The 54,984-nt window shown below is 65.5% G+C and carries 56 protein-coding genes and 1 tRNA gene (2 of these 57 cut by a window edge); 20 read left to right on the top strand and 37 right to left on the bottom strand.

The window, feature by feature from the left end:
• Together GWK50_RS12555 and GWK50_RS12560 are read right to left on the bottom strand one after the other, a co-directional pair.
• On the bottom strand, positions 1–422 hold the 5' end (the start) of the coding sequence (locus GWK50_RS12555; RefSeq protein WP_162016828.1) for an FAD-dependent monooxygenase. 796 nt of this gene lie to the left of the window's left edge; 422 of the gene's 1,218 nt are visible here — the first part of the coding sequence; its start codon is at positions 420–422; the stop codon falls past the left edge of the window.
• Positions 423–436: 14 nt separating this feature from the next.
• Positions 437–2,902 carry an EAL domain-containing protein gene (locus GWK50_RS12560; protein WP_242455477.1) on the bottom strand — a complete coding sequence of 822 codons (2,466 nt, stop codon included), beginning with the start codon at positions 2,900–2,902 and terminating at the stop codon, positions 437–439.
• 233 nt (positions 2,903–3,135) lie between these two features.
• Between GWK50_RS12560 and GWK50_RS12565 the strand changes: the two genes are divergently transcribed.
• The 4 genes from GWK50_RS12565 to GWK50_RS12580 all read left to right on the top strand — a co-directional run bounded on the left by GWK50_RS12565 (position 3,136) and on the right by GWK50_RS12580 (position 6,201).
• The gene (locus GWK50_RS12565; protein ID WP_162016830.1) at positions 3,136–3,489 is read left to right on the top strand and encodes a hypothetical protein; all 354 of its coding nucleotides are present in this window, start codon (positions 3,136–3,138) and stop codon (positions 3,487–3,489) included.
• A gap of 86 nt (positions 3,490–3,575) precedes the next feature.
• Positions 3,576–4,535, top strand: a complete 960-nt coding sequence (locus tag GWK50_RS12570; RefSeq protein WP_162016831.1) for a homoserine kinase — start codon at positions 3,576–3,578, stop codon at positions 4,533–4,535.
• An 18-nt stretch (positions 4,536–4,553) separates the two neighbouring features.
• Positions 4,554–5,399 (top strand): BPSS1780 family membrane protein, encoded by an 846-nt coding sequence (locus GWK50_RS12575; RefSeq protein ID WP_162016832.1) that lies wholly within the window; start codon positions 4,554–4,556, stop codon positions 5,397–5,399.
• Positions 5,344–6,201: an iron dicitrate transport regulator FecR gene (locus tag GWK50_RS12580; RefSeq protein WP_197905010.1), complete on the top strand. Its 858-nt coding sequence runs from the start codon at positions 5,344–5,346 to the stop codon at positions 6,199–6,201. Before GWK50_RS12575 ends, GWK50_RS12580 begins: the two co-directional genes overlap by 56 nt.
• 89 nt (positions 6,202–6,290) lie before the next feature.
• On the opposite strand, the gene GWK50_RS12585 is transcribed toward GWK50_RS12580, so the two are convergent.
• Both GWK50_RS12585 and GWK50_RS12590 read right to left on the bottom strand, forming a co-directional pair.
• Positions 6,291–8,513, bottom strand: coding sequence for a PhoX family phosphatase (locus GWK50_RS12585; protein ID WP_162016833.1), 2,223 nt, complete (start codon positions 8,511–8,513; stop codon positions 6,291–6,293).
• Positions 8,514–8,643: 130 nt separating this feature from the next.
• Entirely contained in the window at positions 8,644–11,100 is a 2,457-nt protein-coding gene (locus GWK50_RS12590) for a UvrD-helicase domain-containing protein (RefSeq protein ID WP_162016834.1), read from the bottom strand.
• A 27-nt stretch (positions 11,101–11,127) separates the two neighbouring features.
• Between GWK50_RS12590 and GWK50_RS12595 the strand changes: the two genes are divergently transcribed.
• The 5 genes from GWK50_RS12595 to GWK50_RS12615 all read left to right on the top strand — a co-directional run bounded on the left by GWK50_RS12595 (position 11,128) and on the right by GWK50_RS12615 (position 15,460).
• Entirely contained in the window at positions 11,128–11,820 is a 693-nt protein-coding gene (locus GWK50_RS12595; protein ID WP_162016835.1) for a hypothetical protein, read from the top strand.
• 195 nt (positions 11,821–12,015) lie between these two features.
• Positions 12,016–12,993, top strand: a complete 978-nt coding sequence (locus tag GWK50_RS12600; protein WP_162016836.1) for a GMP reductase — start codon at positions 12,016–12,018, stop codon at positions 12,991–12,993.
• A 112-nt stretch (positions 12,994–13,105) separates the two neighbouring features.
• Positions 13,106–13,975, top strand: a complete 870-nt coding sequence (locus tag GWK50_RS12605; RefSeq protein WP_162016837.1) for an NAD(P)-dependent oxidoreductase — start codon at positions 13,106–13,108, stop codon at positions 13,973–13,975.
• Positions 13,976–14,051: 76 nt separating this feature from the next.
• Positions 14,052–14,127: transfer RNA gene (locus GWK50_RS12610), tRNA-Lys, on the top strand.
• Positions 14,128–14,227: 100 nt separating this feature from the next.
• Positions 14,228–15,460: a multidrug effflux MFS transporter gene (locus tag GWK50_RS12615; protein WP_162016838.1), complete on the top strand. Its 1,233-nt coding sequence runs from the start codon at positions 14,228–14,230 to the stop codon at positions 15,458–15,460.
• A gap of 9 nt (positions 15,461–15,469) precedes the next feature.
• On the opposite strand, the gene GWK50_RS12620 is transcribed toward GWK50_RS12615, so the two are convergent.
• The 3 genes from GWK50_RS12620 to orn form a co-directional block, all read right to left on the bottom strand.
• Entirely contained in the window at positions 15,470–16,945 is a 1,476-nt protein-coding gene (locus GWK50_RS12620) for a GGDEF domain-containing protein (RefSeq protein WP_242455368.1), read from the bottom strand.
• 110 nt (positions 16,946–17,055) lie between these two features.
• Positions 17,056–18,801 carry a DEAD/DEAH box helicase gene (locus GWK50_RS12625; RefSeq protein WP_162016839.1) on the bottom strand — a complete coding sequence of 582 codons (1,746 nt, stop codon included), beginning with the start codon at positions 18,799–18,801 and terminating at the stop codon, positions 17,056–17,058.
• 254 nt (positions 18,802–19,055) lie between these two features.
• Positions 19,056–19,646: an oligoribonuclease gene (gene orn, locus GWK50_RS12630; RefSeq protein WP_162016840.1), complete on the bottom strand. Its 591-nt coding sequence runs from the start codon at positions 19,644–19,646 to the stop codon at positions 19,056–19,058.
• Between the two features lie 37 nt (positions 19,647–19,683).
• On the opposite strand from orn, the gene GWK50_RS12635 reads away from it, so the two are divergent.
• The 3 genes from GWK50_RS12635 to rsgA are packed head-to-tail and all read left to right on the top strand — an operon-like array spanning position 19,684 to position 22,293.
• Positions 19,684–21,000, top strand: coding sequence for a M48 family metallopeptidase (locus GWK50_RS12635; protein ID WP_242455369.1), 1,317 nt, complete (start codon positions 19,684–19,686; stop codon positions 20,998–21,000).
• Positions 20,997–21,335, top strand: coding sequence for a 4a-hydroxytetrahydrobiopterin dehydratase (locus GWK50_RS12640; RefSeq protein ID WP_162016842.1), 339 nt, complete (start codon positions 20,997–20,999; stop codon positions 21,333–21,335). The genes GWK50_RS12635 and GWK50_RS12640 overlap by 4 nt, the downstream gene beginning before the upstream one ends.
• Positions 21,336–21,348: 13 nt before the next feature.
• Positions 21,349–22,293 (top strand): ribosome small subunit-dependent GTPase A, encoded by a 945-nt coding sequence (gene rsgA, locus GWK50_RS12645; protein ID WP_162016843.1) that lies wholly within the window; start codon positions 21,349–21,351, stop codon positions 22,291–22,293.
• Between the two features lie 17 nt (positions 22,294–22,310).
• Here the strand turns inward: rsgA and GWK50_RS12650 are convergent, their stop codons facing one another.
• The 6 genes from GWK50_RS12650 to rpsP all read right to left on the bottom strand — a co-directional run bounded on the left by GWK50_RS12650 (position 22,311) and on the right by rpsP (position 26,495).
• Entirely contained in the window at positions 22,311–23,297 is a 987-nt protein-coding gene (locus GWK50_RS12650) for a CobD/CbiB family protein (protein ID WP_162016844.1), read from the bottom strand.
• A gap of 236 nt (positions 23,298–23,533) precedes the next feature.
• A complete protein-coding gene (locus tag GWK50_RS12655; protein WP_162016845.1) occupies positions 23,534–24,250 on the bottom strand; it encodes a CoA pyrophosphatase in 717 nt (238 codons plus the stop codon).
• A 79-nt stretch (positions 24,251–24,329) separates the two neighbouring features.
• A complete protein-coding gene (gene rplS / locus GWK50_RS12660; RefSeq protein WP_162016846.1) occupies positions 24,330–24,716 on the bottom strand; it encodes a 50S ribosomal protein L19 in 387 nt (128 codons plus the stop codon).
• A gap of 108 nt (positions 24,717–24,824) precedes the next feature.
• On the bottom strand, positions 24,825–25,592 hold the full coding sequence (trmD, locus tag GWK50_RS12665) for a tRNA (guanosine(37)-N1)-methyltransferase TrmD (protein WP_162016847.1): 768 nt from the start codon (positions 25,590–25,592) through the stop codon (positions 24,825–24,827).
• A 7-nt stretch (positions 25,593–25,599) separates the two neighbouring features.
• Complete coding sequence (gene rimM / locus GWK50_RS12670; RefSeq protein WP_162016848.1) at positions 25,600–26,169, bottom strand: ribosome maturation factor RimM; 570 nt, start codon at positions 26,167–26,169, stop codon at positions 25,600–25,602.
• A gap of 74 nt (positions 26,170–26,243) precedes the next feature.
• On the bottom strand, positions 26,244–26,495 hold the full coding sequence (gene rpsP, locus GWK50_RS12675) for a 30S ribosomal protein S16 (RefSeq protein ID WP_162016849.1): 252 nt from the start codon (positions 26,493–26,495) through the stop codon (positions 26,244–26,246).
• Between the two features lie 132 nt (positions 26,496–26,627).
• Here rpsP and GWK50_RS12680 point away from each other — a divergent pair, with 132 nt between their 5' ends.
• Together GWK50_RS12680 and GWK50_RS12685 are read left to right on the top strand one after the other, a co-directional pair.
• Positions 26,628–27,149 (top strand): GNAT family N-acetyltransferase, encoded by a 522-nt coding sequence (locus tag GWK50_RS12680; RefSeq protein ID WP_162016850.1) that lies wholly within the window; start codon positions 26,628–26,630, stop codon positions 27,147–27,149.
• Positions 27,150–27,156: 7 nt separating this feature from the next.
• A complete protein-coding gene (locus GWK50_RS12685) occupies positions 27,157–27,627 on the top strand; it encodes a TM2 domain-containing protein (protein ID WP_162016851.1) in 471 nt (156 codons plus the stop codon).
• A 51-nt stretch (positions 27,628–27,678) separates the two neighbouring features.
• Here the strand turns inward: GWK50_RS12685 and GWK50_RS12690 are convergent, their stop codons facing one another.
• From GWK50_RS12690 to GWK50_RS12725, 8 genes are all read right to left on the bottom strand, one after another.
• Positions 27,679–28,689: an inorganic phosphate transporter gene (locus tag GWK50_RS12690; RefSeq protein WP_162016852.1), complete on the bottom strand. Its 1,011-nt coding sequence runs from the start codon at positions 28,687–28,689 to the stop codon at positions 27,679–27,681.
• A gap of 26 nt (positions 28,690–28,715) precedes the next feature.
• Positions 28,716–29,363, bottom strand: coding sequence for a DUF47 domain-containing protein (locus GWK50_RS12695; protein ID WP_162016853.1), 648 nt, complete (start codon positions 29,361–29,363; stop codon positions 28,716–28,718).
• 128 nt (positions 29,364–29,491) lie between these two features.
• Positions 29,492–29,854 carry a DMT family protein gene (locus GWK50_RS12700; protein ID WP_162018112.1) on the bottom strand — a complete coding sequence of 121 codons (363 nt, stop codon included), beginning with the start codon at positions 29,852–29,854 and terminating at the stop codon, positions 29,492–29,494.
• Positions 29,855–29,986: 132 nt separating this feature from the next.
• Positions 29,987–30,712, bottom strand: a complete 726-nt coding sequence (locus GWK50_RS12705) for an ABC transporter ATP-binding protein (RefSeq protein ID WP_162016854.1) — start codon at positions 30,710–30,712, stop codon at positions 29,987–29,989.
• A 2-nt stretch (positions 30,713–30,714) separates the two neighbouring features.
• Positions 30,715–31,497, bottom strand: a complete 783-nt coding sequence (locus GWK50_RS12710; protein ID WP_162016855.1) for an ABC transporter ATP-binding protein — start codon at positions 31,495–31,497, stop codon at positions 30,715–30,717.
• A gap of 22 nt (positions 31,498–31,519) precedes the next feature.
• On the bottom strand, positions 31,520–32,596 hold the full coding sequence (locus GWK50_RS12715; RefSeq protein ID WP_162016856.1) for an ABC transporter ATP-binding protein: 1,077 nt from the start codon (positions 32,594–32,596) through the stop codon (positions 31,520–31,522).
• A gap of 13 nt (positions 32,597–32,609) precedes the next feature.
• A complete protein-coding gene (locus tag GWK50_RS12720; protein WP_162016857.1) occupies positions 32,610–33,539 on the bottom strand; it encodes a branched-chain amino acid ABC transporter permease in 930 nt (309 codons plus the stop codon).
• 256 nt (positions 33,540–33,795) lie between these two features.
• The gene (locus GWK50_RS12725) at positions 33,796–35,181 is read right to left on the bottom strand and encodes a replication-associated recombination protein A (RefSeq protein ID WP_242455370.1); all 1,386 of its coding nucleotides are present in this window, start codon (positions 35,179–35,181) and stop codon (positions 33,796–33,798) included.
• Between the two features lie 32 nt (positions 35,182–35,213).
• On the opposite strand from GWK50_RS12725, the gene GWK50_RS12730 reads away from it, so the two are divergent.
• The 3 genes from GWK50_RS12730 (at position 35,214) to GWK50_RS12740 (ending at position 36,629) form a co-directional block, all read left to right on the top strand.
• Positions 35,214–35,603, top strand: coding sequence for a DUF488 family protein (locus tag GWK50_RS12730; protein ID WP_162016858.1), 390 nt, complete (start codon positions 35,214–35,216; stop codon positions 35,601–35,603).
• Complete coding sequence (locus GWK50_RS12735) at positions 35,603–36,187, top strand: uracil-DNA glycosylase family protein (RefSeq protein WP_162018114.1); 585 nt, start codon at positions 35,603–35,605, stop codon at positions 36,185–36,187. The genes GWK50_RS12730 and GWK50_RS12735 overlap by 1 nt, the downstream gene beginning before the upstream one ends.
• Before the next feature lie 85 nt (positions 36,188–36,272).
• Positions 36,273–36,629 carry a DUF1304 domain-containing protein gene (locus GWK50_RS12740; RefSeq protein ID WP_162016859.1) on the top strand — a complete coding sequence of 119 codons (357 nt, stop codon included), beginning with the start codon at positions 36,273–36,275 and terminating at the stop codon, positions 36,627–36,629.
• Positions 36,630–36,636: 7 nt separating this feature from the next.
• Here the strand turns inward: GWK50_RS12740 and lolA are convergent, their stop codons facing one another.
• From lolA to GWK50_RS12755, 3 genes are all read right to left on the bottom strand, one after another.
• Positions 36,637–37,269, bottom strand: coding sequence for an outer membrane lipoprotein chaperone LolA (gene lolA, locus GWK50_RS12745; RefSeq protein ID WP_162016860.1), 633 nt, complete (start codon positions 37,267–37,269; stop codon positions 36,637–36,639).
• Between the two features lie 20 nt (positions 37,270–37,289).
• Positions 37,290–39,626, bottom strand: coding sequence for a DNA translocase FtsK (locus tag GWK50_RS20045; RefSeq protein ID WP_162016861.1), 2,337 nt, complete (start codon positions 39,624–39,626; stop codon positions 37,290–37,292).
• Between the two features lie 61 nt (positions 39,627–39,687).
• A complete protein-coding gene (locus tag GWK50_RS12755; RefSeq protein ID WP_162016862.1) occupies positions 39,688–40,362 on the bottom strand; it encodes a Crp/Fnr family transcriptional regulator in 675 nt (224 codons plus the stop codon).
• A gap of 180 nt (positions 40,363–40,542) precedes the next feature.
• On the opposite strand from GWK50_RS12755, the gene trxB reads away from it, so the two are divergent.
• The 3 genes from trxB to rpmG all read left to right on the top strand — a co-directional run bounded on the left by trxB (position 40,543) and on the right by rpmG (position 42,124).
• A complete protein-coding gene (gene trxB, locus GWK50_RS12760) occupies positions 40,543–41,496 on the top strand; it encodes a thioredoxin-disulfide reductase (protein ID WP_162016863.1) in 954 nt (317 codons plus the stop codon).
• A gap of 212 nt (positions 41,497–41,708) precedes the next feature.
• The gene (rpmB, locus tag GWK50_RS12765; RefSeq protein WP_005797187.1) at positions 41,709–41,942 is read left to right on the top strand and encodes a 50S ribosomal protein L28; all 234 of its coding nucleotides are present in this window, start codon (positions 41,709–41,711) and stop codon (positions 41,940–41,942) included.
• A gap of 11 nt (positions 41,943–41,953) precedes the next feature.
• A complete protein-coding gene (gene rpmG, locus GWK50_RS12770; RefSeq protein WP_162016864.1) occupies positions 41,954–42,124 on the top strand; it encodes a 50S ribosomal protein L33 in 171 nt (56 codons plus the stop codon).
• Between the two features lie 92 nt (positions 42,125–42,216).
• Here rpmG and GWK50_RS12775 read toward each other — a convergent pair whose 3' ends face one another.
• From GWK50_RS12775 to GWK50_RS12835, 13 genes are all read right to left on the bottom strand, one after another.
• On the bottom strand, positions 42,217–42,966 hold the full coding sequence (locus GWK50_RS12775) for a prepilin-type N-terminal cleavage/methylation domain-containing protein (RefSeq protein WP_242455371.1): 750 nt from the start codon (positions 42,964–42,966) through the stop codon (positions 42,217–42,219).
• Complete coding sequence (locus GWK50_RS12780; RefSeq protein ID WP_162016865.1) at positions 42,950–44,095, bottom strand: HAMP domain-containing histidine kinase; 1,146 nt, start codon at positions 44,093–44,095, stop codon at positions 42,950–42,952. The genes GWK50_RS12775 and GWK50_RS12780 overlap by 17 nt, the downstream gene beginning before the upstream one ends.
• Positions 44,092–44,784: a response regulator gene (locus GWK50_RS12785; RefSeq protein WP_162016866.1), complete on the bottom strand. Its 693-nt coding sequence runs from the start codon at positions 44,782–44,784 to the stop codon at positions 44,092–44,094. Before GWK50_RS12785 ends, GWK50_RS12780 begins: the two co-directional genes overlap by 4 nt.
• Positions 44,777–45,037, bottom strand: coding sequence for a hypothetical protein (locus tag GWK50_RS12790; RefSeq protein WP_162016867.1), 261 nt, complete (start codon positions 45,035–45,037; stop codon positions 44,777–44,779). Before GWK50_RS12790 ends, GWK50_RS12785 begins: the two co-directional genes overlap by 8 nt.
• Positions 45,038–45,060: 23 nt before the next feature.
• Positions 45,061–46,449, bottom strand: coding sequence for a hypothetical protein (locus tag GWK50_RS12795; protein WP_162016868.1), 1,389 nt, complete (start codon positions 46,447–46,449; stop codon positions 45,061–45,063).
• Positions 46,450–46,550: 101 nt separating this feature from the next.
• Positions 46,551–47,537 (bottom strand): prepilin-type N-terminal cleavage/methylation domain-containing protein, encoded by a 987-nt coding sequence (locus GWK50_RS12800; protein WP_162016869.1) that lies wholly within the window; start codon positions 47,535–47,537, stop codon positions 46,551–46,553.
• Between the two features lie 40 nt (positions 47,538–47,577).
• A complete protein-coding gene (locus GWK50_RS12805; RefSeq protein WP_162016870.1) occupies positions 47,578–48,066 on the bottom strand; it encodes a hypothetical protein in 489 nt (162 codons plus the stop codon).
• A 21-nt stretch (positions 48,067–48,087) separates the two neighbouring features.
• Entirely contained in the window at positions 48,088–48,693 is a 606-nt protein-coding gene (locus GWK50_RS12810; protein ID WP_162016871.1) for a hypothetical protein, read from the bottom strand.
• Positions 48,690–50,150, bottom strand: coding sequence for a hypothetical protein (locus GWK50_RS12815; protein WP_162016872.1), 1,461 nt, complete (start codon positions 50,148–50,150; stop codon positions 48,690–48,692). Before GWK50_RS12815 ends, GWK50_RS12810 begins: the two co-directional genes overlap by 4 nt.
• Complete coding sequence (locus GWK50_RS12820; protein ID WP_162016873.1) at positions 50,147–51,346, bottom strand: type II secretion system F family protein; 1,200 nt, start codon at positions 51,344–51,346, stop codon at positions 50,147–50,149. Before GWK50_RS12820 ends, GWK50_RS12815 begins: the two co-directional genes overlap by 4 nt.
• Before the next feature lie 15 nt (positions 51,347–51,361).
• Positions 51,362–53,107, bottom strand: coding sequence for a GspE/PulE family protein (locus tag GWK50_RS12825; protein WP_242455372.1), 1,746 nt, complete (start codon positions 53,105–53,107; stop codon positions 51,362–51,364).
• Entirely contained in the window at positions 53,104–54,678 is a 1,575-nt protein-coding gene (locus GWK50_RS12830; RefSeq protein ID WP_162016874.1) for a tetratricopeptide repeat protein, read from the bottom strand. Before GWK50_RS12830 ends, GWK50_RS12825 begins: the two co-directional genes overlap by 4 nt.
• Positions 54,675–54,984 carry the 3' end of a type II and III secretion system protein gene (locus tag GWK50_RS12835; protein ID WP_197905011.1) on the bottom strand. The gene runs 1,463 nt beyond the window's last position, so the window shows 310 of its 1,773 coding nt (coding positions 1,464–1,773); the start codon falls outside the window, past its right edge; the stop codon is at positions 54,675–54,677. Before GWK50_RS12835 ends, GWK50_RS12830 begins: the two co-directional genes overlap by 4 nt.

Consider the following 54,984-nt stretch of genomic DNA (forward strand, 5'->3'; position numbering starts at 1 on the left):
ACGGCGTTGCCGGTGTCCTCGTGCTGGGTGATGGCGTGGCCCAGGTTGAGTTGCACGGCCGGGTGGTCTTGCACGGCATGCAGCAGCAGGCTGTGCAGATCGGCGCGGTGGATGGTGGCGTAGGGCGCGCTGTAGCGGCGCACCGTGGCCTCGCCCAACGCCAGCGTGGCGAGCACACCGCCGTGCATGGCGCTGCGCACCTGCAGGTGCTGCGGAAAGGCGGCCACAGCGTTCAGCGCAGGCTCCAGGCCCCAGGCCTGCAGGCAACGCACGGCGTTGGGGCCCAGTTGCACGCCAGCGCCCACCTCGGAAAACTGCACTGCGCGCTCGAAGAGCCGCACCTCCCACCCGGCGCGCGTGGCGGCCAGTGCGGCTGCCAGCCCACCGATGCCGCCTCCGGCGACCAAAAGCTGCTTGTCCATGCCCCGTATTGTCGTCAGAAGATGGCCTGGAAATGGCTGGATTTGTCCAAACGGTGTTCGTGGTCGAACACATCGGCCGGTACCGGCCGCCCGAACAGATACCCCTGGAACTGCTCGCAGCCATGCAGCCGCAAGAAGCCCAGCTGCCCCGCCGTCTCCACCCCTTCGGCCACCACGTCCAGGTCCAGGCTTTGCGCCAGTGCCAGGATGGTGCGCACAATGGCCGCGTCGTTGGGGTCGGTCAGCACGTCGCGCACGAAGCCCCGGTCGATCTTGACCTGGTCCAGCGGCAGGCGTTTGAGGTAGCCCAGGCTGGAGTACCCGGTGCCGAAGTCGTCCAGCGCAAACCCTACGCCTTCGCGTTTGAGTTGCACCATGCGTTCGATGGTGTCTTCGATGTCGCCCAGCAGCAGGCTCTCCGTCAGTTCGAGTTTGAGGCGCCGGGGGTTGGCGCCAGTTTCGCGCAGGGTTTGCAGGACTTCGGCGGCAAAGCCGCTGTGCCTGAATTGCCGCGCGCTGACGTTGACAGCGACGCTCAGGTGGGCGGTTTCCTGTTGGCGGCTCCAGCGTACGAGTTGTTCGCACGCGGTGTGCAGGATGTGTCTGCCCAGGGGCAGGATGAGGCCGGTCTGTTCGGCCAGGGGGATGAATTCGGCGGGGTTGATGAGGCCGCGTTCGGGGTGGTTCCAGCGGGCCAGGGCTTCTGCGCCTTTGACGTGGCCTTGGTAGTCCACGACGGGTTGGTAGTGCACGTAGAGGTCGCCGCGCGAGAGGCCTTGGCGCAGGTCGGCTTCCAGGCTGGAGCGTTCGTGCAGGGCTTGCTGCATGCCGGGGTCGAAGAAGCGGTGGGTGTTGCGCCCGGCGGCTTTGGCTTCGTACATGGCCAGGTCTGCGCGCTTGAGCAGTTCGTCCACGCTTTGGCGTTCGGGGCCAAAGAGGGTCAGGCCGATGCTGGGGGTGCTGTAGTGTTGCTGGCCGGCCAGTTCGAAGGGTTGGTTCAGCGCCATGAGGAGTTTGCGCGCGACGGCTTCGGCCTGGCGGCTGGCGGCCTGGGCATCCTGGTCCAGGCCTTCGAGCAGGACGACGAATTCGTCGCCGCCAAAGCGTGCAACGGTGTCGCATTCGCGCACGCTGGCCGAGAGGCGGGTGGCGACCTGGATCAGGAGCTGGTCGCCCATGTCGTGGCCCAGGGTGTCGTTGAGGTCTTTGAAGTTGTCCAAGTCGATGAACAGCAGCGCGCCGTGCTGGCGCGTGCGCTGGCCGCTGAGCAGCAGGCGTTGCAGGCGGTCCAGCAGCAGGCGGCGGTTGGGCAGGGACGTGAGGGCGTCGTAGAACGCCAGGCGTTCGATCTCCTGGGCTGCGCGCTTGCGGTCGGTGATGTCGCGGGCCACGCCGAGCAGGCCCGTGGTGTTGCCGGCCAGGTCGCGGATGGGCGTGAGGATGGTCTCGAACCGGCCCTCGTAGCCGTCGTCGGCAAACACCAGCGTGTCCTCGATGACCAGCGGCTGCCAGGCCTGCAGGGCCTGCCGGTCGTGGCGACTGAAGTGCGCGGCGGCGGCAGGCAGCAGCAGGTCGGCGTCGGTGCGGCCCAGAATCTCGCTCTCGCTGCGCCCCATGAAGCGCTCGAACACCGGGTTGCAGGCCTGGTACACGCCCTGGGTGTTTTTCAGGAACACCATGTCCGGCATGGCCTTGAGCAGGCTGCTGAGCAGGGCTTTTTGCTGCAAGGCCTCGGCCTGTGCGTTCTTGAGTGCGGTCAGGTCATAGGCAAACAGCACGATGGAGCCGATGGAGCCATCGGCCGTGCGCTCGGGCACCATGGTGGTGTGGCGAAAGCGCACCTCGCCATCGGGCCGGTCGATGCGGTTTTCAAACACCACCGTTTCGCCGCGGATGGCGCGCTCGAAATACGGTGCCATACGTTCCATGAGCGCCGGGGCGATGACCTCGGGCACGCGCTTTCCGATGATCTGATCGACTTCGGTATCCACCCACTGGGCCTGGGTCTGGTTGACGTAGAGGATCTCCAGGCCCAGCCCCAGCCGCGCCACGGCACCAGGCAGGTGGCGCAGCACGCCGGCCAGCTGGGTTTCGTAGGCACGGGCGGCGGCCTCGGCGCGAATCTGACCGGTGATGTCGGTCAGCAGGCCGTCCCAGATCACCCTGTCCTCACCCAGCCTGCGCGGCGTGGCTGACAATCGGATCCAGCGCAACTCACCGTCGGAGCGGTGGATGCGAAACTGCGTTTCCACCGTCTCCAGCGTGTGGTAGGAATGGTCCACCGCCGCCTTGTAGGCAGGGAAGTCTTCCGGGTCGATCAGTCGGTAGAAGGCGCCAAAATCGGCCAGCAACTGCGCTGCCGTGAGCCCCGTCAAGCGCTCGATGCCCTCGCCCATGTAGGCAAAGTGGCGTCGCGCATCAGGCTCGCGCACGCTCTGGAACAGCACGCTGCCGGGCAGGTTGCGCCCCAGGGAATGCAAGCGGGCTTCGGCCTCGTGCAGACGTGCCTGCAGTTCGGCAATGGATTCGGGGTCGGTATGGGGGCCGGACATGGAGGTGCAGGGTACTCTAAGGCAAAACTGGGGCCGACCTTGGCTGACTATCTGCCAGGGCACCACTGTAACGCGCCACAACGGTGCGACCATCGGCGGGAACCCTATCTTGCATACAACCTGCGCCAAGTCCAGCGACCAGCGCCGCCTACAATCGCGCCATGCGCGCCGTTCATACCCTGATGCTGCTGGCCTTGGCCAGCGCCCCCGCCCTTGCTCAAAATACCAGTCAAAATGCCAATCAAGGCAATACAGACGGGCGCGAGCAGCTATCAAAACAAGAGCAACCCGCCAACCGCCTGAACCAGCGCACCGAGCGCATCCGCGTGGAAGACGGTGGCAGCCGCATCGACGAACTGCGCGTGGGCGGGCAGACACAGAGCATCACCGTGCAGCCCAAGGTGGGCACCTTGCCCGAATACGAGGTGCAGTCCTCCGACGGCGTGCGCAACCGTCCGCGCAACGGCGCCGAGTCCACCACCGGCGCACGCGTGTGGAACGTGATGAAGTTCTGACCCCCCGCGCCCCAGGCCGTGCGCGCAGAGCGCGCATCCAGGCCCCGCCCGCATTCCCGCCAGTTTCCTGATTTTTCTCCCCACCGATGGCCGTATTCACCCAAGTCTCCGAAGCCGAGGCAGGCAAACTCCTGAAAGCGCTCCAACTGGGCACGCTGCACGCCCTGCGCGGCATCGAAGGCGGCATCGAGAACACCAACTACTTCGTCACCTGTGACGCGGGCGAGTTCGTGCTCACGCTGTTCGAGCGCCTGACCGCCGAGCAACTGCCGTTTTACCTGCACCTGATGAAGCACCTGGCGCACAAGGGCATCCCCGTGCCCGACCCGCGCGCCAACGCGGCAGGCGACATCCTGCACACCGTGTGCGGCAAGCCCGCCGCCGTGGTCAACCGCCTGGCGGGCCGCAGCCAACTCGCCCCCCAGGCTGTGCACTGCGCCGCCGTGGGCGACATGCTGGCACGCATGCACCTGGCCGGGCGCGACTACGAACGCCAGCAGCCCAACCTGCGTGGCCTGCCCTGGTGGAACGAAACCGTGCCCGTGGTGCTGCCGCACATCGACGCGGAAGCAGCGGCACTGCTGCGCGCCGAGCTGGCCTACCAGAACCATGTGGCCGCCGGCAGCAGCTACGCCGCGCTGCCACGCGGCCCGGTGCACGCCGACCTGTTCCGCGACAACGTGATGTTCGAGGGCGAACAGCTCACGGGCTTCTTCGATTTCTACTTTGCCGGTGTGGACACCTGGCTGTTCGACCTGGCGGTGTGCCTGAACGACTGGTGCATCGACCTGCCCACGGGCCGCCACGACGCGCCGCTTGCCCGCGCCCTGCTGGACGCCTACCAGGCCGTGCGCCCCCTGACAGCCGCCGAGCGCGAGCTGCTGCCCGCCATGGCGCGCGCTGGGGCGCTGCGTTTCTGGATCTCGCGCCTGTGGGACTTCTACCTGCCGCGCGAAGCCGCCATGCTCACACCGCACGACCCCACGCACTTTGAACGCGTACTGCGCGAACGGGTACAGCACCCCGTCACACTGACCCAAGCCTGAACGCTTTACCATCCCCGCATGAAATTGCGCATTGTTCCCGCCCGCACCGGCCTGGACTGGGTCAAGGGCGGCATCTTCGTCTTCAGGCGCCAGCCGCTGGCCATGGCGGCGCTGTTCTTCATGTCGATGGCGGCCATGTCCCTGCTGTCGCTGTTTCCGCTCATCGGCCCGGCGCTCGCGCTGGCGCTGCTGCCCTCGGTCACGCTGGCCATGATGGTGGCCTCGGCCGAAGCCATGCAGGGGCGCTTTCCCACGCCCGACGTGCTGCTGGTGGCCTTTCGCACCGGCAAGGAGCGGTTGCGCCACATGCTGCAACTGGGCGCGCTGTACGCCGTGGGTTTTTTGCTGGTGATCGGTCTGTCGGCCCTTGTCGATGGGGGCCAGTTCGCCCTGGTGTACCTGGGCCGCGCCGAGCTGACCGAGGACATCGTGCAAAGCAGCAGCTTCCAGGCGGCCATGTGGCTGTCCATGGTGCTGTACCTGCCCCTGTCGCTGCTGTTCTGGCATGCGCCAGGGCTGGTGCACTGGCACGGGGTGCCACCCGTCAAGAGCCTGTTCTTCAGCCTGGTGGCCTGCGTGCGCAATATGGGCGCTTTCGTGGTCTATGGGCTGGGTTGGCTGGGGGTGTTTGCCCTCGGCGGCCTGGTCACCAGCCTGCTGGCGGGTTTGCTGGGTGGCTCGCTGGGCGCGGTCAGTGGCATCATGGTGGGGCTGGCGATGGTCATGGCCACCATGTTGTTTGGCTCCATCGTCTTCACGTTCCGAGACTGCTTCGAGCCCCCTGGGCGCAGCGCAGAAAGGCCTGACGATGAAGAACGCCCCGCACCCCCTCGCCCGCCCGGCGGGCCTGCCGAGCACGACTGACCCCGCAGCGCCCCGCCACGGGCGCGCGCCGCTCCTACCCTACCTGCCCACCAACCTGCGCCGCCGCCTGCTGCAGGCCGCGCTGGCCGGGCCCGCGCTGCCCTGGTGGCATGGCGCCTGGGCGCAGGCCAGCGCCAGCCGCGTGGTGGAACTCCGCGGCGATGTGCGGCGCAACGGGCAAGCACTCACCGCCCAGGGCAGCGTGGCGGCGGGCGACCGCATCGAGACCGGCCCCGGCGCCAGCGCCATGTTCACCGTGGGCGACAGTGCCTACCTGGTGCGTGAGAACACCCGCCTGGAATTGCAGGGCGAGACCCCGCTGTCCGTGCGCGTGCTGCGCCTGCTCAGCGGTGCCGTGGCCAGCGTGTGGAGCAAGGGCGCAGACCGGCAGCTCGTCACGCCCACGCTGACCGCTGGCATCCGCGGCACAGGCGTGTATGCCGAGGTGTGGACGCAGCAGGACTTTCGCAGCTACTTCTGCAACTGCTACGGCAGCGTGGACCTGAATGCCGGTGGCGAGCAATTGCGCAGTGAGTCGGAGTACCACCAGTCCTTCTGGGCCGAAGCGCATCCGAAGGAGGGACGGCGCCTGATCCCTGCCGAAGCCATCAACCACACCGACGAGGAAATGGAAATGCTGGCGGCCCTGGTCCAGCAACGCACGGCCTGGCAAGTCACGGGCCGCAAGGGCAGCAGGGACGGCAGCGGCAAGCAAAGCCCCTATGGTGGCTACCGGACGCCCCAAACGCGCACCCCAACAGCACCACAACCGGCGCCGGAGCCCCACTACAGCCCCAATTGACAACGCCCTTGCAGGCCACAGCCTGCAAGGGCGCAAGAAGCGTGCAACGCACCTGCACACCGGCAGGTGCGACACGCTGTCAGCCGCGATCAGCTACCCACACGGCCGCCGTCGTTCTTGGTGATGACGATAGTGGCCGAGCGCGGACGCTTGCCCGCGCCGTAGCCTGCATTGGCGGGCCACTGGCTGGTGTACTTGGCCGGGTCGCCAATGTCGGCCATCTTGGTGCCTTCGCCGGGGTGCTGGATGTTGACGAACAGCGCCTTGCCGTCGGGCGTTTCGGCAATGCCGGTGATCTCGCAGTCCTTGGGGCCGACCAGGAAGCGCTTGAGCGTATCGGCCGTAGGCGCCTTGCCCACGTAGGTGTCCACCGCCAGGGTGCTGCCATCGGCCTTGGTGTAGTTCAGCGTCTTCTTGGCGCCGTCGCCCACCTTGCCGGGCAGGGCCGCCAGCATCATGCAGTTGGTCACATCGGTGTAGGCGCCGTCGTCGGTCTGCACCCACAGGATGCCCGTGGCGCGGCTGAAGGCCAGGCCGTCGGGGCTGGAGAAGTCCTGGTCACCCGTCAGGCTGGAAAGGTTGACCTTGGAGCCATCGGCATCGGCCTGGGCGCCGAAGGCGTACACGTCCCAGGTGAAGCTGGTGGCGGCGGAGCCGGCGGCGCCTTCCTTCATGCGCACGATGTGGCCGTTGGGATTGCCCTTTTGCGCGCTGGTGCCCTTCATGTCGGTGTAGGCACGCGGGTTGGCGGCGTCGGGGGCCAACTGGCTGCTGCCGCTCGGGTCCACACTGCGGTTGCTGTTGTTGGTCAGCGTGTAGTAGATCTCGCCATTGGCGGGGTTGACCGAGCACCACTCGGGGCGGTCCATCTTGGTGGCACCCACGGCGTCGGCAGCCAGGCGGGCATTCACGCACACGTCGGCCTGGTCGGCGAAGGCATAGCCTGCATAGCCCTTGATCTGGGCGTTGTTGATGCTCAGTTCCACCCACTCGCCCGTGCCGTCGGCCTTGAAGCGGGCCACGTAGAGCTTGCCGGAGTCCAGGTACTTGTCGCCCACGGCCAGGGCGTCGGCGGCAGTGGCGTCGGCAGCGCTCCAGGCGGCAGCGCTGACCCACTTGTAGATGTACTCGTTGCGTGCATCGTCACCCATGTACACGGCCAGCGGCTGGCCTGCCACGGCGTTGCCAAAGGCGGCGCTCTCGTGCGCAAAGCGGCCCAGGCCGGTGCGCTTCTTGGCCTTGCGGGCCTTGTTGTAGGGGTCGATCTCGACGATGAAGCCCTGGGCGTTCATCTCGTTGCGGTAGTCGTCGCTGCCGTTGGCGGAGGCGCCGGTCTTGCTGTTGTTCCAGCGCAGGTACTTGTCGTCGGCGCCGCCCGTCTCCCAGCCATGGCGCGATACGGCCCCCTGCGGGCGACCGTAACGCTTGAGCGCGGTGACGCTCTTGTCGTTGCCGCGCGCGGCATCGTCGGTAGCGCTGCGGAAGAAGTAACCGTTCCAGTTCTCCTCGCCCGTCAGCAGCGTGCCCCAGGGCGTCTTGCCGGTGCCGCAGTTGTTGAGCGTGCCGCGCGTGCGCGTGCCGTCGGTGGAATACTTGGTGACCATCAGCGCATTGCCGCGTGCGGGGCCAGACAGGTCGATGTCCGTCAGTGTGGTGATGCGGAAGTTGAAGGCCGAGTCCTGCACATAGGCCCATTTGCCTGCGGTCTTGCGCATTTCCACCACCGACACGCCGTGGATGGCCAGCTCCTTGTCCACCTCCGACGCGGGGCGCGGCAGCGTGCTGGTGCCGCCGTTGGCGTGCAGGAAGAAGGACGAGAGCTTCTCGTCGGTCGTCGCCTCGTGGTTCATGCCCAGCAGGCCACGGTCCACGGAGCTGTCGTTGCGCTTGCCGTCGGCGCCCAGGCCGAACCACTCCATGCCGTCGTGGTGGTCTCCGGCGCGCTTGTCGTAGTCGGTGTCGGTACCGTCGTTCTTGTACCCGGCCACACCAGCCTGCAGCGGATCACCCAGCGCATACACCACGCTGGCGGTGTAGCCCGCAGGAATCACCAGCTTGTCGGCCAGGCTCTTGCCCACGGCCGTGAAGCCCAACAGCTTCTCTGCGGGGACCACGGGGTCGTCGCTGCCTCCGCAGGCGCTCAGGCTGAAGGCGCCCAGCACGGCCGTGCCCGCCGTGGCCACGCCACCGCGCAACAAGCCACGTCGCGACAGGCGTGCGCCCAGCACCGAGTCAAACGTGGGGTTGGCAGAGGTGTTGGAGTTCTCTTCGTCAAAGTCGTAGGCTTGCGTGGGTTCGCCGCGGTGGGTCATGGATCGTCCTCAGAGGGGTTGGTTGACAAACCCGCAGAGCGTAGGTAACGACCATGACGGCGCCATGAAGCAAGCGTGACGTATCCATGACAGCGCGCAGCGCCAGGCGATCGGGCCGTGGCGCCAGCGGCTAATCCACCACCGTGAGCTTGGCCACCGACAGCGCCAGCCACTTGGTGCCGTGGCGTGCAAAGGCGACCTGGGCACGGGCGTCGTCGCCCTGGCCTTCGATGGCCAGCACCTTGCCTTCGCCAAACTTGGTGTGAAACACGGCCAGGCCCACGCGCAGACCATGCGCTGGAGGGGCTTTCTGAACCGGCACGGGGGGGCTGGCAAAGGTTTCTGTTTTGACGTCAAATTGGCCCCTAGCGCCCGTTGAATAAGCGCTACCAGCTCCTGTTTTAGGAGCAAAAGAACCAAAGCCCTGCTGCTTGGGCGTGATCCACTTGAGGCATTCCTCGGGCAGTTCGTCGAAGAAGCGGCTGCGCACGTTGTAGCGCGTCTGGCCATGCAGCAGCCGGGTTTGCGAGTGGCTGAGGTACAGGCGCTTGCGGGCGCGGGTGATGGCCACGTACATCAGGCGGCGCTCTTCTTCGAGGCCGTCGCGGTCTGAGGCGGCGTTGTCGTGCGGGAACAGGCCTTCTTCCAGCCCACCGATGAACACCGCGTCAAACTCCAGGCCCTTGCTGGCGTGCACGGTCATGAGCTGCACGGCGTCCTGCCCGGCCTGGGCCTGGTTGTCGCCCGCCTCCAGCGCGGCGTGCGTGAGGAAGGCCACCAGGGGCGAAAGGGTTTCACCGGTGTCGGCGTCGATGATGCCGCCGGAGCCGGTGGGCTTGAGCGGTTCGTCCAGCACCGGCGCATTCGGGTCCAGCCCCTGGCTGGCCGGGCTTTGTGTGAGCGGCTGGCCGTGCTCGTCCAGCGGCAGGGCCACGGCATCGCGGCCAAAGCCTTCCTGCGTGACGAAGCTTTCGGCGGCATTGACGAGTTCCTCCAGGTTCTCGATGCGGTCCTGGCCTTCGCGGTCGGTACGGAAGTGCGCGATCAGGCCACTGGATTCGAGCATCTGCTCGATGATGCTGCGCAGCGACAGGCCCTGGGTCTGTTCACGCAGCACGTCGATCAGCGCGACAAAGGCCTTGAAGTTGGTGCCCGCCTTGCCGGGCACGGCGCTCACGGCGTCGTGCAGCGAGCAGCCCGAGGCACGGGCCGCGTCCTGCAGCACCTCGATGCTGCGCGCGCCAATGCCGCGCGGCGGAAAGTTGACCACGCGCAGAAAGCTGGTGTCGTCGTTCGGGTTCTCCAGCAGGCGCAGGTAGGCCAGCGCGTGCTTGATTTCGGCGCGCTCAAAGAAGCGCAGGCCGCCGTACACGCGGTAGGGCACGGCGGCGTTGAAGAGTGCCGATTCGATGACCCGGCTTTGCGCGTTGCTGCGGTAGAGCACGGCAATCTCCTTGCGCTCCAGGCCGTCGCTCTTCACCAGTTGCCGGATCTCATCGACCATCCACTGCGCCTCGGCCAGGTCGGTGCTGGCCTCGTACACGCGCACGGGCTCACCCGCGCCCTGCGTGGTGCGCAGGCTCTTGCCCAGGCGGCGGCTGTTGTGGCTGATGAGCTGGTTGGCCGAGTCGAGGATGTTGCTGTAACTGCGGTAGTTCTGCTCCAGCTTGATCTGGTGCTGCACATCGAACTCGCGCACAAAGTCGGCCATGTTGCCCACGCGCGCGCCGCGAAAGGCGTAAATGCTCTGGTCGTCGTCGCCCACGGCCATGACGCTGGCGTGCGTGTGCAGCTGGCCATCGACCACGTCGCCCGCCATCTGCTTGAGCCACAGGTACTGCAGGCGGTTGGTGTCCTGGAACTCATCGACCAGGATGTGGCGAAAGCGCCGCTGGTAGTGCGCGCGCAGGGGGTCGTTGCCCTGCAGCAGCTCGTAGCTGCGCAGCATCAGCTCGCCAAAATCGACCACGCCTTCGCGCTGGCATTGGGCCTCGTACAGCTCGTACAGCTCGACCTTCTTGCGGCTGTCGCTGTCGTGCGCGGGCACGTCGCGCGGGCGCAGGCCCTCTTCCTTGCAGTTGGCGATGAAGTACTGCAGTTGCTTGGGTGGAAAACGCTCCTCATCCACGTTGAACTGCTTGCACAGGCGCTTGATGGCCGAGAGCTGGTCCTGCGTGTCCAGGATCTGGAAAGCCTGCGGCAGGCCCGCCGCCTGGTGGTGTGCGCGCAGCAGGCGGTTGCACAGGCCGTGGAAGGTACCGATCCACATGCCGCGCACGTTGACCGGCAGCATGGCCGTGAGGCGGGCCACCATTTCCTTGGCCGCCTTGTTGGTGAAGGTGACGGCCAGCAGGCCGCCGGGCGTGGCCTGGCCGGTCGAGAGCAGCCAGGCAATGCGCGTGGTGAGCACACGCGTCTTTCCCGAGCCGGCCCCCGCCAGGATGAGCGCATGGCCCGCGGGCAAGGTGACGGCGGCCAGCTGTTCGGGGTTCAGGTGGGCCAGCAGGGGCTGGCTGGCAGCGGTGCCGCCAGGGTCTGCGCCAGCTGCGGTGTGCGCCGAGCGCGAAAACAGGTCTTGTGGGAACATCCGGCCATTGTAGAAAGGGCCTCTTCCATGCCTGCCTGGATATCCCGCGCCCTGCCCCTGGGGTGGATGTTGTGCGCGCTGCCCCTGGCCGCGCAAACGCTGTGTTCCAGCACCGGGGCAACGCCCCCGCTGGCCTTGTTCGAGCGCTTCACCCGCGCCGATTGCCTGGCCTGCTGGCAGGACGCCGCAACACCCGCGCCTGGGGCCAGCGCCCTGGTGCTGGACTGGATTGTTCCCGGCGCCCTGGGTGACGAAGCCCCCATGGCCGCCGCCGCAGTGCCCGAGGCGCTGGATCGGTTGCAAATCCTGCAGCGGCCGCTGCCCCCGGAGCGCGACATACACACGGCGCCCATCGAGCCCTGGGCCGGGCTGCGGCTGCGTGTGGGCCGGGGCCCCGAAGTGAATGGCTATGTGGGTGCGACCCTGTCGCTGGAGTCCCGCTCCGCAGTGCAAGGCCCCTGGAGCTACCACCTGCTGCTGGTGCAGGCCGTGGCACAGGGCACCGAGGGATCCCCCATGCCACGCCATGTGGTGCGCAACGCCGTCCAGGGGCGCTGGACTGCGGACAACGCCCTGCCCACCTCCAGGCGCCCGCACTGGATCGAAGTGCGCCCCATGCGCCTGCCCGAAGGCGCCGACCCCGCCCTGTTCTACACCGTGGGCTGGGTGCAGGACCCCAGCGGCCGGGTGGTGGCTGCCGCACGATCGGTATGCCATTGAGTGCATCCGAACGCCGGGGCGGGTAGAATCAGTCACCGGGCCCAAGTTTCTTGTCGCCCGGTTTTTTGTGCCCGCGCACAGCGGGGTTCGGTGCAGGCTGCCACGCCTGTACCCGCACGACCGGTCTGCAAGCCAAGCGCCCCACGCCGCCCAAAATCCTTTGGCGGCGACCTTTTCAAAGGAGCTTGGAACCTCATGGAAATCTTCGACTACGACAACATCCTGCTGCTGCCGCGCAAGTGCCGCGTGGAGAGCCGCTCGGAATGCGACGCCAGTGTGCAATTCGGCCCGCGCCGCTTTCGGCTGCCGGTGGTGCCCGCCAACATGAAGACGGTGGTGGACGAGCGCATCTGCGCCTGGATGGCCGCCAACGACTACTTCTACGTGATGCACCGGTTCGATCTGGACAACGTGCAGTTTGTGCGCGACATGCACGCCCAGGGCTGCTATGCGTCGATCTCGCTGGGCGTGAAGGCGCCCGACTACGCCACGGTGGACCGACTCAAGGCCGAAGGCCTGGTGCCCGAATACATCACCATCGACATCGCCCACGGCCACGCCGACAGCGTCAAGGCCATGATCGGCTACCTCAAGCAGCACCTGCCGGCGTCGTTTGTGATTGCAGGCAACGTGGCCACGCCCGAGGCCGTGATCGACCTGGAGAACTGGGGCGCCGACGCCACCAAGGTGGGCGTGGGCCCGGGCAAGGTGTGCATCACCAAGCTCAAGACGGGTTTTGGCACCGGCGGCTGGCAACTCAGCGCGCTCAAGTGGTGCGCGCGCGTGGCCACCAAGCCCATCGTGGCCGACGGCGGCATCCGCAGCCACGGCGACATTGCCAAGAGCATCCGCTTTGGCGCCACCATGGTGATGATCGGCTCGCTGTTTGCAGGGCACGAGGAATCGCCCGGCAAGACCGTGGAAGTGGATGGCGAGCTGTTCAAGGAGTACTACGGCTCGGCCAGCGACTTCAACAAGGGCGAGTACAAGCATGTGGAAGGCAAGCGCATTCTGGAGCCGATCAAGGGCAAGCTCGCCAGCACACTGATCGAGATGGAGCAGGACGTGCAAAGCTCCATCAGCTATGCCGGCGGCACCAAGCTCATGGACATCCGCAAGGTGAACTACGTGATCCTGGGCGGTGACAACGCGGGTGAACACCTGCTGATGTAAGCCCCGCTTTACACGGCATCAGACCCGTCAGCCTGTTGACAGGCAACTGACACCAGGTGACAGCACCGGCTCAGCACTCCGCTGTATCCTCGAATCACCTCAAGGAGAAGCAATGAAAGTCGCTGTGTTGGGTATTGGGCTCATGGGCTACCGCATGACACAACGCCTGCTGGAAGCGGGGCACGAAGTCCATGTCTGGAACCGCACGCATGAGCGCGCCCTGCCGCTGGCAGACCTGGGGGCCACGGTCCACGCCAGCGCACCGCAGGCCGCCGCAGCGGCCGAATGCGTGATCACCATGCTGGAAAACGGCCCCGTGGTCGGCGAGGTGCTGTTCGACCTGGGCACGGCGCAGGCCATGGCAGCGGGCACGCTGGTGATCGACATGTCCTCCATCCGCCCCTCCGAGGCCCGCGACCATGCGGCCCGCCTGGGGGAGCGCGGTGTGGCGCATCTGGATGCGCCCGTTTCCGGCGGCACCGTGGGTGCAGAACAAGGTACGCTGGCCATCATGGCCGGAGGCCGCCTGCAGGACTACCAGCGCGCGCTGCCGCTGTTTTCCGCCCTGGGCCGCCCCACACATGTGGGCCCACACGGTGCCGGGCAAATGGCCAAGCTGGCCAACCAGATGATCGTGGGCATCACCATCGGTGCCGTGGCCGAGGCCTTGCTGTTTGCCGCCAAGGGCGGCGCCGACATGGCCAAGGTGCGCGAAGCCATCCAGGGCGGATTTGCCGACAGCCGCATCCTGCAATTGCACGGCCAGCGCATGGTGGAGCGCGACTTCACCCCTCACGGACGTCTGAGCGTACAACTCAAGGACATGCGCAACGCCCTGGCCACCGCCCAGGAAATTGGCTTTGATGCGCCCATCACACAGTTGTTTGAAGCCCTCTACGCCGCAGGAGACGAGCACGGCCTGGGGGGGCTTGACCACAGCGGCCTGTTCGTGGAATTGGCCAGTCGCAACGCAATGCAATAAACAAAGCGCACTTTCTTTCACACCACCAAAAAATAGTGCATAATTGCGTTCTTCGCTGATTACGGCGAAACGCAGTGGGTTCTTAGCTCAGTTGGTAGAGCAGCGGACTCTTAATCCGTAGGTCGAGTGTTCGAGTCACTCAGGACCCACCACTCATTCAAGGGCTTGGCTTGCGCCAAGCCCTTTTGCATTGGGCCTTTGAACGACAATGCAAAATTCGAAATCCCCCGCTGGTCAGCACAACTCGATCCCATGAACCCCCAAGCCGATCAACTCTGGCGCGCCCCACGTTGGGCCCTGGCGGTACTGCTGGCCGTGCTGGGCATGCTGGGGCCGTTTTCCATTGACACCTACCTGCCCGCCTTCACGGGCATTGCGCAGGCGTTGCAGGCCAGCCCGGTGCAGATGCAACAGACGCTCTCGGCGTATCTGTTCGGGTTTGCCTTCATGAATCTGTTCCACGGAGCACTGTCCGACAGCTTTGGGCGCAGGCCCGTGATTCTGTGGGGCATTGCCATGTTCACCGTGGCTTCCGCAGGTTGCGCGATGTCGCAGAGCATCGGACAGCTGGTGTTCTTCCGGGCACTGCAGGGTTTTTCCACGGGAGCCGGGATTGTCGTGTCGCGCGCGGTGATCCGGGACATGTTTCCGCCCTCACAGGCGCAGAAGGTCATGAGCCAGGTGACCATCTACTTTGGCGTGGCGCCAGCCGTGGCACCCATTGTGGGGGGATGGCTGTACGTGCATGCGGGCTGGCACAGCATCTTCTGGTTCCTGACCGGTGTGGGCGTGCTGTTGTGGGTGGCCAATGCACGGCTGCTGCCCGAAACACTGCATGCAGACCACCGCCAGTCCTTCCATATCCGGCATTTGATGCAAGGGTATTGGCAGCTTGGCTCCAGCCCACGCTTTCTGTTGCTGGCGCTGGCCAGCGGGGTGCCGTTCAATGGCATGTTTCTGTACGTGCTGGCAGCACCCGCATTTCTGGGCACGCACCTGGCACTGGCGCCCACGCAGTTCTTCTGGTTCTTTGTGCTCACCATCTCGGGCATCATGGCCGGGGCCTGGCTCAGCGGGCGCCTGGCCGGGCGCATTGCACCCCAGCGACAGATTCGCATGGGCTTTGTGGTGATGCTGGCGGTGTCGGTGCTGAACCTGCTGGCCAACCTGCTTCTGGTACCCCATGTGTCGTGGGCACTGATTCCGATTGCCGTGTTCGCCTTTGGCTGGGCACTGATGGTGCCCGTGGTCACGTTGCTGGTGCTGGACCTGCACCCCGAGCGGCGCGGGATGGCTTCTTCGCTTCAGGCCTGCATCGGTTCCGCTGCCAATGGGTTGGTGGCCGGGGTGGTCGTGCCGCTGGTGATGCATTCAACCCGGCTGCTGGCAGCGACTTCCCTGGCCATGATGGCCGTGGGCCTGGTTGCCTGGGTGCTGCTGCGCAGGCGCTGGCCCGACACGGGCCAGCACATCACAGCGCATTGAAACCATCCCTCAGTGGGGGGGCGCAGGACGGCGCCGGTCCACGGCGTGCTCTTGGTAAAAGCGCTTTTTTTCCTGGTACATGCCCTGATCGGCGCGCTGCAAGGCTTCGTCGAGTTGATCGCCCGCATGGCAGGTGGCACGGCCCATGGCCAGGCTGAGAGGCTGGCCAGGATAGAACTGGTTGTTCATTTCCACCATTTGTTCGATGCGCTCCTGCGCCGCCACGGCGCCGCGCTCATCCACACCGCCCAGCAACACGATGAATTCATCCCCTCCCACACGGGCGGCGCAGTGGGCGGAGTCCACCGCCTTGGCCAGCACCTCGCCCGCGCGCCGCAGCATGGCATCGCCCACTGCATGGCCTTGCTCATCATTGATGATCTTGAGGCCGTTGAGGTCAATGGCAATGACGCTCAGCGGCCAGGGCCCCTTGCGCCGGAAACGGTTGAGCTCTTCCACATAGAACGCCCGGTTGCGCAACTGCGTGAGCACGTCGTGCTTGCCCAGGTATTCCAGGTAGGCCTCGGCCTGTTTGCGCGCCGTGATGTCCACCAAGGACAACAGCACCAAGCCCCAGTCGCCCTCGTGCCCCGCCATCACGGCAAACTGCATGTGGATGTACACCGTATCGCCCGACAGGGCGTAATTGATCACCTCGCGCTGCTGCACCAGCTTGCCGTCCCACAGGTCCTGCAACTGCTCGGCAAAGGAGTCGTGCATCTCACCACGGAACACGCGTGAGATCTGATTGAGCAATTCGGCCTTGCTCTGGGCACCGAACATCTGCAGCGTCTGCTGGTTCACGTCGATGACACGGATCTCCTTCATGCAGCGGGTAACGAATTCCGGATGCACCTTGATGAAGGTCTTGAAGTCGCGGATGCCCTGATGGCGCACCTCATCCATGAGGCGCTTGATGACACTGAAGTCCTCCACCCACAGCGACACAGGGGAATGCTCGAACAAACCGCGCGCATAGCGCTCGCTGCGCTGCAACTGGCCGGCCGCCTGGACCTGGGACGTGACGTCTTCCAGCGACACCAACACGCGGCTCCAGGTGTCTTCATGCCCCGGCAATATGCGGCCACGAATGCGCACATCCAGCCTGCGGCGGTCCAGAGCGTAGTTCACGGTTTGGTTGGAAAACTCCAGCACCCCCGACCACAGCAATTCCAGCTCGTGCACGACCTGTTCATGCATGTCATCGCGGAACACCTGAGCCAGGTTGCTCAGAAGCTCTTCCTGGCTGTGCGCGGCAAACAGCTCCAGCGTGCGCTGATTGACGCGCAGCACCCGCAGGCTGGCGGTGCATTGGCGCAGCCGGTCCGGTTCTGCCGCGAGATGCTCCCTCAAATCCGTCACGCCTTGCGCGCGCCAGACATCGAACAACTGGCGCAGCGCGCTGTAGTCCTCCAGCCAGAGCGACACCGGCGCCAGCGCAAACATGTGTTCGAAATCGGCGCTCGACGAAACAGATGAAACCACGGTCATTGCCCTCCTGGGAGCTATTGTGCTGTGAGCCCAGGATAGGGGCGGTGCCCAGATGCAAAAAAGACCCCGCGAGGAGGTCTTTTTGTACGGGGGAACCCTAAAGATCAGGGGCGTGCCGAGCGCTTGCGCGGTTCGTAGGGCGCAAAGGGCTTGCCTGCACCACCGGCCTTGGCATGGGCCGGGCGCTGCGGCGCAAACCCATCGGCGCGGCGGGGAGCCGGGCCACTGCGTTGCTGCAGATCACCAAAGCCGGGCTTGCGGCCATAGCCTTCGCCGTCACGGCGGGGCGCAGGGCCACCACGGCCATGGCGTGCGTCACGCTCATCACGGCCGCCAAAGCCACCTTGGGGGGCTGCACGTCGGTCGCCATAAGCATTGCCACGGCTGGGCGCGTTGCCAAAGCGGCGCTCGCCGCGACCACCACGGCCGGCAAAATCACCACCCTGGGGGGGGCGCTGCACAGGCTCCAGGCCCGGCACCACGGCGGTCTTGAGGCGCTGCTGGCTGTAGCCTTCGATGTCGAAGATCTTGCGACGGTCACGGAACTCGGCAAAGGTCACGGCCAGACCGTCACGGCCTGCACGGCCGGTGCGACCGATGCGGTGGGTGTAGTCCTCGGCCTTCATGGGCAGGCCGAAATTGAACACGTGGGTAATGGTGGGCACATCAATGCCGCGTGCGGCCACGTCGGTAGCCACCAGAATTTGCACCTGCCCGTTGCGCAGCGCCATCAGGCGGCGGTTGCGCAGGCCTTGGCTCAAGGCACCATGCAGTGCCACCGCCGAAAAGCCCGCTTGCTGCAGGTCGGCAGCCAGTTCGTCGCATTCGATCTGCGTGCTGGCAAACACGATGGCCTGGTTGATGGTCGTGTCGCGCAGCCAATGGTCGAGCAAACGGCGCTTGTGCTGAGGATTGTCGGCCCAGTAGAGCACCTGCTGGATGTTGGCGTGCTTTTCCTGGGGCGTGTCGATCTGCACCTTCTGCACGTTGCTGCCGCCGTCGTGCATCACGCGCATAGCGAGTTGCTGGATGCGTGGCGCAAATGTGGCGCTGAACATCATGGTCTGCTTGCGTGCACTGGTCAGGTGGTTGATCTCGGCCAGATCGTCCGAGAAGCCCAGGTCCAGCATACGGTCGGCCTCGTCCACCACAAGGAACTGCACCTTGTCGAGCTGGATCTGCTGCGAGCGCTGCAGATCGAGCAGGCGCCCCGGCGTGGCCACCACGAGGTCGGCATTCTGCAGCTTGGCGATCTGCAACTGGTAAGGCATGCCGCCCACCACGTTGGCAATACGCAGGCCCTTGCAATGCTTGACCAGGTCAATAGCATCGTGCGCCACCTGCTGGGCGAGTTCACGCGTGGGGCACAGCACCAGTGCACCGGGAACGGCGGGCTGGAAGTTGCGCGGTTGGGTGGGGTTCTTGCGGCGGGCGCGCTTTGGGGGCGCTTCGCCGCGCGCAGCTGCCTCGGCGGCCAGGCGGTCGAATTCAGCACGCGCCTGGGCGTCGGCCTGGGCCTTCTGGTCGAGCAAGGTGTGCAGCACGGGCAGCAGGAACGCAGCCGTCTTGCCGCTGCCGGTCTGGCTGGAAACCATCAGGTCAATGTAGCGCCCGCCCTGGGCCTGTGCGCCCATGGCCAGCGGAACAGCCTTGCGCTGCACGGCGGTGGGCTGGGTATAGCCCAGGTCGGCCACGGCCTGCACCAGTTCGGGGGCCAGGCCCAGTTCAATGAAGCCGTTGGGTTCGGCGCTCACGCCCTGTGCCAGATCGGCGGTATCGGGGGTGGCAATGTCGGAAACAATGGAATCGGCAGGCGCAAAGTCGCCCAGCCCTTGGAGGGAGTCGGTCATGGTTTTCTCACACGAAAACGCCGCTGGCGCTTTCCTGCGGTGGCTTCGTTTGATGGTTACAAAACATCATCCATCAAACGAAACCTGGGGCCGCAGCGGTCGGCCCAGGCGGGCATTGTTTGCAAGGCGCCAGGCTATGGTTTGCGCTGGCGTGCAGGGCCCGGTGTGTGAAGGGAGATGCACAATTTGCCGCACTCAATGTGTGGCAAGCCTGCGATTATTGCACGACCTGGGGTTTTCCCGCAAGTAGTGGGTTATTCGTGTCCAGGCACCGCCAGAAAATGCTTGCGGTAGTGCGCCAGTTCCTCAATGGATTCATGCACATCGGCCAACGCCGTGTGCTTCTGCGCCTTCTTGAAGCTGCTGTAGGCATCGGGTTTCCAGCGCCTGGCCAGCTCCTTGAGGGTGCTGACATCCACGTTGCGGTAGTGAAAGAAGGCTTCCAGCTTGGGCATGTAGCGCGCCAGAAAACGGCGATCCTGCCCAATGCTGTTGCCACACAGCGGCACCTTGGCCTTGGGCACGTACTGCGTGAGGAAGGCAATGAGCTGTCTCTCGGCCTCTTCCTCGGTCAGCGTGGAGGCCTTGACCTTGTCGATCAGGCCGCTTCTGCCGTGCGTGCCTTTGTTCCAGGCATCCATCTTGCCCAGCAGCTCGTCGGACTGGTGGATGACCAGCACCGGCCCTTCGATGCGCACATCCAGATGCGGACTGGTGACGACGACGGCGATCTCCAGGATGCGTTCGACTTCGGGGTTCAGGCCGGTCATTTCACAGTCGAGCCAGACGAGGTTCTGGTCCGATTTGGCCAGCACGGGAGCAGCAGGGGCAAGGGTTTCAGACATGGGCGCGATTGTCGCCGATGGCCTACACTCGCGCCTCATGCCTGCAGACGCCCCCGTTTCTCTCTCTCCTTCGCTGGCCCTGACGCTGGCCTTTGTCGCGGCGCTGGTGGCCGGGCTGCTGCTCAAGCTGTGGCTACAGTCGCGCCAGATCCGCCACGTCATGCGCCACCGCCATGCGGTGCCCGAAATCTTTGCCCAGCATGTGCCGCTGGCTGCACACCAGAAGGCTGCCGACTACACCGTGGCCAAGGCCCGCCTGGGCCTGGTGGAAATGGCGCTGGGCTCCGCCGTGCTGCTGGGCTGGACGTTGCTGGGCGGCCTGGACACCCTGCACCAAGCGCTGCTCGCCTGGCTGGGCGGCGGCATGGTGCAGCAACTGGCGCTGCTGGCGGCATTTGCCCTCATCAACGGCGTGATCGACCTGCCCCTAACGCTTTACCAGACCTTTGTGCTGGAGCAGCGCTATGGCTTCAACCAGATGACCTTGCGCCTGTGGTTGGCCGACCTGGCCAAGTCGCTGCTGCTGGGTGCGCTGATCGGGCTGCCGATCGCTGCGGCGGTGCTGTGGCTCATGGGCAGTGCGGGCGGCCTGTGGTGGCTGTGGGCCTGGGGCCTGTGGATGGGGTTCAACCTGCTGCTGATGGTGGTGTACCCCGTCTTCATTGCCCCGCTGTTCAACAAGTTTGAGCCGCTGGCGGACGCGTCGCTCACGGCCCGCGTCACCGCACTGATGCAGCGCTGCGGCTTCCAGGCCAAGGGCCTGTTCGTGATGGATGGCAGCCGCCGCAGCGCCCACGCCAACGCCTACTTCACCGGGTTGGGCAGCGCCAAACGCGTGGTGTTTTTCGACACCCTGCTCAAGCAGCTCTCGCCCGCCGAGGTGGAAGCCGTATTGGCGCACGAGCTGGGGCACTTCCACCACCGCCACATCGTGCAACGCATGGTGATGATGTTTGTCCTGAGCCTGGCAGGCTTTGCGCTGCTGGGCTGGCTGTCGGCACAGCCCTGGTTCTACGCAGGCCTGGGTGTGCGCCCCAGCCTGGGGCTGCTGGTGCCCGGCGCTCCCAGCGCACCGCACGACGCGCTGGCGCTGCTGCTGTTCATGTTGGTGGTACCGGTGTTCACGGTATTCCTCTCGCCCTTGTTTGCACAGCTCTCGCGCCGCCACGAGTTCCAGGCCGACGCCTACGCCATGGCGCAGGCCAGCGGCGCGGATCTGGCCTCGGCCCTGCTCAAGCTGTACGAGGACAATGCCTCCACGCTCACGCCCGACCCGCTGTTCGTGAAATTCCACTACTCGCACCCCCCCGCCAGCGAGCGGCTGGCGCGCATGCCCTCCCCCACTACCGCATGACATCCATGTTGAAGCAAAAAGACTGGTCCACGCAGGCGCGACGCGCGCTGACAGCTCCTGAATTGGTAGCAAAACTCGCTCAGATGGATGGCTGGCAACTGCATGGCGACGGTGCCGATGTGGCCATCACCAAGACCTTCCGGTTCGACGACTACCACGAGACCATGGCCTTTGTGAACGCAGTGGCCTTCATCGCCCACACGCAGGACCACCACCCCGACCTGTCCGTGCACTACAACCGTTGCGTGGTGCGCTTCAACACCCACGACGTGGGCGGCATCTCCGACACCGACATCGACTGCGCCCAGCGCGTGGATGCGCTGCTGACTGCCTGAAGGCCGCAGCGCCATGGCCACGCACAACGCACAACAAGAAGGCCTGGTGGTCGCCACCCATGGCCGCCACTGCGTGGTGGAAACCGGCGATGGTCAGCAACGCATCTGCCACCCGCGCGGCAAAAAAAGCCAGGCCGTGGTGGGCGACCGCGTGCGCTGGCAGGGAGCGGCACCGGGCCAGGGCGAGGAAGGCACCATCGAGAAGGTGCTGGAGCGGCGCAATCTGTTCTACCGCCAGGACGAGATCCGCACCAAGTCGTTTGCGGCCAATATTGACCAGGTGCTGATCCTGATCGCCGCCGAGCCGGTGTTTTCCGAAAGCCAGCTCGCACGCGCCCTCATTGCCGCCGAGGCCGCCCACATCCAGCCGCTGATTGCACTGAACAAGCGCGACCTCACCGAACCCTTCGCCCGCGCCTGGGAACGCCTGACCCCCTACCGCCGCATGGGCGGCGCCCACCCCTATGAGGTGCTGGCACTGGGCCTGGCCCAGGCTGATGCCGCAGACCGCGCTACGCTGCAGCGATGCCTGCAGGGCAAGGCCACTCTGGTGCTGGGGCCCTCGGGCTCGGGCAAGAGCACGCTGATCAACCTGCTGGTGCCCGGCGCGCAGGTGCAGACCGGGGAGATCTCCCAAGCACTCAATTCCGGCAAGCACACCACCACGGCCACGCGCTGGTACTGGGTGGACCGCACCAGCAGCACGGCACTGATCGACTCGCCGGGTTTCCAGGAATTCGGCCTGCACCACATTGCGCCCACGCAACTGGCGGCCTGCATGCCCGACATTGCCGCCCACGCCAGCGACTGCCGCTTCTACAACTGCACGCATCTGCACGAGCCGGGCTGCGGGGTGATTTCTGCGGTAGAAAACACCGATAACGCCGACAGAATCAGCGCGAACCGCTACAAAATCTATAGCGACCTGTTTGCCGAACTATCGCAGACGCGGTACTGACCCCAGCGCTGCCGCTTTCACCCCAGCAGGTTCGCCATGGTCAACAGGGCGAGCAGCAGCATCCACACCACCACCGAGCGCCACACCAGGCCCACCACGCTGCGCAGGTGGCCCACCTCGGCCTCTCGACCGGGGGTGCTTTCGCTTTCGCCGATGGCCGCATCCACCTGGAAGCCTTGGGTGGACAGCGGCTGCATGCGCGCCTTGAGCGCCTCGCCACCCAGGCGCACGTTGATGGCACCCGAGGTGGCCGCAAGGATCACGCCGTCGTTGTCGTTGGGAAAGCGCTGCGCGTGAAAGCGCCAGCCCTCGATGGCCTCCTCGAAGCTGCCCACCACGGCAAAACACAGCGCCGTCAGGCGGGCAGGCACCCAGTCGATGGCGGTCCAGGCCTGGGCGGTAGCCTGGCGCAGTGCCGGGCTGGCGCGCTGCAGGGTTTCGTCCCCCCGGTCGGCCCAGTAGCGCGAGACGAACTCGGCCATACGGTAGAGCACCGCACCCGTGGGGCCCAGGCCCAGCGCGGCCAGCACGGATGTCCAGGCCAGCACGCCGAACATGTGACGGTGCGCGGCCAGCACGGAATATTCGATGACGTGGCGCACCACCTCGCTGCGCGGCAGGTCCCCCACATCCACCTGCTGCCAGTCGGCCAGACGCTCGCGGGCTCGGGCTTCGTCGCCCATTTCCAGCGCATCGCGGATGCCCGTGAAATGGTGGCTGAACTGGCGAAAACCCAGGGTGATGTAAAGCACGGCAACGCTCCACAGTACCGCCACAGGCCAGCCCACCCACCACATCAGCGCCCAGTGCACAGACAGCACGAAGAGGGGCGGCACCAGCACCGCCAGCCCCCAGGCCACCCAGCCGTGGTGCGGGCCGCCAGCGTCAAAGTTGCGGCTGACCGACAGTGCCCAGGCACGCAAGCCACCGTGGATCGGGTTGCTGCGTGCCAGCGGGCGCGCCTGCTCGATCAGCAAGGCAAACAGGATGGCGAAGAAACTCATGGCCACGGATCATACCGGCCCCCTGCGACGGTCGGTCTTTGGTGCCAACGGGGTTCAGTTTCTGCGCTGCTTCCTTTGACGCCACGCATCGGTCACGTCCCATAAACCATCACGCGCCAGGCCAACGGCCACCGCGCAAGGGCCGCCCCGCCGCGCTGGTGGCGTCCCCCTGCCCGCAGCGCGCAGCGATGCGAGAGCGGGGGGAAGCCGCGCAGCGGCTCAAGGGGGGTGCCCCCTTATCCACCTGCGCTCATGAACCGGTAAAAGTTGCGCAGCATGCCCGCCGTCGCGCCCCAGATGAAACGCTGGGTGCCTTCGTCGTCGTAGGGCATGGAGAACCATTCACGCCGCACGCCTTCCCAGACTACGGCGTGGCGCTGGTGGTGGGCGGGGTTGAGCAGAAAGGCCAGCGGCACCTCGAACACGGCCGCCACTTCGTAGGGGTTGGGCTGCAGCGTGAAGCCGGGCTGCACCAGCGCCACCACCGGCGTGATGATGAAGGCAGAACCCGTGCGGTAGATGGGCAGAGCGCCCAGCACCTCGACATAGCGGCGCTCCAGGCCTACTTCCTCGTGCGCCTCGCGCAATGCGGTGTCGGCCGGGCTGGCGTCTTCCGGGTCGGCCTTGCCGCCGGGAAAGGCAATCTGCCCCGAATGCGTGGACAAATGGGCCGTGCGTTCGGTGAGCAGCACCGTGGGCTGGTCGCGCTGCACGATGGGCACCAGCACGGCAGCATGGGCAGGTGCACGGTCGGAAAAGCGGCGCTCGGACGTCAGCTCAGGCTCCCAGACCGGAGGGGCGCCAAAGCGTGCACGCAAGGCCTGGGGCGTTTGCTGATGCACAGGCACGGGAGGCAGGTGGGCATCGATGCCCTCCACCGGAACGCTGCGCGGATCGAAGTCGGGCAAGCGCGCAGTGTCTGGTTGGCTGCGGGGGGAAGGCGTCGTGCTCATGCTCAGAGGATGTCACAAAACAAAAAGCCGCTGCGGGCAATTGCCAGCAGCGGCCTGTGCAAACCAGCGTGAGGAGACCTTACGCGTTGGCTCCGTCCGTGGTCTTGACACGGGAAGGCAGCTTTTCCTTGATACGTGCAGACTTGCCGCTGCGGTCGCGCAGATAGTACAGCTTGGCACGGCGCACATCGCCGCGACGCTTGACTTCGATCTTGGCGATCAGCGGGCTGTAGGTCTGGAAGGTACGCTCCACGCCTTCGCCGCTGGAGATCTTGCGCACGGTGAAAGCGCTGTTGATGCCGCGGTTGCGCTTGGCGATGACCACGCCTTCGTAGGCCTGCACGCGCTTGCGGTTGCCTTCAACGACGTTCACGCTGACGATGACGGTGTCGCCGGGGCTGAAGTCAGGAATGGTTTTGCCGAGGCGGGCGATTTCTTCCGCTTCGAGGATCTGGATCAGGTTCATGCTTGCATCCTAGCGATCTTGCCCGCGCCAGAATTGGCTTTGTCAGGACGGACCTGTGTGCCTTGCACCCTTGCAAGGCGGCCGGGTAGAGGATCGAAAAGCCTTTGATTATAACCGTTCGGCAAGATCATCCAAGACCCGCTGGTCCTGGGCGCTCAGGCGCCCTGCCGCTCGCGCCGCAGCGATCAGATCGGGGCGGTGCTGGGCCGTCAACCGCAGGCGCTGCGCGCGGCGCCACAGTTCGATATGGGCATGGTGGCCCGAGAGCAGTTCGCCGGGCACGCTGCGACCTTCCCAGACCTCGGGACGGGTGTAGTGTGGGCAGTCGAGCAGGCCGTCGAGCTGCGGATTGAAGCTGTCGAGCTGGTGGCTGCCCTCGTCGCCCAGCACGCCCGGCTGCAAGCGCGCCACGGCGTCCAGCAGCGCCAGCGCGGCGATCTCGCCGCCCGAAAGCACGAAGTCGCCCAGGCTGATCTGCACATCGACCTCGGCGTCGATAAAGCGCTGGTCTATGCCCTCGTAACGCCCGCACAGCAGAATGGCGCCGCTGCTGACGGACCACTGCGCCACCGCGCCATGGTCCAGGCGCTGGCCAATGGGCGAGAACAGCACCAGCGGTACCTGTGTCGCTACCGCCTCGGCACGATCGGCACGGATGGCGGCCAGGCAGCGTGCCAGCGGCTCGGCCATCATCACCATGCCGGGGCCACCGCCAAAGGGGCGGTCGTCCACGCGGCGGTAGTTGCCTTCGGCATGGTCGCGCGGGTTCCACAGGCGCACATCGACCTGGCCCGAAGCGAACGCGCGGCGCGTCACGCCGCTGGCCATGAAAGGAGCGAACAGCTCGGGAAACAGGGTGATGATGTCAAAGCGCATGGGACCTTCAGTAGTCCGGCTGCCAGTCCACGGTGATGCGTCGGCCAGCCAGATCCACCTGATCCACAAAGGCAGCAACGAAGGGAATCATGCGCTCGATGGGCTTGTCGCCCTGTTCCTGCTGGAGCACCAGCACAGTCTGCGGGCCGGTGGAGAGCAGGTCGCGCACCTCGCCCAGGGAGACACCTTCACGGTTGATGACTTCCAGACCGATCAGATCGACCCAGTAGTACTCGCCGTCCTGCGCTGCCGGGAAATCCGTGCGCGAAAGAAAGATGCGCGCGCCGCGCAGCAGCTCGGCCGCGTTGCGGTCCGCCACGTTCTGAGCGTGGGCCACCACGCTGTCGGAATGCTCACGCACCTGGCGGATGTCCAGCATGGCCGTGCCGCTGAAGGTGCGCGCGCCCTTTTCCGAAGGCTGAAGGTACCAGCGCCGGGCCGCGAACAAGGCCTGTGGCTGTGCGCTGTGGGGCAGCACCTTGAACCAACCCTTGACGCCCCAGGCGTCCCCGATGCGCCCGACCTCGATGGCATCGGACGGGAGTTCTGTGGCGGCGAGAGGAAAGGCAGTGGTCATGGCAAGGCAATGAAAAAAGGCGGGTTCCGTCAGTGGGGCACCGACGCAACCCGCCCTATCGGGACCGTGTGGACTCAGGCCAGTTTCTTGGCAGCCACCTTGATCAGGCGCTCCACGGCGGGAGACGGCTGGGCGCCCACGCCTTGCCAGTAGGCCAGGCGGTCCTGGGCCACGCGCAGGCCTTCTTCGGATTCCTTGGCCAGGGGGTTGTAGAAGCCCAGGCGCTCGATGAAGCGGCCATCACGGCGCTCGCGCTTGTCGGCCACGACGATGTGATAGAACGGACGGGCCTTGGCGCCGCCGCGGGAGAGTCGAATAACGACCATGATTTATCCTTCGGGTGGTGGGCCAGGCGCACAATGCCAGGCCACATGTATTCACAGCGTTTGAGACACGCGACATGGCCACCCGGCCAGCGACACGCTGCAAAGCCGCTGATTATATCTTCTTTACCCTTCATGCTACAGATCCGCCCGAGTCAGGACGGCGATATTGCCGCCATCACCACCATCTACGCCCACCATGTGCTGCACGGCACAGGCACATTCGAGATCGATCCCCCCATCGAAGCCGACATGGCCCAGCGCCGCGCCGATGTGCTGGCACGCGGTCTGCCCTGGCTGGTGGCCGAGCGCGATGGCCAGGTGCTGGGCTTTGCCTATGCCAACTGGTTCAAGCCCCGCCCGGCCTACCGCTTCACGGCCGAAGACTCCATCTACGTGGCCGATACCGCACGCGGCAGCGGCGTGGGCCGGGCACTGCTGCAGGCGCTGGTGGAGCAGGCACAGGCCGATGGTCTGCGCAAGCTCATCGCCGTGATTGGAGATTCGGCCAACGCAGGCTCCATCGGGCTGCACCGTGCCTTGGGCTTTACCGAGGTCGGCGTACTGCGTGCCATGGGCTGGAAGCATGGCGCCTGGCGCGACATCGTGCTGATGGAAAAACCCCTGGGCGCCGCAGACAGCACCGCACCCGAATAATGGGCCCATGAAAAGCAAAACCACGGCCGCATGGTTGGCCTTCGTTGGGGGGCCGCTGGGCCTGCACCGCTTCTATCTCCACGGATTCTGGGATCTGCCCGGCTGGCTGCTGCCGGTGCCTACGGCCCTGGGTCTGTACGGCATTGAGCGGGTGCAGCAGCATGGGCAGGACGACCATCTGAGCTGGCTGCTCATCCCCCTGCTGGGCTTTACCTTTGCGGGCTGCGCCCTGCGCGCCATTCTGTATGCGCTCACTCCACCCGAGCGCTGGAACGCCCGGTTCAACCCAGGGACGGAACCAGACACCCCCGCAGGGCACACGCACTGGGGCACCATTGGTGCGATTGTGGCCTCCCTGATGGTGGGGACCGGGGTGCTGATGGCCAGCCTGGCGTTCAGCTTTCAGCGCTATTTCGAATACCAGATCGAGGAAGCGCGCAAAATATCCCAGCCGAGCCAAGCTCCCATAGAAAAATAGCACGCAGCGCTTGTATATCGAGCGCTGCGTGCTATATTTTTTATAGCAATCTCAGTAGAGCTGCAAACTCACCCAGTAAGCCACCGCGGCCACAAAGGCGCTGGCCGGAATCGTCAGAATCCAGGCCCAGACGATGTTGCCCGCCACACCCCAGCGCACGGCGCTGGCGCGCTGCGTGGAGCCCACACCCACGATCGCACCGGTGATGGTGTGCGTGGTGGACACCGGGATGCCCAGCATGGTGGCCAGAAACAGCGTCATGGCGCCCCCCGTTTCGGCGCAGAAGCCGCCCACGGGCTTGAGCTTGGTGATCTTCTGCCCCATGGTCTTGACGATGCGCCAGCCACCAAACATGGTGCCCAGACCGATGGCGGCGTAGCACACCACAATGGTCCAGGTGGGTGGAGACGATTCGGTGGCAGAGGTATAGCCCGTGGCGATCAGCAGCAGCCAGATGATGCCGATGGTCTTTTGTGCATCATTGCCGCCATGGCCCAGGCTGTAGGCACCTGCCGAAAGCAGCTGCAAGCGGCGGAACCACTTGTCCACGCTGCTGGGGCGGGTGCGGCGGAACAGCCAGGCCACGGCCACCATCATCAACGAACCCAGCGTAAAGCCCAACAGCGGCGAGACAAAAATGAAGGCCACAGTTTTGAGAATACCCTTGGCGATGAGTGCGCTGGCACCCGCCTTGGCAATGACTGCGCCCACGATGCCACCGATCAGCGCGTGCGAGGAACTGCTGGGAATGCCGTAATACCAAGTGATCACGTTCCAGGTGATGGCACCCACCAGCGCACCAAAGACCACATGCGTATCGACCACCCCAGGCTCGACGATGCCCTTGCCAATGGTCGCCGCCACACTGAGGTGAAAGACAAAGATGGCGATGAAGTTGAAAAACGCGGCGAACACCACGGCCTGACCGGGGCGCAACACGCCGGTCGAAACGACGGTGGCGATGGAGTTGGCCGCGTCGTGAAACCCGTTCATGAAGTCGAACACGACGGCCAGCGCCACCAGCAGCACCACGACCCACAGGGCAGTTTGTACGGTATCCATGGAAATGAACCGCTCGCGCCGGGGAATCAGGAATTTTCGAGGACGATGCCCTCGATCACGTTGGCCACATCCTCGCACTTGTCGGTGATGGTCTCGAGCAACTCGTAGATGGCCTTGAGCTTGATGAGTTCGCGCACGTCCTCTTCCTCCCGGAACAGCTTGCTCATGGCGCTGCGCAACACGCGGTCGGCATCACTTTCCAGCCGATCGATTTCTTCACAGGTCTTGAGGGCGGCCTCGGCCGTGGCCGGATCGGCCAGCTTGCTTAGCAGCTTGACGGCATCGCGCAGGCGCTCGCAGCACTTGACGCTCAGCTCCGTCAGACGCGTGATTTCCTCCGTCATGCTGCGCACGTCGTAAAGGCTCATGGTCTCGGCCGAGTCCTGGATCAGGTCGGCCACATCATCCATGGTGTTGATCAGCGAATGGATCTGCTCGCGGTCGATGGGCGTGATGAAGGTCTTGTGGATGGCACGGCTGACCTCCTGCGTCACACGGTCCGCAGAGCGCTCGGCGTTGTCCACGTCCTGGGCGTACTTGTCACGCAGGTGCGGTTCGTTGTAGTTGGAAACGAGCTGCGAAAACGCACGCGCCGCTTCGACGATGCGGTCAGCGTGCTGGTTGAACAATTCGAAGAAATTGCCTTCGCGTGGCAAGAGCTTGCCAAAAAGCATGGGAACTCCCGGTGGAACAGGTAATTTTTGAAGGAAATGTAACCAAATGGTGACAATTTCGTGAATCGATGGAGTTTAACCGCTGTGGTGCACCACGCGGGTGCAGACCCTCCAGGCTATGACTTGCCTCAAGCACCCCGAAAAATGAAGTACACCGCCCCCACCATGCACAAGCCCGCCCAGAGGTAGTCCCATTTGAGGGGCTGGTTGAGGTAGAACACCGCAAAGGGGACAAACACCGTCAGGGTGATGACTTCCTGCAGGATCTTGAGCTGCCCGACGTTGAACTGGGTGTACCCGATGCGATTGGCCGGAACCTGCAACAGGTACTCGAACAGCGCAATACCCCAGCTCACCAGGGCCGCCACGTACCAGGGTGCCGTGGCCAGGTTCTTGAGATGCCCGTACCAGGCAAAGGTCATGAACACATTGCTGGCCACCAGCAGCAGAACGGTCTGCAGCGAAATGGGCAGGGACTGGAGCAGTGTCATCATGGCAAAAATACCAATGAAAAAGGCCCGAAAGGCAATACCATCAAGCGTAAACAGCTATGAATAGTATAGCAATCAGGCCCTGTGCAGCGCAGCCCGGGCCCCTGCGGGCAGTGGGTGCGCGCCAGCAGATCACTCGCCCAGGTAGGCGGCGCGCACCTTGGGGTCGCTCAGCAGCTCCTGGCCAGGACCGGTCATGGTGATCAGGCCGGACTCCATCACGTAGCCGCGGTCGGCGATGGCCAACGCGCGGCTGGCGTTCTGCTCGACCAGCACGATGGTCACGCCCAGGGCGTACACGTCGCGCACCACCTCGAAGATCTTGTCCACCATGATGGGCGACAGGCCCATGGAGGGCTCGTCCAGCAGCAGCACCTTGGGCTGGCTCATCAGCGCGCGACCCATGGCCAGCATCTGCTGTTCGCCACCCGACATGGTGCCAGCCAGCTGGTCCTTGCGCTCGCGCAGGCGCGGGAAGATGGTGAACATCTTCTCGATGTCGGCCAGGATGCCGGCCTTGTCGCTGCGCGTGTAGGCGCCCATTTGCAGGTTCTCGGTGATAGTCATGCGCGCGAACACGCCGCGGCCTTCCGGCACCATGACCAGGCCCTTCTTCACCAAGTCCCAGGCGCCCTTGCCCTTGATGCTCTCGCCCAGGTACTCGATGTCGCCGTCGTTCATCGGCAGCGTGCCGGTGATGGCCTTCATGGTGGTGGTCTTGCCGGCGCCGTTGGAGCCGATCAGCGACACCAGCTCGCCTTCGCGCACTTCAAAGTCCACGCCCTTGACGGCCTGGATGCCGCCGTAGGCCACCTTCAGGCCCTTGACCTTCAGCAATACGTTCGTCTTTTCGGCCATGCTCAGTGTCCTCCGGTGCCCAGATAGGCCTCAATCACTTTTTCGTTCTTCTGCACATCGGCGGGCGTGCCTTCGGCGATCTGCTTGCCGTAGTCGAGCACGGTCACGCGGTCGCACAGGCCCATCACCAGCTTCACGTCATGTTCGATCAGCAGGATGGTGCGGTTGTCCTTGCGAATCTGGTCGATCAGCTCGCGCAGCTGCACTTTCTCGGTGGCGTTCATGCCGGCGGCCGGTTCGTCCAGCGCGATGAGCTGCGGGTCGGTGGCCAGGGCGCGGGCGATTTCCAGGCGGCGCTGGTCGCCGTAGCTCAGCGTGCGGGCCTTGAAGTCGGCAAACTTGCCAATGCCCACGTAGTCCAGCAGCTCCTGCGCCCGACGGCGGATGGCGGCCTCTTCGTCCTTGAAGCCCTTGGTGCGCAGGATGGCACCCAGCAGGCCCGAGCCCGTGCGAATGTGGCGCCCCACCATCACGTTCTCCAGTGCCGTCATTTCGGCAAACAGGCGGATGTTCTGGAAGGTGCGGGCAATGCCCGCCTTGGCCACCTCGTGCACGGCCGTCGGCTCGTAGGGCTTGCCTGCCAGCTCGAAGGTGCCGCTGTCGGGCGTGTACAGGCCGGTGATCACGTTGAAGAACGTGGTCTTGCCCGCGCCGTTGGGACCGATCAGGCCATAGACCTGACCACGCTGGATGGTGATGCCCACGTCGGACAGGGCCTGCAAGCCGCCGAAGCGCTTGGAAATGCCGGCGACCTTCAGCACCACGTTGTTGTTTTGTTCTGCCATGTTCAAACTCTCTGCGCTGGGTTCAGGTCTTCTGCGTCAGGCTCTTGCCGTGCTCGGGTGCGGGCCACAGGCCACGCGGACGCAGCAGCATCACGATGATCATGGCCAGCGCGATGAGGAGCTGGCGCAGGATGGCGGCGTCCAGGCGGCCATCGGTCATGGCCTGCAGCGGACCAGCCACGTAACGCAGCACTTCGGGCAGGGCCGACAGCAGCACGGCCCCCAGGATCACGCCCGGCAGGTGGCCGATACCGCCCAGCACCACCATGGCGACGATCATCACCGATTCCATCAGACTGAAGGATTCGGGCGAGACGAAGCCCTGAAAGGCCCCGAACATGGCACCCGACACACCACCGAACGAAGCGCCCATGGCAAAGGCCAGCAGCTTCATGTTGCGGGTGTTGATACCCATGGCCTTGGCGGCGATTTCGTCTTCACGGATGGCCATCCAGGCGCGGCCGATGCGCGAATCCTGCAGGCGGTAGCAGATCACGATGGAGATCAGCACCAGCGCCAGGAACAGGTAGTAATACAGCGTGACGGAGTTGATGTCGAACCCGAACAGCTCCAGGCGCTTGCCCAGGTCCAGGCCGAAGATCTGCACCGAGTCGATCTGGCCAATGCCCTTGGGGCCGTTGGTCAGGTTCACAGGGTGGTCCAGGTTGTTCAGGAAGATGCGGATGATCTCGCCGAAGCCCAGCGTCACGATGGCCAGGTAGTCACCACGCAGCTTGAGCGTGGGCGCCCCCAGCAAGGCCCCAAAGAACGCCGCTAACACCGCTGCCGCCGGTATCACCAGCCACAGCGAGGTGTGCAGCCCGTTGGGGAACATGGCCGCAAACGCGGCGAAATTGTCCGCCAGGTGGGGCGAAGCCATCAGGCCAAACAGGTAGGCGCCCACGGCGTAGAACGCCACATAGCCCAGGTCCAGCAGGCCGGCGTAGCCCACCACGATGTTCAGGCCCAGGGCCAGCAGCACATACAGCAGTGCGATGTCGGCGATGCGCACCCAGGCGTTGCCGAAGGATTGCAGGAGGAGCGGCAGCACCAGCAGTGCAATGCCACCCAGGATCCAGTTGACTTTGGTGTTCTTCATGGTGTGGTGCTCCTCAGGCGCGATCCGCCACACGCTCACCCAGCAGGCCCGAGGGGCGCAGCGTCAGGATGATGATGAGCACGATGAACGCGAAGATGTCGGTGTAGTGGCTGCCCAGCAGGCCGCCCGTCAGGGTGCCGATGTAGCCCGAGCCGATGGCTTCGATCAGGCCCAGAAGGATGCCGCCGACCACGGCACCGGCGAGGTTGCCGATACCACCGAACACGGCTGCCGTGAAGGCCTTCAGGCCTGGCAGGAAGCCCATGGTGTGCTGCGCCGTACCGTAGTTGGACGCATACATGATGCCGGCGATGGCGGCCAGAACGGCACCAATGATGAAGGTGGCCGAGATCACCATGTCGGGCTTGACGCCCATGAGCGCCGCCACACGGGGGTTTTCTGCCGTGGCGCGCATGGCGCGGCCCAGGTTGGTGTGATTGACCAAATACATCAGCGAGGCCAGGGCCACCGCCGTCACGCCCAGGATCAGCACCTGGGTGGGCGTGATGTAAGCGCCGCCGATCTCGAACGGGGTCGAGGACAGCAGCGTGGGATAAGGTTTGTAGTTGGGCTTCCAGATGATCATGGCCAGCGTCTGCAGCAGGATGGACATGCCGATGGCCGTGATCAGGGGAGCCAGGCGCGGACTGCTGCGCAAGGGCTTGTAGGCGACCTTCTCGATCGTGAAGTTCAGGGTTGCTGCCACCACACACGCGATGAGCGTGGCCAAGAGCAGGATGACCCAGCCAGGCGCTCCGGGCATGGCCCCTTGCATCAGGCCGATGCAGCTCCAGCTGGTCAGTGCACCGATCATGAGCACCTCGCCGTGGGCGAAGTTGATCAGTTGAATGATGCCGTACACCATGGTGTAGCCCAAGGCTATCAAGGCGTACATGCTGCCGAGAACCAGACCGTTGATGATCTGCTGCAGCAAAATTTCCATAACAGAAGTCCTTCGTTTGTGACGGGATCCCGGATTGGTGGCACCAGGATTGGTACAGCCTTTTGGGCCCGCCTGCCATCTAGCAAAAAACCCGCCGGAGATTCAGCCATGCGGGTTTGGTGGACGCGATTGTAGCGACTTGCATCAGAGCGGCCCTCCCCCCTCCCGGAGGGGTTTTCCCTTGGGTTGACGCCGTATCAGTCAGCTTCTGTCTGCATAAGAAATCGCGATATAACGCCGTTTTCAGGCTGCGACCTTATTTCACGCCCGTCTCATTCTTGGGCAAATGCGTGACGTCAACGGCCGCTTGGGCATTTCGCTGACGCAACTCTTCGAGCTTGTCTGCAATGCGGATCTCCAGTCCGCGCTGCACCGGCTGATAGAACCCAGGCGCAGCCATCCCCTCGGGCAGGTAGGTTTCGCCAGCGGCAAAGCCGCCTTCCTCGTCGTGCGCGTAGCGGTAGCCCTTGCCGTAGTCCAGCTGCTTCATGAGCTGGGTGGGCGCGTTGCGCAGGTGCATGGGCACGGGGCGCGTGCCGTCCTGCTTCACGAAGGCGCGGGCCGCGTTGTAGGCCTTGTAAACGGCGTTGGACTTGGGCGCCACGGCCAGATAGACCACGCATTCGGCCAGCGCCAGCTCGCCCTCGGGGCTGCCCAGGCGCTCGTACACCTCGGCGGCGTCCAGCGCCAGGCGCAGCGCGCGCGGGTCGGCCAGGCCGATGTCCTCGCTCGCCATGCGCACCAGGCGGCGCGCCATGTAGCGCGGGTCGGCGCCACCGTCAAGCATGCGCACCAGCCAGTACAGCGCGGCGTCGGGGTCGGAGCCGCGCACCGACTTGTGCAACGCGCTGATGGTGTCGTAGAACTGCTCGCCACCCTTGTCGTAGCGGCGCATGCGCTCGCCCAGCACCTTGAGCACCCAGGCATCGGTGATCTCCACCAGCTGCTCCTGCGCCGCCGCCATCTCCAGCGTCTCCAGAGTGTTGAGCAGACGCCGCGCATCGCCATCGGCGTAGGCCACAAGGCGCTCAATCGCTTCACTTTCGATAGCACGCAGCGCTTGGCTAGCTTGGGCCAGAGCCACAATTTGCTTCAAATCATCAGCCGACAAGGGCTGCAGCACATACACCGCCGCGCGTGACAGCAGGGCCGAGTTGACCTCGAACGAGGGGTTCTCGGTGGTCGCGCCGATGAAGGTGAACAGGCCGCTTTCGACATGCGGCAGGAAGGCGTCCTGCTGGCTCTTGTTGAAACGGTGCACCTCATCGACGAAGACGAGGGTGCGCTGCTGCATCAGGCCGTCGCGCGCGTTTTCGGCCTGCTGCACGGCGTCGCGGATGTCCTTCACGCCGCCGAGCACCGCGCTGATGCTGATGAACTGCGCGTCGAACGCATCGGCCATGAGGCGCGCGATGGTGGTCTTGCCCACGCCCGGCGGGCCCCACAGGATGCAGCTGTGCGGCCGGCCCGACTCGAACGCCAGGCGCAACGGCATGCCCGGCCCCAGCACATGCTGCTGGCCGATGACTTCGGAAAGCCGGCGCGGGCGCAGGCGCTCGGCCAGGGGCTGGTGGGGGGCAACGGACGGTTTCACGGTAACCACGATGGTAGCGGGCAAATGCCAGCCGACCGGGTCTGCCATGGCTCAGAATGCTCGCCACGGAGGTTCTCCCCATGGCAATCCGCATCGTTCAACTCGGCAGCCCACGCGCCCTCGACGAAGGCACCCGTATCGGCACCGTACGCCGCCCGCCGCGCGGCGTGCCCAAAGAGCAGTTCGCGGCGCAGGACTGGTACGACGTCTGGTTCCCCAACCTCGCGCCCAGCCCCGAGACCGTGAAACAGGCCCAGGCCGCCGCCACGCCCCAGGAATGGACCGCCTTCGTGCGCAAGTACCGCGCCGAGATGGCCACGCCCGAGAACCGCCACACCCTGGCGCTGCTGGCCCGCATGTCGCAGGACGCAAACTTCTCCGTCGGCTGCTACTGCGAGGACGAGTCGCACTGCCACCGCTCGGTGCTGCGCGAACTGCTGGCCGAGGCCGGTGCCCAGATCACACCGTGATGCCGGGCGAGCCGCTCGGCACCCTGCTCACCCGCGTGCGCGCCTGCCAGCTGTGCGCCGCGCACCTGCCCCACGGCCCGCGCCCGGTACTGCAGGCCCATGCCGAGGCGCGCATCCTGATCGCCGGCCAGGCGCCGGGCCGCAAGGTGCATGCCTCGGGCATTCCGTTCGACGATGCCAGCGGCGAGCGCCTGCGCGCCTGGCTGGGCATCGGACGCGACACCTTCTACGACCCGCGCCAGGTGGCCATCCTGCCCATGGGCTTTTGCTACCCCGGCACGGGCCGCTCGGGCGACCTGCCGCCGCGACCCGAATGCGCCCCGGCCTGGCGCCAGCCCCTGCTGGACCATTTGCCACACCTGCGCCTAACGCTGGTGCTGGGCCAGCATGCGCTGGCCTGGCATCTGCCGCAGCACCGTGGCCCGCTCACCGATGCCGTGCGCCGGTGGCGCGACCACGGCCCCACCCTGCTGGTGCTGCCACACCCCAGCCCGCGCAACAACGGCTGGCTACACCACAACCCGTGGTTTGACTCGGAGCTGTTGCCCGAGCTGCGCTCCCGCGTCGCGCGCGCATTGGGCTGAGCGCCCTTGTTGTAGCGCCAGCAAGATTGGGCGTACACGGCTATGCTCTACGCCCTCTTGATCGATGGAATGCTGGAATTTCGCCATGTCCCTTGCCGCCAACGCCGTCATCGCCCTGATCGGGCTGCTCCACGTTTACATCCTGGTGCTGGAGATGTTCCTCTGGGACAAGCCCGCAGGACGGCGCGCCTTTGGCATGACGCAGGAAATGGCCACGGCCACCAAGACGCTGGCCGCCAACCAGGGGCTGTACAACGGCTTCCTGGCGGCAGGCCTGTTCTGGGGCCTGTGGCTGGGCGATGCAGGCCAGTCGGTGAAGGTGTTCTTCTTGCTCTGCGTATTGGCAGCAGGCCTGTACGGTGCGGCCACAGCCAGCCGCAAGATCCTGTTCATCCAGGCGGTGCCAGCGGCCATCGGACTAGGGCTGCTGGCGCTGGCTTGAGTTCTGCCTATTGTTTGAGCACGTCTGCCCCTGCCGGGGGCTTGAACTGGAAGGTGGCCGCCGGCAGCTGCGGGTTGGCCTGCAGCTTGGCAAAACGAAGGGTGGAGCGCTGGCCAAAGCTGTCAAGGATTTCCAGCACCGCCAACTGCCCATCACGAAAACCCACACGCACGTTCTGCAATTGCCCTTCCTTGGCCTTGGGAACGGCCTGCACCCACTCCAAACCATCCTGAGCGGGCGCGGATTCGAGCGTGAAGTCCGCGCGCAGCGCCTGCAGGTCGGGCGCCGAGGCCAGCAGCGCCGCGGGCGTGCTGCCCAGGGCCTGGGCCTGAGGGCGCTGGGTGACCTGGTTCAGGTCCACGTCGTAGAACCAGAGCGTCTGGCCGTCGGCGACGATGGTTTGCTCGAACGGCTTCTGGTACACAAAGCGGAAACGGCCCGGGCGCTGGAATTCGAAGCTGCCGCTGGACGTCTTCTGGCGCGCCGCCTGCCCGTCCTTGGGCGGCGTGGTGACCACCTGCGTGAAATCGGCCCGCGCCGATTGCGTGGCCTTCATGAAGTTTTCAAGGTCTTTCAGGCCATCAGCGCTCGCCCATTGAGCGCAAGCAGCTATCAAAACAGTAGCAAAAATACGTTTCATCCGGGCTCCGGGGGTGTGGGCTACTCGTTGCGAGCGGGAACGAGCACTTCGCGCTGGCCGCTGGCGGTGAGGGCGCTGACCAGGCCTGCTTTTTCCATGTCTTCCAGCAGCCGGGCCGAGCGGTTGTAGCCAATGCGCAGCTTGCGCTGTACGTAGGAGATGCTGGCCTTGCGGTCCTTGAGCACCACCTCCACGGCCTGGTCGTACATGGGGTCTTTCTCGCCGTTCTCGCCCCCACCGTCCAGGGACAGATCACCCTCGCCGTCGATGGTTCCGCCTTCGAGCACGCCTTCGATGTAGTCGGGCTCGCCCTGTTCCTTGAGGTAGTGCACCACGCGGTGCACTTCATCGTCGCTCACGAAGGCGCCGTGCACCCGGATCGGCAGACCGGTGCCGCTGGCCATGTAGAGCATGTCGCCCATGCCCAGCAGCGCCTCGGCACCCATCTGGTCGAGGATGGTGCGGCTGTCGATCTTGGAGCCTACCGAGAACGCAATGCGCGTAGGGATGTTGGCCTTGATGAGGCCGGTAATCACGTCCACGCTGGGGCGCTGCGTGGCCAGGATGAGGTGGATTCCCGCCGCGCGCGCCTTCTGGGCCAGGCGGGCAATCAGCTCTTCGATCTTCTTGCCGACCACCATCATCAGGTCGGCCAGCTCGTCGATGACGACCACGATGTGCGGCAGGCGCTGCAACGGCTCGGGCTGCTCGGGCGTGAGGCTGAAGGGGTTGGGGATGGATTCCTCGCGCGCCGCGGCCTCGTCGATCTTGGTGTTGTAGCCCGCCAGGTTGCGCACGCCCAGCTTGCTCATGAGCTTGTAGCGGCGCTCCATCTCGCCCACGCACCAGTTCAGGCCGTGCGCGGCCTGCTTCATGTCGGTGACCACGGGCGCGAGCAGGTGCGGAATGCCTTCATAGACCGACATTTCCAGCATCTTGGGGTCGATCATCAGCAGGCGCACATCCTTGGCCTCGGCCTTGTAGAGCAGCGACAGGATCATGGCGTTGATACCGACCGACTTGCCCGAGCCCGTGGTACCGGCCACCAGCACGTGCGGCATCTTGGCGAGGTCGGCCACCACGGGGTTGCCGACGATGTCCTTGCCCAGGCCCATGGTCAGCAGGCTCTTGGCCTCGTTGTACACCTGCGAGCCCAGGATTTCGCTGAGCTTGATGGTCTGGCGCTTGGCATTGGGCAGCTCCAGCGCCATGGTGGTCTTGCCCGGAATCGTCTCGACCACGCGGATGGACACCAGGCTCAAACTGCGCGCCAGGTCCTTGGCCAGGTTCACCACCTGCGAGCCCTTGACGCCCGTGGCAGGCTCGATCTCGTAGCGCGTGATCACCGGGCCGGGCATGGCGGCCACCACGGTCACGTCCACGCCAAAGTCCTTGAGCTTTTTCTCGATGAGGCGGCTGGTCATGCCCAGGGTTTCAGCAGAAACCACCTCCTTGTGCTGCGCGGCGCCGTCGAGCAGGTCCACCTGCGGCAGGCGGCTGTCGGGCATTTCGGAGAACAGGGGTTTCTGGCGTTCCTTGGCCACACGGGTGCTCTGGGGCACCTCGACCAACACCGGCTCGATGATCTGCACCGGCTGCGGGTGCTGCACCTCGATCTCCTGGCGCTCCTCAAACACCACTTCCTCGCGCTCGCGCGCAGCGCGCTTGCCCTCGGCCACATCACGCGCCAGCTCGCGCCGTGCGCGACCGGACTGCACCAAGGCCTCGATGCGCGCACCGAGCGCCTCGGCCAAATGCCCCCACGAGAAGCCAAACACCAGCGCCACCGCAACCACCACCAGCGCAATGCCCACCAGCCCCGAACCGGTAAAGCCCAGCCACTGCATGGAGACGGGCCCCAACCAGTATCCCAATAGCCCCCCGGCATGGCCCGGAAGTGCCGACTCAAAACGGTACAGGCGCGACCACTCCAGCGCCGTGCTGGCGCACAGCAGCAGCAGCAGCCCACCCCAGAAAAGCATGCGCCCCCACCAGGCGGGACGCTCTGGGGCCGGGCTGCGCGGCGCCTCGCCCGCGCGCATCCAGCGCGCCAGGGCTGCCAGCCAGGCATACACGGCCGCCACCACACCCCACCACACAGAGAAACCCAGCGCAAAGTAGCTGCCATCGGCCAGCCAGGCGCCCAACCGCCCCGCCCAGTTGTGCACTGCCCCGGCGCCCACCCCGGAGGTGGACCAGGCCGCATCCTGCGGCGAATAGCTCAGCAAGGCCAGCAGCCACAGCACCAGCGCCAGCAGGCCCAGCGCCAGACCCGCCTCCTGCCCCAGGCGGGGCACGGTGCGGGGGGGAGACTTGTCAGAGGAAGACGCGTTCAGGGTATTGAGCGAATAGGTCATAGGCGTGCGGGCGCAAGCTTACCGCATGCACCAGGGCCTCAAAACCGCTGCCGGTGCCGCTTCAACCCAAGGTTTGCAAGGGCGTGCACAACAGCGTGGCGCCAGTGGGCAGGGTTTCGATGAAACCACGGTTTTCCAGGTCTTTCATGACGCGGCTGACCATTTCGCGCGAGGCGCCAATGGTTTTGGCCAGGTCCTGGCGGGAAATCTTGTTTTCAATGATTTGCTGGCCTTGGGCATTGGTATGTGCCTGCTCAATGAGCGCATGGGCTACGCGACCGTACACATCCAGCAGCGCCAGCGACTCGATCTTGCGATCGGCCTGGCGCAGGCGCTTGACCAGGCCGCGCATCAGCACCACGCCCATGGACGCGTTCTCCAGCAGGCAACGGGTGAACTCCGCGCGCCCCAGCACCAGCACGTCGGTCTGCACCTCGGCGCGCACGGTGGCCGAATGGGGCTCGTTGTCGATCAGGCTCATTTCCCCCAGATAGTCGCCCTGCCCCAAGGTGGCCAGAATCACCTCGCGCCCCCGGCTGTCGGACGCCATGACGCGGGCGCGCCCGGTCAGCAGCAGAAACAGGGCATCAGACTTCTGGCCCTGCGCCACCAGCACCTCGCCACGCTTGTAGCGGCGCTTGACCACCGCTGAGCTCAGGGCCTCGGCCTGCGCCACCGTCAGCCGGGCAAACAAGGGCACCCTGCGCATCAGATCCAGGTTGGTCAACATTGCCATTGCAGCATCTCCTCAGATCGTGGGGCCGCTCATGGCAGCCACTGATTGTTTTCGTCAATGAACGTGACAGGCAGCGGGGCAGAGGGCAGGAGTCCGCACTTGGTTGATACTTATGCCCTTGACCTTCTTGTTGTGGCCCCGCACTTGCGCGCCACGAACGCACCAACCCGAGCTTTTACCATGTCCAACGCCTTGCACGCCAAAGTCCTGATTCTCGGCTCCGGCCCCGCCGGTTACACCGCCGCCATTTACGCCGCGCGCGCCAACCTGAACCCCGTGCTCATCACCGGCATGGCGCAGGGCGGACAGCTCACCACCACCACCGAGGTGGACAACTGGCCCGCCGACGTGCACGGCGTGCAGGGCCCGGCGCTGATGGAGCGCTTCCTGCAGCACGCCGAGCGCTTCAAGACACAGATCGTCTTCGACCACATCAACAAGGTCGATTTCAGCCAGCGTCCGTTCACGCTCACGGGCGACAGCGGCGTCTATACCTGTGACTCGCTCATCATCGCCACGGGCGCCTCGGCCAAATACCTGGGCCTGCCCTCGGAAGAAGCCTTCATGGGCAAGGGCGTGTCGGCCTGCGCCACCTGCGACGGTTTCTTTTACCGCGACCAGGAAGTCTGCGTGATCGGCGGCGGCAACACCGCCGTGGAGGAGGCGCTGTACCTCTCCAACATCGCCAGCAAGGTCACGCTGGTGCACCGGCGCGACAAGTTCAAGGCCGAACCCATCCTGGTGGACCATCTGATGGAAAAGGTGGCCGCTGGCAAGATCGTGCTCAAGACCTTCTACACCCTGGACGAAGTGCTGGGCGACCAGACCGGCGTGACTGGCATCCGCATCAAGCACACGCAGAACGGCGCCACCGAGGACATTGCGCTGCAAGGCTGCTTCATCGCCATCGGCCACGCGCCCAACACCGAGATCTTCCAGGGCCACCTGGAGCTGGAGAACGGCTACATCGTCACCCAGGGCGGCCTCAAGGGGTTCGCCACGCAGACCTCGGTGCCCGGCATCTTCGCCGCTGGCGACGTGCAGGACCACGTGTACCGCCAGGCCATCACCAGCGCCGGTACGGGTTGCATGGCCGCACTCGACGCGCAGCGCTTCCTGGAACAGCAGGGCTGACCCACCTGCCCGCCCACCAGTCACCGCAAGGGGCTGGCCATGAGTGATGCAAATGCGCTACAATGGCTGGCTTTGCTGCATCCATGGCTCGTGAGAGCTGCGGCAGATTGGGATACCGCCACCCTTTTCATGGCGAGGTGAGGCTGAAGCGAGACAGGCACCACAAGGGGCCTGTCGCCAGTAACAGCCGTTTATGTATCGGAGTGTCCACAATGGCACGCGTATGTGACGTCACGGGCAAGAAGCCCATGGTCGGGAACAATGTTTCCCACGCCAACAACAAAACCAAGCGCCGGTTCCTGCCGAACCTGCAATACCGTCGTTTCTGGGTCGAGAGCGAAAACCGTTGGGTGCGCCTGCGCGTTTCCAGCGCTGCCCTGCGCCTGATCGACAAGAACGGCATCGACTCCGTGCTCGCAGACCTGCGTGCACGTGGCCAGGCTTAAGGAGAAGCACCATGGCAAGCAAAGGCGGACGCGACAAGATCAAGCTGGTGTCCACGGCCGACACCGGTCACTTCTACACCACCACCAAGAACAAGAAGACCATGCCCGACAAGATGTCGATCATGAAGTTCGACCCCAAGGCGCGCAAGCACGTGGAATACAAGGAAGCCAAGCTGAAGTAATTTGGCAAGGTTCCTGAACAAAAAAACCGCCCGGCTATGCCGGGCGGTTTTTTTTATGTCACACCGCAACGCCCCAAGGCGCTGCAGGGTCGTCAATTGATGTCGCGGCAGACGGTATAGGTCTGGTCTTCGCTGTAGGCCGCTGCAGCGCCGCCAGGAACCACGTTGTTCGCCCCCTGGGTTGCGCGGAAAGAGCCATTGTTGGGCCGACCATCATCCAATTGCACATCCAGAGCCGCTGCGGCTTTGCCCGGCACATTGCCCATGCACACCAACTGACGGGCAGCGGCACGCCCTTGCACCAAAGTGGTTGCCGTCACACCCACACGGCCTCCCCAGGCATTCACGGGAAGAGCGTTCACACCCACATCAGCGGGATTGCCAGTGATAAAACCCGAGGCCCGCAGATGCCGGAAGAACGTGGCGCCCTCGCCACCACCCGTGAACGTTTGGCCTGCGTTGACATCGAGAATGCCATTGTTGTTGCCCGCTGCCATCCCTGCCCAAGCAGTCCCACGCGCCGTCAAGTTGGCCACCGGACCATCATCACCGGCCACCTTGCGGTAGCGATCCAGATAGCTGTTGTACGCCGCCACAATGCCATTCATGTCGCTGGCCGCGTTCTTCACGCGCCCGTTCTCGATCAGTTCCTGACCTTTGAGCACACCGCCCAACAGCAGGCCGATGATGACCAGAACAATGGCGATTTCCACCAGCGTGAAGCCAGACTGGGCCTGACGACCCGCGCGGCGCATGGGAAGTGATTGCATCGATGAATCTCCTGTAGAACAAACGGCAGGCAACCCCAATGGCCACCCTTGTAACTTATTGTGCAGAGGCATGGGGGTCCGCAACAGTCAAATTTCTTGACGCTTGGGCGACAGCGCACTCCGACGAGGCCAGCGGAACACGCAACACAAACACCACGCCCTGAGCTTCCTCGCTGGCCTGCAGGTCGCCCCCCGCGTCGCGCAGCGAGCGCCGCGCCTGGTACAGCCCCATGCCCGAGCCCGTGGGTGACTTGAGCGGCTCGAACGCTCTGCGTGGCCACGGTGTGGCCAGGCGCGGTGTGTGCAGGCGCGCTTGCAGCGCGCCCTCGTACACCGTGCATTCGCAACGCAGCGGTACACCCCCAAGACGCGCACCACTGTCGCGTGCAAGATTGGAAAAGATATTGTCCAGCGCACGCTCCAGGGCCAGGGCCTGGGCAGACTCCAGCACCAGTGGCGGCAGCCCACTGCCCTCGTCTGGGCCCATGTCGATGGCGATGGCCAGGCCCGCCAGTTCCGCAGCGTTGTGCAGCAAGTCCAGGGCCTGGACGGGCGGTTCGTCCTCGGCGGGAACCTGCGTTGGTGCCTCGGTCGCAGCCAGCAGCTTGTGGGCACGCGCCTGCAGCAGGGGCGCCTGGCGCTGCAGGCGCTGCGCCAAACGCGGGAGCTGCTCAGGCGTGGCGGCACCAAACTCCTCGGCCAGCAGGCCCACCCATTGAGCGAGGTTGCGCATGTCGTGCTGCCAATACAACTGCACCTGCGCGCGCTGCGCCAGCGCCACGGCCACCGCCTGGGTGCGCTCGCGCATGCGCGAGAGCCAGGTTTGCGCAAACACGTCCAGCACGGCCAGCGCCAGCACCCGCGCTTCGTCGGTGCGGGCCACATCGGCCCAGCGCAGTTCGATCTGGCAGTCCGGCCCGGCGCTGAGCGTCTGGCGCGGCCAGTGCGCGGCCAAAGGCTGCCCCCATTGGCCGCGCACCGCGTCGCCAAACCACAGCCCCTCCCAGGCGATGCCCGCAATGCCCGAGCGCTCCAGAATGGGCCAGGCACGCTCGGGCCAGCGCAGCGGGTGCATGTCGGCGGGCAGGGCCAGCAGCTCGGCCAGGCAGCGGCGCATGCGCTGCCCGCGGTGCCACACCGCCCAGGCCGCCAGCAGCAGTACCAACCCCAGGGTCACCAGCATCCAGGGCAGCGAGTTCATGCGTTGCTTCCCGGATCGGTGTCTGGTGATGCCTGGCGCTGAATACCGAATTTCTTCATGTGGTAGTAAAGCTGCTCCCGCTCCAACCCCAAGGCGCGGGCGGCGGCAGCCACGTTGAAGCCGTTGCTGCCCAACACATGGCGTATGAGCTGCTCGGCCACCTGGTCGCTGGCTTCGCGCACCCCTTCGGACAACTGGGCAGACACCGAGAGGTGCAGCCGCCCCTGGGCCCACAACTCCTGCTGGCGCAGGGAGAACCATGCCGCACGCTCCAGCGCCTGGCGCAACACCGCCGCCGTCACGGGCTTGGTCAGAAAGTCGAAGGCACCCGCGTGTACCGCCTGCTGGCCCACGGTCTTTTCATGCTGGCCGGTGAGCACGATGGCATGCAGCACCGGCCACCGCGCCACCAGTTGCGACAGCAGCAACAGGCCTTCGTCCGGACGGCTGGGAAGTGGCGGCAAGCCCATGTCCAGCAAAGCCACGCAGGCCTGGCCCTTAGGCACCTCGTGCTCCAACAACTGGAGCGCCTGGCTGCGATCATGCGCCACCAGCACCGGCCAGCCCTCGTCCTGCAAGGACTGCGCTACCCAATCCGAGAGCACCGGATCGTCCTCGACCCAGAGCACCGGACAGCGGCCCGGCACCTGCGCGGGCGGCAGTGCGGGGGAAGCCTGCGGCTCAGTCATGGTCCCCTAAAAACGCTGCCACGGTAGGACCAATGGCCACCGTGAAGCCCACGAACAACAGCACAAAGCCACCGACCACGCGCAGCAACAGCCATTCGCTGGCGGTATCGGCGGATACCGCTAGACAGGCATAGCCCGCCAACAGCAGCAGGATGCCCGCCACCTGCTGCCAGCGGCGGCGCTGCTTGCGCGTGCGCAAGGCCCGGTGCAGGCTGGCGCGGGTGTAGGCGGAATCTTCAAAACCCTGGGGCATGGGCGTTCAATGGCTATCACCCGTTACGGGGATGGGCAGGTGGCCGCCTGGCAGAAAAACACGTTTGCCACAAAGAAGCGTGAGGAACCCACAGGCTGCACCACCACCTCGTCAAACTGTGTCCCAGGCGGAGTCAGCGCGAGGTTTGTCAGCTGCGGAGAAGCAGGCATCGAGGTGGTGACAGCCACCGACTGCATCAGGTTGCCAAGCGTGACCCCATTTTTCTTGAAGGTGATGGAGACAGCCACCGTGGTATTGGATATGCCCAGAAGGCCCAAGGCAAAGCTCTGCGCTGTCTTGCTTAAACCCAAACGGAAGCTCAGGGATTCCGATGAATCCAGCGCCCGGTTGCTGCTGTTACCCGCTCCACACCCCGAACTGCACACGCCAAGGGCTTGGTAAGGACCATCGGTGCTGATCTCTCCCCCCGTTGAGCTGATACGCACCGTGCCCAAATCTGTTGTCGAAAGATCAATGAACGTCAGGCCCGAGCCGTTGCCTTTGGTATCGATAGCATTTGGATCTTCCAGCAGCTTTTTGATCATATCGCCGGTTACAGGCGGCGGTGGCGGTGGCGGTGGCGGTGGCGGTGGCGGTGGCGGCGGCACTGTCTCCGGCCAGTCCCTTGCCTCCCTGCCTGCCGCGTGGATAAGCTGGGAAATGGTCTCGAACAACAGCAAGTCGTCAAAATGCGCTGGCGCGCTCGCCGAGTCGAGATCCACGACATTCTCATCGCGCTGGACAAAGGGCGGCACAGGTGCCGGAGGAACGGCCGGTGCCTGCGCATTGACAAGTTCATCCGCACTGGCAGGAACCGGAACACGCCCACCGCCTGGAAGCCACGCACCCTGGCCGCTGGAGCCATGGCTGATCAACACCCATGCCATCTGCGTCTGGTTGACGCCACCCACACGCACGCCAAGACCCGGACGAAAATCAGGATCAAGATAGGTGCCCGGGCCAGGCCCGGGCAGCACATCATGGGCTGCTGTGCATTCACGGTTTGGTACTGGCGGAGACTGCGGTGAACTTTCCACCGTATCGCAGTCGGTCATGTCGGCCCCTCTGTCCCGGGTCATGCCCGTGGGGCCGTCGTACACACGGTAAGAGATTTTTCTTCCCCAGGCGTCCAGGGCATCGTCAGCACGCAACCCCAGACTCACCCAGGGTACCGTTCCATCGCGGTTGGTACAAAGATCCACAGCCGTGGGCGGTACCGCCAGCCCAGCATCCAAAGCCCCGGCAGCCGGGCATGGCAAGCGCCCCTGGGTGGCCACAAAGGCATGCAACGCGGCACGAATGCGCTCCATGCGAGCCTGTGTCTGCGTGACCCGTTCTCTGCGATCCTCCACCTGTTGCGCCATGCGAATGGCCAGCGTGGTTGCCGCCACCACCAGGAGCGTCACAATCATCGCAAGCGCAATGCCTCCCTGCTGGCTGGGCCGACAGGGCAATGTGCAGAGTGGGGGTAGGGGTGGGGATGCTTGCATGGCTCGGGAGGTCATACATTGCATCAGGGTGTCTTACGGGGCCCCAAGCCCGCAGCTATGGCTACCGAAATAACGGTAGGCCGTACAACAATGTCGTCAAAATAGGGTCCACCTACCGTTGGCAACGGGTTCTCATCATAGTCAGCATCGATATAAAAAGTGCTGTTCAAATCTGCTGCCCTCAGCACTTGGCCGTTTTGGTTGATGTTCTCACGTGCACCTGGCCCAGGGCCGCTGGCTATTGTCAGCAGCGTGCCATCGGTGTTGTACGCCCCTACCCTGTTGGCGCCGTGGCTGATAAGAAAATAGGCTGCACCATTGCCGTCAATCCGCCGTGCAACCTCAAAAGTCCCCGGAGGATTAGGTGTTGTGGTGGCAGGGCATGCGTCTCTGCAAACCCGAAATCCACGCGCTTGCATTCCACCATCAGCCAATAGCGCGCCCAATGGCTGGGCATTGGCTCCTGTGCAGCGATATTCTGCAGGCGAAGGTGGCGTCGGCTTCGCAGGATCGCATTCGCTGAAATCCATCCCCCCATCCATCGCCAAAGACGTATTGATTCCACTTCCCGCACCTACATTTGTACGCGCCCAAACACGATAGGTGATAAGCCCCCCCCAGGCATCGGTCGCAGCATCTGCGGACAAACCCAAACTGCGCCAAGGAACCACCCCACTTGTCATGGACGTACAGGTGGCAGGTGGTACCGCGTTATTGCGCTGCTCCACTCCCGAGGTCAGATTGCCGGTTCCTTGCGCGCCATCCGCCGGACAGGGTAGCCGCCGGTTCACCACCACAAACCGCACCATTGCCTGCTCCAGCGCCTCCAGCTTGGCGCGGGTTTCCTTGCGGCGGTTGTTTTCCAAAAAGGTGTTGGTGGCCGGCAGAAAGACGGCGGCCAGCAGACCCACGATGAGCAGCACCAGCGCCATTTCCACCAGCGAGAAGCCGCGTGCTCTGGCACCGGCCCGGGCCAACACAAAGGGTGCAAAGAAATTGGTTGCTATCATTTTTATAGCTGCTTGCGCTTGTATATAGGGCGTCAGAGCCCTATTTCTTATGCAATGACCCTGGCGCCACCACGTCGTTCAGAACGGCGCCGGTGTCGCTGACCTGCTGCCCAGGGCGCAGCACGATGTCGCTCTCGCCGCTCAGGCGCAGGCGCACTTCGCCATCACCGATGTGCACGGTGCGGCCCGCAAAGGGTTCGCCGTGCTGCAGCATCTGGCCGTTGATCCAGGCGGTGGCGTTCTTGCGGCCCAGGGCCAGGCCGTCCAATTGAAATACCGGGGGCGGTGCCTGCGGTGCCGACGCGGTGGGGGGTGTTGTCTGATCCATGCCGCCCGGTGGCGCTTTGCGCGCAGCCTCAATGCTGGCGCGCTGCTGCGGGGTGTAGAACACGCGCGGCCAGAGGCTGGCTGCTTCGGGGTCGCTGGGCTGCGGCACTGCACTGGCGGCGCTCGCCGGGCCCGCCAGCAGGCAGCCCCATGCTGCCAGCAGGGCGGCAAGGCGATGGGGCGCTGGAGCAGGGGATGGCATGGCGGCGTACCTCAGGGTGGCCTACTTCGGGGCATTCTGGTCGGCACCAGAAAGCGGGTCAATGTGCAGAAAGTTGACACGGCAGCGCGCCGAAAGGCCCTCGGGCGTGGGTTGCTCGAACACGCAACCTGCCACACGCGAGACAAGGGAATGGCGCGATCGCAGTTGCTCCAGCACACGCAGCACCTCGATTTCGTGCACCCGTGCAAACTGCAGTTCCAGCACATGGCGCTGCACGCGCGCCTGGGCGGCTTCGGCCTGGGGCAGTTCCACCGCTTCGGGTGCGGCCAGGGTGAAGCTGGCCTGGCCCTGCAAATCCTGTTGCTGGAGGATGCGCAGCAGGTCCTCCACCCACACGGCGCGCGGTTCGCCACCCACCAACCCGGCAGCCACCATCTGCTGGTACTGGCGCAAGTGGTTTTGCACGTCAGCCTGCTCGGCGCGGGCTTCCTCAAGCTGGCCTTGCGCAGCCTGTTGCGTGGCCTGCGCCTGTTGCCAGCCGGGAAAGAGGAAATGGCGCACGCCCCACAGGGCCAGCACCGCCACCAGAACAGCCGCCAAGACACCCGCCAAGGTCAAAACGGCGGGCCGTACCAGCGGAAAGACCACAGGCCAGAGTCGCTTCATGAAGGCTCTCCCACGGCAGCGGCATCGGCAGTGCGCAAGCCCAGGCACCAGCGCCAGGTATTAGCGGCAACATCTGCAGTGTTGTTCTGGCCTCCGGCCAATGCAGTGGCGCTTTCCAGGCGCACCGGGTCGATCTTCACCTGCCACTGCGGCCAGGCGCCCACCGACTGGCCCAGCGCCTCCAGCAGCGCCTGGCGCTGGCGCGGCAGCAGGCCAGCGTCGGGGCGGATCTCGAACTGCCATTCCGCCTGCAGGGCCGCGTTGGCCTGTGCCACGGGCGTGGCCTCGGCGCCCGCTGGCTGAGCACCGGGGCAGGCCTGGGCGCGCAGGGCTTGTTCGGTGCGCACCAGCTGGGCCTGGGGGTGGGCCTGCAGCATCTGCCCCAGCATCCACAGCGGCTGCGCGGGGTCCAGGCCCTGGTCCAGTTCCTGGCGCTGTACCTCCAGGGCCAAGCGCAGCAGCGGTACGTTGATCTGGCGCCGGGCCAGGTCTTCACGGATGGCCTGGGCCTGGGCCTCCATGTTGGTGGCCTGCTGCACACGGGCACGGCTTTGTTCTGCGCCCCCGAGCAAAGCCTGGCCCTGCAGCGCCAAAGCGGCCAGCCCAGTCAGCAGCACGACCACCGTGGCCACCCTGAGCCCCTGGCGCGCACGCTGGGCCAGGTGGTGTCGGCGCAGGTCGGCTGCCGCCAGTTGACCCGGCGCTCGCTGGCCCGCCAGCGCCAGCACCTCGGCCAGCATGCTGGCAGCCTTGCGCGGTGCCACGGCAGGCAGCAGCGGCAACCCCTGGTTCTGCAGGCTCGCACGCAGATCGGGTGCCGGGTCCATGGACAAGACCTGCGGCCTGGTGTCGCGCTCAATGATGCGGTTGTCGGCCAGGTATTTGAGCGTGAGCGCCACCTCGCGCGCCTGCAGATCCGGCTCGGTTTCCAGCAGCAGGCGCGAGAACACGGGCACACGGTCCTGCAGCAGCACCATGCGCATGCCATAGGGCAGGCACAGGCACAGCAACAGCCAGCCCTGGCGCGGCAGATGGGCCTGGAGCGCGGCCCAGTGGGCCATGAGGTAGCTCAGCGTCCAGACACCCTCGATCGGGTGGCGCGCCTGCACCAGCGCATCGAGTTGCCCCATCAGCATCGGGGACGACACCCCCACCGCATGCAGCCCAAAGGGCTTGGGCAGCAGCGGCTGGGCCGAAGCGGGCTCCCAGCTTGCGTGCAGCGGCACATCGGGCAGCAGGGTCTGGTACTGCACCTGGATGAAGCTCTGCCGGTCGCCGCCCAGGAGGCCCGGCACCTCGATGCGCACATGGGTTTCTTCGACCAGGTCGGCCACCACGCGCACCCCGACGGCTGCGCTGGGTGGCTCAGGCAGGGCCTGGCCCTGGGCATCGAGCCACTGCGCCTGCGCCGGGTTGACCAGCAGCAAGTGGGTGCGAGAAGAAGAGCGCAGCGTCATGCCCGGATCTTGGAAATGGTGTCGTAAATGGGGCCCAGCACGGCCAGCATGATCCAGCCCAGGATCAAGCCCAGCACCACGGTGAGCACCGGCTCGATGAGCGCCTGCACGCGGCCGATGGATTCGTCGATATCGCGCGTGAAGAAGTAGCTCACGTTGGCCAGCGCTTCATCCAGCGCGCCCGTGGCTTCGCCCACGCGCAGCATGCGCACCACGAGCGAGGGAAAGAGGTTCTCCATGGCAAAGGCATCACTGATGGAGGTGCCGTTGGCAATGCGCTCGCGCGCACGCGCCAGGGCGCGCTGCACGGGCAGGTTGCTGGTGATCTTTTCGCAGTAGCCCAGCGCCTCGATCACCGGGATGCCGGTGCGGTACATGAGCGCAAAGCTGTCCATCAGCCGCGCCAGGATGATTTTCTTGATCACCGGCCCCACCGCCGGAATGGCCAGCACCGCCTGGTGCAGCTTGAAGCGCAGTTGCTCGTTGGCCCGCGCCGCCAGCGCCACGCCCACCACCAGCGCCACTGGCGTGGGCAGGATGAGCCACCAGTAGCCCACAAAGGCCTCGGACAGCCAGATCAGCAATCGCGTCTGCAGCGGTATCTCCTGCCCCATGTTGCGGATGAAGCTCACGAGCTGGGGCACCAGGTACACCATCAGGAACACCACCACACCCGAGATGGTGACGGTGACGAACGCCGGGTACATGAGCAGCTTCTTGGTCTGCGCGGCCAGCTCGGCCTGCCACTTGAGCGAGCGCACCAGTTCGCCCAGCACCTCGGCCAGCTGGCCGGTGATTTCGCCCGAGCGCACCAGGTGCACCATCACGTCGGTGAAGATGCCTGGGTCCTGGGCCATGGCGTCGGCCAGGGTGCTGCCGTTCTGGATGCGGTCCATCAGGCTGGCAGCCACCTGGCGCAGCTCCAGGCTGTCGGCGCCGTCGCGCAGGTCCTGCAGGGCACCAATCAGCGGCACGCCTGCGCGCAACAGCATCTGCATGTGGAACAGCAGGTTGATGAGTTCGCGCGTGGGCAGGCTGGCCAGGCGCAACGCACGGCGGCGCACCGTGGAAAAGCGGATCAGCGACAGGCCCGAGGCGCGCAGCTGCGCCTGCAGGTCGGCCTCGTGCAGGGCGGTGATTTCGCCCTTGACGATTTCGCCGCCCTCGTTGATGGCGCGGTAGCGATAGCGTGGCATGCGCGCTGTGCTCCGTTACAGTTTTGTGGTCAGATCGACCACCCGGCCCACCTCTTCCACGGTGGTGATGCCTTCCAGCACGCGGCGCAACCCGTCTTCGGCCATGGGCGCAAAACCATGCGCCATGGCGTGCGCGGTGAGTTCGCCCAAGGTAGCGTTGCGGGTGATCAGCTCGTCCAGCATGCTGTCCATGCGCAGCAGCTCCATGATGGCCAGCCGCCCCTTGTACCCCTGGAAGCCGCAGGCCTCGCAGCCGCCGTGGTGGGCACGGTACACCGTGCGCCCGACGGCGTGGGCACCGATGAGGCGGGCTTCGATGCTGCCCTCGGTGACCTGCACCTCCTCGCGGCAGTGCACGCACACACGCCGCACCAGGCGCTGGGCCACGATACCGATGATGTTGCCCGCCATCACCTCGGGAGAAACGCCCAGGTCCTTGATACGCTGAAAGCTGCGCAGCGCCGAGTTGGTGTGCAGCGTGGAGAACACCTGGTGGCCCGTCATGGCGGCGCGGAAGGCCATTTCGGCGGTGTCCTTGTCGCGCACCTCGCCCACCAGGATGATGTCCGGATCCTGGCGCATGAGCGAGCGCACGCCGTCGGAAAAGTCGATCTTGCTGCCGTCCGAGATGGAGGTCTGCCGGATACGCGTGATGGGGTACTCGACCGGGTCCTCCAGCGTCATGATGTTGACGCTTTCGTCGTTCATGTGGCTGAGCACCGAGTACAACGTGGTCGTCTTGCCCGAGCCCGTCGGGCCGGTCACCAGAATGATGCCCTCGGGCCGCGCCAGCATCAGGTCCAGCAGGTAGTACTGGTCTTCCGTCAGTCCCAGCTTTCTGTATTCGACAATGCCGCGCTTGGCATCGAGCACGCGCAGCACGAAGTTTTCGCCATGGATGGTGGGCTGCACTGCGGCACGAAAGTCCACGCTGCGCCCGCCGATGGACAGCGACACCCGCCCGTCCTGCGGCGCACGGCTCTCGGCAATGTTCATGCCTGCCACCAGCTTGAGGCGCACCAGCATGGCGTTCCAGTAGCGGCCATGCAGCACACGCACCTGGCGCAGCACGCCGTCGATGCGGTAGCGGATGCGCAGGAATTGGCCCTCGGGCTCGAAGTGGATGTCCGATGCGAGCTTGTGCACCCCATCGGACAGCAGCGCGTCCACCAGGCGCACCACCGGATGGCTGTAGCCGCCCTGCCCTTGCGAGAGCGAGGCCATGTCGATCTGGCCGGTCTCGATCTCCTGGATGATGCCGTCGATGGACAGCTCATAGCCGTAGAACTGATCGATGGCGGCCAGCACATCGGCCGCACTGGCCAGGCGCCACGCGATGGACACCCCCAGCCCCACGTGCGCCCGAATCTGGTCGCCCGCAATGATGTCATTGGGCTTGGGGCTGGCCAGCACGAGCTTTTGCGTCTCGGCCTGGAACGACACCGGAAACACCTGAAAGCGCAGGGCCATGGCCTTGGGCAGGCGCGCCAGCGCCTCCGGATCGGCCAGCACCGTCTGCAACTGGATGGTCTGCTGGCCCAGCGTCTGGCCCAGGGCCTCGCGCATGGCTTCTTCGGTGACAAAGCCCAGGGCGATCAGCGCATCGCCGAGCTGTTTACCGGTCTTGCGCTGCTCCAGCAGGGCGATCTGGATCTGGTCGGCCGACACCAGCCCCATGTGCTGGAGCCGGTCGCCCAGGCGCATGGGCGGCTGGCCTGTGGCCGGTGCGTTCGGCGCGGCAGCGGTCTGTGCGTCGCTCATTGCGTCCACAGCTCCTGCAGTTCGTCGATGCGCCGCTCCACGGCACGCACGGGCACGCCCGATGCCCCGGACGCCCCCTGTTGCAGCGCCTGGCGGTACATGCGCAAGGCCTCCTCGTAGCGCCGCGCCTGGTCCAGCGCCACGGCCAGGTTGTAGGCATAGGCCGCATGGCCGGGGGCGAGCGACTGCGCCAGCGTCAGCGGCCCCAGGGCCTCGGGCCAGCGCCCCTGGCGGCCCAGCAGGTTGCCCAGCGCGGCCTGCGCAGCCGCGTCGCGCGGGCGGGACTGCACCCATTCCTGCAGGCGGCTTTCTGCCGTGGCGGGGTCGGAATCGGACAGGATGGCCAGCATGCCGGTGCGGGCGGTGTCGTTGTCGGGCCAGATCTGCAGGCTGCGCTGGTAGGCGGCCCAGGCGGCCTCATGCTGGCGCTGGCGGTGCAGGGACACAGCCAGGCCCAAGGTAGCGTCAGGGTCGTCAGGGCGCTCGGCCAGCACCTGCTGGTACAGCGCCTGGGCCTTGGCCGCATCCCCCTGGCGCAGGGCGGCCCAGGCCGCCTGCAACTGCGCCTGGGCCTGCGAGCGCACCAGTTGCGCCGCAACGGCGCTGGCGGCGGGGCCTGCCGGGGCTGCCGGGGCTGCCGCCTCAGCGGCCACCTTGGTGGCAGCGCGGCGCCTTGGCTCGGGCGCAGGTGCCTCGGCAGCCTGCGGACCAGGCTCCGCCTGGCTGGGCGATGGGGGTACAGAGGCGGCCTGGGGCACCGGATCTGCGCGATCGACCCGTGGTGCGGTGGCCGGCTTCGCCGGTACCGAGGGCGCTGGGACTTGTGTGGCGGCGGGTGTCGCCAGCGGGGCGGCTGCAGGCACCGGCGCGGCGGCATCCACCTGAGCCACGGAAGGCACGGCTGCGTCAGCCGCGGCAGAGCCAGGCGCCTCGGGCGCTTCGGCCAGCGAGGCCGCCTCCATCGGCGCAGCCACTTCGCCCTGGGCGCTGGCGGGTTCGGGGGCGGTGGATGGAGCCATGCCCGTGGGCATCAGCCCAGGGCGCTGCTGCGACATCCAGTACTGCCAGCCCAGCCAGGACAGCACCGCCAGCGCCATGCCGGCGAGCAGCCCCCACACCATGCGACGTCCCCGCGCGCCCTTGGGTTGCGCTGGCGCCGCTGCGCCGACCATGGCCTGCGCCGCCTCGCGCGCCGCCATGGGCGCCTTGGCTGGGGCCGCAGCCGAGGCAGAGGCGGCACCAGTGGTCACAGTGGAAGTCGCTGCCGTACGCGCCAAGGCCTCAGGCGCAGCCGGGGGAGAAGGCACCGCAGGTGCGGGTTTGGTGGCCGCGGTAGGCTGCGCGGTGGCCTCGGTAGCCGCGGGGGAGGCGCTCGGAGCGGCGGGCTCCATCGCCTCGGCACGCTCTGGCGCCGGGGCCAGCGTCAACTCCAGCCCTGCGGGTGTAGCGGGCGCCGCTGGCTCCGCGGCGGGCGCCTGTGCGGCCACCGGCAACACAGCAGGAGGATCGGCGGGTTCCAGCGCCAGAGACTTGTTCTGGCTGCGCTGCAGGGCTTCGAGCAAGAGGCTCATGGGCGGCCTCCGGGCAGGGGCTCCGGCTCCACGGGCGCTGGCTTCATGCGCTCGGGCATGGGGCGCAGGGCTTCGCTGAGGTGCGGCTCAAAAGGCTGGTGATCTCCTGTGAGGCTGGCGCTCGATACCACCGTGGGCCGCAGGAAGATGACCAGCTCGCTCTTGCTGCTGGCCTTTTTCTTGTACTTGAACAACTCCCCCAGGCCCGGCACGCTGCCGATGCCAGGCGTCTGGTCCGTGGTGCCGGACACATCGTCGCGCATCAGGCCACCCAGCACGGCTGTATCGCCCGAGCGCACCTTGATG

Source organism: Acidovorax sp. 210-6 (genome assembly GCF_010020825.1).
Classification (GTDB): domain Bacteria; phylum Pseudomonadota; class Gammaproteobacteria; order Burkholderiales; family Burkholderiaceae_C; genus Simplicispira; species Simplicispira sedimenti.

What these genes read in the sequence shown, in the direction of transcription:
- rpmB (WP_005797187.1), top strand. Translation starts at nt 41,709, where the DNA reads ATGGCACGCGTATGTGACGTCACGGGCAAGAAGCCCATGGTCGGGAAC.
- GWK50_RS12725 (WP_242455370.1), bottom strand. Translation starts at nt 35,181, where the DNA reads ATGGCAGACCCGGTCGGCTGGCATTTGCCCGCTACCATCGTGGTTACC.
- GWK50_RS12615 (WP_162016838.1), top strand. Translation starts at nt 14,228, where the DNA reads ATGAACCCCCAAGCCGATCAACTCTGGCGCGCCCCACGTTGGGCCCTG.
- GWK50_RS12650 (WP_162016844.1), bottom strand. Translation starts at nt 23,297, where the DNA reads ATGAGTTTCTTCGCCATCCTGTTTGCCTTGCTGATCGAGCAGGCGCGC.
- GWK50_RS12655 (WP_162016845.1), bottom strand. Translation starts at nt 24,250, where the DNA reads ATGAGCACGACGCCTTCCCCCCGCAGCCAACCAGACACTGCGCGCTTG.
- GWK50_RS12735 (WP_162018114.1), top strand. Translation starts at nt 35,603, where the DNA reads ATGCCGGGCGAGCCGCTCGGCACCCTGCTCACCCGCGTGCGCGCCTGC.
- GWK50_RS12795 (WP_162016868.1), bottom strand. Translation starts at nt 46,449, where the DNA reads ATGATTGTGACGCTCCTGGTGGTGGCGGCAACCACGCTGGCCATTCGC.
- GWK50_RS12790 (WP_162016867.1), bottom strand. Translation starts at nt 45,037, where the DNA reads ATGCCCCAGGGTTTTGAAGATTCCGCCTACACCCGCGCCAGCCTGCAC.
- rimM (WP_162016848.1), bottom strand. Translation starts at nt 26,169, where the DNA reads ATGACCACTGCCTTTCCTCTCGCCGCCACAGAACTCCCGTCCGATGCC.
- orn (WP_162016840.1), bottom strand. Translation starts at nt 19,646, where the DNA reads ATGTCTGAAACCCTTGCCCCTGCTGCTCCCGTGCTGGCCAAATCGGAC.
- trxB (WP_162016863.1), top strand. Translation starts at nt 40,543, where the DNA reads ATGTCCAACGCCTTGCACGCCAAAGTCCTGATTCTCGGCTCCGGCCCC.
- GWK50_RS12755 (WP_162016862.1), bottom strand. Translation starts at nt 40,362, where the DNA reads ATGGCAATGTTGACCAACCTGGATCTGATGCGCAGGGTGCCCTTGTTT.
- GWK50_RS12830 (WP_162016874.1), bottom strand. Translation starts at nt 54,678, where the DNA reads ATGAGCCTCTTGCTCGAAGCCCTGCAGCGCAGCCAGAACAAGTCTCTG.
- GWK50_RS12820 (WP_162016873.1), bottom strand. Translation starts at nt 51,346, where the DNA reads ATGCCACGCTATCGCTACCGCGCCATCAACGAGGGCGGCGAAATCGTC.
- GWK50_RS12625 (WP_162016839.1), bottom strand. Translation starts at nt 18,801, where the DNA reads ATGACCGACTCCCTCCAAGGGCTGGGCGACTTTGCGCCTGCCGATTCC.
- GWK50_RS12800 (WP_162016869.1), bottom strand. Translation starts at nt 47,537, where the DNA reads ATGATAGCAACCAATTTCTTTGCACCCTTTGTGTTGGCCCGGGCCGGT.
- GWK50_RS12580 (WP_197905010.1), top strand. Translation starts at nt 5,344, where the DNA reads ATGAAGAACGCCCCGCACCCCCTCGCCCGCCCGGCGGGCCTGCCGAGC.
- GWK50_RS12705 (WP_162016854.1), bottom strand. Translation starts at nt 30,712, where the DNA reads ATGGCCGAAAAGACGAACGTATTGCTGAAGGTCAAGGGCCTGAAGGTG.
- GWK50_RS12815 (WP_162016872.1), bottom strand. Translation starts at nt 50,150, where the DNA reads ATGACGCTGCGCTCTTCTTCTCGCACCCACTTGCTGCTGGTCAACCCG.
- GWK50_RS12715 (WP_162016856.1), bottom strand. Translation starts at nt 32,596, where the DNA reads ATGAAGAACACCAAAGTCAACTGGATCCTGGGTGGCATTGCACTGCTG.
- GWK50_RS12595 (WP_162016835.1), top strand. Translation starts at nt 11,128, where the DNA reads ATGCCTGCCTGGATATCCCGCGCCCTGCCCCTGGGGTGGATGTTGTGC.
- lolA (WP_162016860.1), bottom strand. Translation starts at nt 37,269, where the DNA reads ATGAAACGTATTTTTGCTACTGTTTTGATAGCTGCTTGCGCTCAATGG.
- GWK50_RS12720 (WP_162016857.1), bottom strand. Translation starts at nt 33,539, where the DNA reads ATGGAAATTTTGCTGCAGCAGATCATCAACGGTCTGGTTCTCGGCAGC.
- GWK50_RS12775 (WP_242455371.1), bottom strand. Translation starts at nt 42,966, where the DNA reads ATGCCTCTGCACAATAAGTTACAAGGGTGGCCATTGGGGTTGCCTGCC.
- GWK50_RS12585 (WP_162016833.1), bottom strand. Translation starts at nt 8,513, where the DNA reads ATGACCCACCGCGGCGAACCCACGCAAGCCTACGACTTTGACGAAGAG.
- rsgA (WP_162016843.1), top strand. Translation starts at nt 21,349, where the DNA reads ATGGCCACGCACAACGCACAACAAGAAGGCCTGGTGGTCGCCACCCAT.
- GWK50_RS12565 (WP_162016830.1), top strand. Translation starts at nt 3,136, where the DNA reads ATGCGCGCCGTTCATACCCTGATGCTGCTGGCCTTGGCCAGCGCCCCC.
- GWK50_RS12570 (WP_162016831.1), top strand. Translation starts at nt 3,576, where the DNA reads ATGGCCGTATTCACCCAAGTCTCCGAAGCCGAGGCAGGCAAACTCCTG.
- GWK50_RS12740 (WP_162016859.1), top strand. Translation starts at nt 36,273, where the DNA reads ATGTCCCTTGCCGCCAACGCCGTCATCGCCCTGATCGGGCTGCTCCAC.
- GWK50_RS12575 (WP_162016832.1), top strand. Translation starts at nt 4,554, where the DNA reads ATGAAATTGCGCATTGTTCCCGCCCGCACCGGCCTGGACTGGGTCAAG.
- GWK50_RS12730 (WP_162016858.1), top strand. Translation starts at nt 35,214, where the DNA reads ATGGCAATCCGCATCGTTCAACTCGGCAGCCCACGCGCCCTCGACGAA.
- GWK50_RS12825 (WP_242455372.1), bottom strand. Translation starts at nt 53,107, where the DNA reads ATGAGCGACGCACAGACCGCTGCCGCGCCGAACGCACCGGCCACAGGC.
- GWK50_RS12700 (WP_162018112.1), bottom strand. Translation starts at nt 29,854, where the DNA reads ATGACACTGCTCCAGTCCCTGCCCATTTCGCTGCAGACCGTTCTGCTG.
- GWK50_RS12780 (WP_162016865.1), bottom strand. Translation starts at nt 44,095, where the DNA reads ATGAACTCGCTGCCCTGGATGCTGGTGACCCTGGGGTTGGTACTGCTG.
- GWK50_RS12695 (WP_162016853.1), bottom strand. Translation starts at nt 29,363, where the DNA reads ATGCTTTTTGGCAAGCTCTTGCCACGCGAAGGCAATTTCTTCGAATTG.
- rplS (WP_162016846.1), bottom strand. Translation starts at nt 24,716, where the DNA reads ATGAACCTGATCCAGATCCTCGAAGCGGAAGAAATCGCCCGCCTCGGC.
- GWK50_RS12635 (WP_242455369.1), top strand. Translation starts at nt 19,684, where the DNA reads ATGCCTGCAGACGCCCCCGTTTCTCTCTCTCCTTCGCTGGCCCTGACG.
- GWK50_RS12810 (WP_162016871.1), bottom strand. Translation starts at nt 48,693, where the DNA reads ATGAAGCGACTCTGGCCTGTGGTCTTTCCGCTGGTACGGCCCGCCGTT.
- GWK50_RS12710 (WP_162016855.1), bottom strand. Translation starts at nt 31,497, where the DNA reads ATGGCAGAACAAAACAACAACGTGGTGCTGAAGGTCGCCGGCATTTCC.
- GWK50_RS12805 (WP_162016870.1), bottom strand. Translation starts at nt 48,066, where the DNA reads ATGCCATCCCCTGCTCCAGCGCCCCATCGCCTTGCCGCCCTGCTGGCA.
- GWK50_RS12785 (WP_162016866.1), bottom strand. Translation starts at nt 44,784, where the DNA reads ATGACTGAGCCGCAGGCTTCCCCCGCACTGCCGCCCGCGCAGGTGCCG.
- GWK50_RS20045 (WP_162016861.1), bottom strand. Translation starts at nt 39,626, where the DNA reads ATGACCTATTCGCTCAATACCCTGAACGCGTCTTCCTCTGACAAGTCT.
- GWK50_RS12685 (WP_162016851.1), top strand. Translation starts at nt 27,157, where the DNA reads ATGAAAAGCAAAACCACGGCCGCATGGTTGGCCTTCGTTGGGGGGCCG.
- rpmG (WP_162016864.1), top strand. Translation starts at nt 41,954, where the DNA reads ATGGCAAGCAAAGGCGGACGCGACAAGATCAAGCTGGTGTCCACGGCC.
- GWK50_RS12690 (WP_162016852.1), bottom strand. Translation starts at nt 28,689, where the DNA reads ATGGATACCGTACAAACTGCCCTGTGGGTCGTGGTGCTGCTGGTGGCG.
- rpsP (WP_162016849.1), bottom strand. Translation starts at nt 26,495, where the DNA reads ATGGTCGTTATTCGACTCTCCCGCGGCGGCGCCAAGGCCCGTCCGTTC.
- trmD (WP_162016847.1), bottom strand. Translation starts at nt 25,592, where the DNA reads ATGCGCTTTGACATCATCACCCTGTTTCCCGAGCTGTTCGCTCCTTTC.
- GWK50_RS12600 (WP_162016836.1), top strand. Translation starts at nt 12,016, where the DNA reads ATGGAAATCTTCGACTACGACAACATCCTGCTGCTGCCGCGCAAGTGC.
- GWK50_RS12680 (WP_162016850.1), top strand. Translation starts at nt 26,628, where the DNA reads ATGCTACAGATCCGCCCGAGTCAGGACGGCGATATTGCCGCCATCACC.
- GWK50_RS12590 (WP_162016834.1), bottom strand. Translation starts at nt 11,100, where the DNA reads ATGTTCCCACAAGACCTGTTTTCGCGCTCGGCGCACACCGCAGCTGGC.
- GWK50_RS12605 (WP_162016837.1), top strand. Translation starts at nt 13,106, where the DNA reads ATGAAAGTCGCTGTGTTGGGTATTGGGCTCATGGGCTACCGCATGACA.
- GWK50_RS12640 (WP_162016842.1), top strand. Translation starts at nt 20,997, where the DNA reads ATGACATCCATGTTGAAGCAAAAAGACTGGTCCACGCAGGCGCGACGC.